At 45.0% G+C, this 57,671-nt stretch carries 54 protein-coding genes, 1 riboswitch and 1 other annotated feature (2 of these 56 running past the window's edge); of the genes, 15 read left to right on the top strand and 39 right to left on the bottom strand.

Annotated features, from left to right (window positions below; genetic code table 11):
• From murC to MHB63_13835, 7 genes are all read right to left on the bottom strand, one after another.
• Positions 1 to 831, bottom strand: the 5' portion of a protein-coding gene (gene murC, locus MHB63_13865; protein MEK3807603.1) for a UDP-N-acetylmuramate--L-alanine ligase. Its footprint begins 468 nt before the window's first position; the window shows 831 of its 1,299 coding nt (coding positions 1-831); the start codon lies at positions 829 to 831; its stop codon lies beyond the left edge, outside the window.
• A 410-nt stretch (positions 832 to 1,241) separates the two neighbouring features.
• Positions 1,242 to 4,103 carry a DNA translocase FtsK gene (locus MHB63_13860; protein MEK3807602.1) on the bottom strand — a complete coding sequence of 954 codons (2,862 nt, stop codon included), beginning with the start codon at positions 4,101 to 4,103 and terminating at the stop codon, positions 1,242 to 1,244.
• A 235-nt stretch (positions 4,104 to 4,338) separates the two neighbouring features.
• The gene (locus MHB63_13855) at positions 4,339 to 5,154 is read right to left on the bottom strand and encodes a DUF1444 domain-containing protein (GenBank protein ID MEK3807601.1); all 816 of its coding nucleotides are present in this window, start codon (positions 5,152 to 5,154) and stop codon (positions 4,339 to 4,341) included.
• A gap of 21 nt (positions 5,155 to 5,175) precedes the next feature.
• Positions 5,176 to 5,490 (bottom strand): thioredoxin family protein, encoded by a 315-nt coding sequence (locus tag MHB63_13850; protein ID MEK3807600.1) that lies wholly within the window; start codon positions 5,488 to 5,490, stop codon positions 5,176 to 5,178.
• 139 nt (positions 5,491 to 5,629) lie between these two features.
• A complete protein-coding gene (locus tag MHB63_13845) occupies positions 5,630 to 6,136 on the bottom strand; it encodes a hypothetical protein (GenBank protein MEK3807599.1) in 507 nt (168 codons plus the stop codon).
• Positions 6,137 to 6,312: 176 nt separating this feature from the next.
• Entirely contained in the window at positions 6,313 to 6,837 is a 525-nt protein-coding gene (locus MHB63_13840) for a DUF84 family protein (GenBank protein ID MEK3807598.1), read from the bottom strand.
• A gap of 81 nt (positions 6,838 to 6,918) precedes the next feature.
• Positions 6,919 to 7,992, bottom strand: coding sequence for a M42 family metallopeptidase (locus MHB63_13835; GenBank protein ID MEK3807597.1), 1,074 nt, complete (start codon positions 7,990 to 7,992; stop codon positions 6,919 to 6,921).
• A gap of 983 nt (positions 7,993 to 8,975) precedes the next feature.
• On the opposite strand from MHB63_13835, the gene MHB63_13830 reads away from it, so the two are divergent.
• Positions 8,976 to 9,287: a PepSY domain-containing protein gene (locus MHB63_13830; GenBank protein MEK3807596.1), complete on the top strand. Its 312-nt coding sequence runs from the start codon at positions 8,976 to 8,978 to the stop codon at positions 9,285 to 9,287.
• 40 nt (positions 9,288 to 9,327) lie between these two features.
• Here the strand turns inward: MHB63_13830 and MHB63_13825 are convergent, their stop codons facing one another.
• Both MHB63_13825 and trmB read right to left on the bottom strand, forming a co-directional pair.
• Complete coding sequence (locus MHB63_13825) at positions 9,328 to 10,176, bottom strand: MBL fold metallo-hydrolase (GenBank protein ID MEK3807595.1); 849 nt, start codon at positions 10,174 to 10,176, stop codon at positions 9,328 to 9,330.
• Between the two features lie 56 nt (positions 10,177 to 10,232).
• Positions 10,233 to 10,874 (bottom strand): tRNA (guanosine(46)-N7)-methyltransferase TrmB, encoded by a 642-nt coding sequence (gene trmB / locus MHB63_13820; protein ID MEK3807594.1) that lies wholly within the window; start codon positions 10,872 to 10,874, stop codon positions 10,233 to 10,235.
• A 699-nt stretch (positions 10,875 to 11,573) separates the two neighbouring features.
• On the opposite strand from trmB, the gene MHB63_13815 reads away from it, so the two are divergent.
• A complete protein-coding gene (locus MHB63_13815; GenBank protein MEK3807593.1) occupies positions 11,574 to 11,852 on the top strand; it encodes a YtzH-like family protein in 279 nt (92 codons plus the stop codon).
• Here the strand turns inward: MHB63_13815 and MHB63_13810 are convergent.
• From MHB63_13810 to thpR, 7 genes are all read right to left on the bottom strand, one after another.
• Complete coding sequence (locus tag MHB63_13810; protein MEK3807592.1) at positions 11,849 to 12,661, bottom strand: phosphotransferase family protein; 813 nt, start codon at positions 12,659 to 12,661, stop codon at positions 11,849 to 11,851. The genes MHB63_13815 and MHB63_13810 overlap by 4 nt on opposite strands.
• Before the next feature lie 178 nt (positions 12,662 to 12,839).
• Positions 12,840 to 14,972, bottom strand: coding sequence for a type I pullulanase (gene pulA, locus MHB63_13805; GenBank protein ID MEK3807591.1), 2,133 nt, complete (start codon positions 14,970 to 14,972; stop codon positions 12,840 to 12,842).
• A 74-nt stretch (positions 14,973 to 15,046) separates the two neighbouring features.
• On the bottom strand, positions 15,047 to 15,964 hold the full coding sequence (locus MHB63_13800) for a diacylglycerol kinase family protein (protein ID MEK3807590.1): 918 nt from the start codon (positions 15,962 to 15,964) through the stop codon (positions 15,047 to 15,049).
• 126 nt (positions 15,965 to 16,090) lie between these two features.
• Positions 16,091 to 17,011, bottom strand: a complete 921-nt coding sequence (locus tag MHB63_13795) for a hypothetical protein (protein MEK3807589.1) — start codon at positions 17,009 to 17,011, stop codon at positions 16,091 to 16,093.
• Between the two features lie 31 nt (positions 17,012 to 17,042).
• A complete protein-coding gene (locus MHB63_13790) occupies positions 17,043 to 17,729 on the bottom strand; it encodes an LrgB family protein (protein ID MEK3807588.1) in 687 nt (228 codons plus the stop codon).
• Positions 17,729 to 18,112 carry a CidA/LrgA family protein gene (locus MHB63_13785; protein ID MEK3807587.1) on the bottom strand — a complete coding sequence of 128 codons (384 nt, stop codon included), beginning with the start codon at positions 18,110 to 18,112 and terminating at the stop codon, positions 17,729 to 17,731. Before MHB63_13785 ends, MHB63_13790 begins: the two co-directional genes overlap by 1 nt.
• 44 nt (positions 18,113 to 18,156) lie before the next feature.
• A complete protein-coding gene (gene thpR, locus MHB63_13780) occupies positions 18,157 to 18,705 on the bottom strand; it encodes an RNA 2',3'-cyclic phosphodiesterase (protein ID MEK3807586.1) in 549 nt (182 codons plus the stop codon).
• 196 nt (positions 18,706 to 18,901) lie between these two features.
• Here thpR and cysK point away from each other — a divergent pair, with 196 nt between their 5' ends.
• Entirely contained in the window at positions 18,902 to 19,837 is a 936-nt protein-coding gene (cysK, locus tag MHB63_13775; protein ID MEK3807585.1) for a cysteine synthase A, read from the top strand.
• A 26-nt stretch (positions 19,838 to 19,863) separates the two neighbouring features.
• Here cysK and MHB63_13770 read toward each other — a convergent pair whose 3' ends face one another.
• A complete protein-coding gene (locus MHB63_13770; protein MEK3807584.1) occupies positions 19,864 to 21,042 on the bottom strand; it encodes an MFS transporter in 1,179 nt (392 codons plus the stop codon).
• Between the two features lie 115 nt (positions 21,043 to 21,157).
• Entirely contained in the window at positions 21,158 to 22,552 is a 1,395-nt protein-coding gene (gene pepV, locus MHB63_13765; protein MEK3807583.1) for a dipeptidase PepV, read from the bottom strand.
• Positions 22,553 to 22,885: 333 nt separating this feature from the next.
• On the opposite strand from pepV, the gene MHB63_13760 reads away from it, so the two are divergent.
• Both MHB63_13760 and MHB63_13755 read left to right on the top strand, forming a co-directional pair.
• Positions 22,886 to 24,187, top strand: coding sequence for an NCS2 family permease (locus MHB63_13760; GenBank protein ID MEK3807582.1), 1,302 nt, complete (start codon positions 22,886 to 22,888; stop codon positions 24,185 to 24,187).
• Between the two features lie 314 nt (positions 24,188 to 24,501).
• A complete protein-coding gene (locus MHB63_13755; GenBank protein MEK3807581.1) occupies positions 24,502 to 24,726 on the top strand; it encodes a DeoR family transcriptional regulator in 225 nt (74 codons plus the stop codon).
• Positions 24,727 to 24,815: 89 nt separating this feature from the next.
• Here the strand turns inward: MHB63_13755 and MHB63_13750 are convergent, their stop codons facing one another.
• The 3 genes from MHB63_13750 to MHB63_13740 all read right to left on the bottom strand — a co-directional run bounded on the left by MHB63_13750 (position 24,816) and on the right by MHB63_13740 (position 29,364).
• A complete protein-coding gene (locus MHB63_13750) occupies positions 24,816 to 25,541 on the bottom strand; it encodes a pseudouridine synthase (protein ID MEK3807580.1) in 726 nt (241 codons plus the stop codon).
• 832 nt (positions 25,542 to 26,373) lie between these two features.
• A complete protein-coding gene (locus MHB63_13745; protein MEK3807579.1) occupies positions 26,374 to 27,489 on the bottom strand; it encodes an IS110 family transposase in 1,116 nt (371 codons plus the stop codon).
• Between the two features lie 252 nt (positions 27,490 to 27,741).
• Positions 27,742 to 29,364: a polysaccharide biosynthesis protein gene (locus MHB63_13740; protein ID MEK3807578.1), complete on the bottom strand. Its 1,623-nt coding sequence runs from the start codon at positions 29,362 to 29,364 to the stop codon at positions 27,742 to 27,744.
• 341 nt (positions 29,365 to 29,705) lie between these two features.
• Here MHB63_13740 and MHB63_13735 point away from each other — a divergent pair, with 341 nt between their 5' ends.
• On the top strand, positions 29,706 to 30,983 hold the full coding sequence (locus MHB63_13735) for an NAD(P)/FAD-dependent oxidoreductase (GenBank protein MEK3807577.1): 1,278 nt from the start codon (positions 29,706 to 29,708) through the stop codon (positions 30,981 to 30,983).
• 12 nt (positions 30,984 to 30,995) lie between these two features.
• Here the strand turns inward: MHB63_13735 and MHB63_13730 are convergent, their stop codons facing one another.
• From MHB63_13730 to MHB63_13665, 14 genes are all read right to left on the bottom strand, one after another.
• A complete protein-coding gene (locus tag MHB63_13730; GenBank protein ID MEK3807576.1) occupies positions 30,996 to 31,178 on the bottom strand; it encodes a sporulation protein Cse60 in 183 nt (60 codons plus the stop codon).
• Positions 31,179 to 31,418, bottom strand: a complete 240-nt coding sequence (locus MHB63_13725) for a DUF2553 family protein (GenBank protein MEK3807575.1) — start codon at positions 31,416 to 31,418, stop codon at positions 31,179 to 31,181.
• Between the two features lie 298 nt (positions 31,419 to 31,716).
• Positions 31,717 to 32,040, bottom strand: coding sequence for a rhodanese-like domain-containing protein (locus MHB63_13720; protein MEK3807574.1), 324 nt, complete (start codon positions 32,038 to 32,040; stop codon positions 31,717 to 31,719).
• A 98-nt stretch (positions 32,041 to 32,138) separates the two neighbouring features.
• Positions 32,139 to 34,553: a leucine--tRNA ligase gene (gene leuS / locus MHB63_13715; GenBank protein MEK3807573.1), complete on the bottom strand. Its 2,415-nt coding sequence runs from the start codon at positions 34,551 to 34,553 to the stop codon at positions 32,139 to 32,141.
• 97 nt (positions 34,554 to 34,650) lie between these two features.
• Positions 34,651 to 34,877: a binding site (T-box leader), on the bottom strand.
• 151 nt (positions 34,878 to 35,028) lie between these two features.
• Positions 35,029 to 35,352 carry a DUF4257 domain-containing protein gene (locus tag MHB63_13710; GenBank protein MEK3807572.1) on the bottom strand — a complete coding sequence of 108 codons (324 nt, stop codon included), beginning with the start codon at positions 35,350 to 35,352 and terminating at the stop codon, positions 35,029 to 35,031.
• Positions 35,353 to 35,694: 342 nt separating this feature from the next.
• Positions 35,695 to 36,882 (bottom strand): MFS transporter, encoded by a 1,188-nt coding sequence (locus MHB63_13705; GenBank protein MEK3807571.1) that lies wholly within the window; start codon positions 36,880 to 36,882, stop codon positions 35,695 to 35,697.
• A gap of 158 nt (positions 36,883 to 37,040) precedes the next feature.
• On the bottom strand, positions 37,041 to 37,445 hold the full coding sequence (locus MHB63_13700) for a hypothetical protein (GenBank protein MEK3807570.1): 405 nt from the start codon (positions 37,443 to 37,445) through the stop codon (positions 37,041 to 37,043).
• Positions 37,446 to 37,490: 45 nt separating this feature from the next.
• Positions 37,491 to 38,825, bottom strand: coding sequence for an FtsX-like permease family protein (locus tag MHB63_13695; protein MEK3807569.1), 1,335 nt, complete (start codon positions 38,823 to 38,825; stop codon positions 37,491 to 37,493).
• Positions 38,815 to 39,513: an ABC transporter ATP-binding protein gene (locus MHB63_13690; protein ID MEK3807568.1), complete on the bottom strand. Its 699-nt coding sequence runs from the start codon at positions 39,511 to 39,513 to the stop codon at positions 38,815 to 38,817. The genes MHB63_13695 and MHB63_13690 overlap by 11 nt, the downstream gene beginning before the upstream one ends.
• An 11-nt stretch (positions 39,514 to 39,524) precedes the next feature.
• Positions 39,525 to 40,514 carry a hypothetical protein gene (locus tag MHB63_13685; protein ID MEK3807567.1) on the bottom strand — a complete coding sequence of 330 codons (990 nt, stop codon included), beginning with the start codon at positions 40,512 to 40,514 and terminating at the stop codon, positions 39,525 to 39,527.
• Positions 40,508 to 41,386, bottom strand: a complete 879-nt coding sequence (locus tag MHB63_13680; protein ID MEK3807566.1) for an ABC transporter ATP-binding protein — start codon at positions 41,384 to 41,386, stop codon at positions 40,508 to 40,510. Before MHB63_13680 ends, MHB63_13685 begins: the two co-directional genes overlap by 7 nt.
• Positions 41,379 to 41,768: a GntR family transcriptional regulator gene (locus tag MHB63_13675; GenBank protein ID MEK3807565.1), complete on the bottom strand. Its 390-nt coding sequence runs from the start codon at positions 41,766 to 41,768 to the stop codon at positions 41,379 to 41,381. Before MHB63_13675 ends, MHB63_13680 begins: the two co-directional genes overlap by 8 nt.
• Before the next feature lie 976 nt (positions 41,769 to 42,744).
• A complete protein-coding gene (locus MHB63_13670) occupies positions 42,745 to 42,906 on the bottom strand; it encodes a glycogen biosynthesis protein GlgD (GenBank protein ID MEK3807564.1) in 162 nt (53 codons plus the stop codon).
• A gap of 15 nt (positions 42,907 to 42,921) precedes the next feature.
• Entirely contained in the window at positions 42,922 to 43,185 is a 264-nt protein-coding gene (locus tag MHB63_13665) for a YtzC family protein (protein MEK3807563.1), read from the bottom strand.
• Positions 43,186 to 43,374: 189 nt separating this feature from the next.
• Here MHB63_13665 and MHB63_13660 point away from each other — a divergent pair, with 189 nt between their 5' ends.
• Positions 43,375 to 44,340 (top strand): TIGR01212 family radical SAM protein, encoded by a 966-nt coding sequence (locus tag MHB63_13660; protein ID MEK3807562.1) that lies wholly within the window; start codon positions 43,375 to 43,377, stop codon positions 44,338 to 44,340.
• A complete protein-coding gene (locus MHB63_13655) occupies positions 44,337 to 44,915 on the top strand; it encodes a class I SAM-dependent methyltransferase (GenBank protein ID MEK3807561.1) in 579 nt (192 codons plus the stop codon). The genes MHB63_13660 and MHB63_13655 overlap by 4 nt, the downstream gene beginning before the upstream one ends.
• Positions 44,916 to 44,976: 61 nt before the next feature.
• Here MHB63_13655 and MHB63_13650 read toward each other — a convergent pair whose 3' ends face one another.
• Positions 44,977 to 46,023, bottom strand: a complete 1,047-nt coding sequence (locus tag MHB63_13650) for a tetraprenyl-beta-curcumene synthase family protein (GenBank protein MEK3807560.1) — start codon at positions 46,021 to 46,023, stop codon at positions 44,977 to 44,979.
• 52 nt (positions 46,024 to 46,075) lie between these two features.
• Positions 46,076 to 46,864, bottom strand: coding sequence for an alpha/beta hydrolase (locus tag MHB63_13645; GenBank protein ID MEK3807559.1), 789 nt, complete (start codon positions 46,862 to 46,864; stop codon positions 46,076 to 46,078).
• A gap of 120 nt (positions 46,865 to 46,984) precedes the next feature.
• Between MHB63_13645 and MHB63_13640 the strand changes: the two genes are divergently transcribed.
• The 3 genes from MHB63_13640 to MHB63_13630 all read left to right on the top strand — a co-directional run bounded on the left by MHB63_13640 (position 46,985) and on the right by MHB63_13630 (position 49,481).
• Positions 46,985 to 47,506, top strand: coding sequence for a gamma carbonic anhydrase family protein (locus MHB63_13640; protein MEK3807558.1), 522 nt, complete (start codon positions 46,985 to 46,987; stop codon positions 47,504 to 47,506).
• A gap of 218 nt (positions 47,507 to 47,724) precedes the next feature.
• Entirely contained in the window at positions 47,725 to 48,291 is a 567-nt protein-coding gene (locus tag MHB63_13635) for a phosphatase PAP2 family protein (protein ID MEK3807557.1), read from the top strand.
• A gap of 47 nt (positions 48,292 to 48,338) precedes the next feature.
• Positions 48,339 to 49,481: a glycosyltransferase family 1 protein gene (locus MHB63_13630; protein MEK3807556.1), complete on the top strand. Its 1,143-nt coding sequence runs from the start codon at positions 48,339 to 48,341 to the stop codon at positions 49,479 to 49,481.
• A 93-nt stretch (positions 49,482 to 49,574) separates the two neighbouring features.
• Here the strand turns inward: MHB63_13630 and asnB are convergent, their stop codons facing one another.
• Together asnB and metK are read right to left on the bottom strand one after the other, a co-directional pair.
• Positions 49,575 to 51,458, bottom strand: coding sequence for an asparagine synthase (glutamine-hydrolyzing) (asnB, locus tag MHB63_13625; GenBank protein MEK3807555.1), 1,884 nt, complete (start codon positions 51,456 to 51,458; stop codon positions 49,575 to 49,577).
• Positions 51,459 to 51,615: 157 nt separating this feature from the next.
• Positions 51,616 to 52,818 carry a methionine adenosyltransferase gene (gene metK, locus MHB63_13620; protein MEK3807554.1) on the bottom strand — a complete coding sequence of 401 codons (1,203 nt, stop codon included), beginning with the start codon at positions 52,816 to 52,818 and terminating at the stop codon, positions 51,616 to 51,618.
• A gap of 187 nt (positions 52,819 to 53,005) precedes the next feature.
• Positions 53,006 to 53,156, bottom strand: a riboswitch (SAM riboswitch).
• 305 nt (positions 53,157 to 53,461) lie between these two features.
• On the opposite strand from metK, the gene pckA reads away from it, so the two are divergent.
• The 4 genes from pckA to MHB63_13600 all read left to right on the top strand — a co-directional run.
• A complete protein-coding gene (gene pckA / locus MHB63_13615; protein MEK3807553.1) occupies positions 53,462 to 55,051 on the top strand; it encodes a phosphoenolpyruvate carboxykinase (ATP) in 1,590 nt (529 codons plus the stop codon).
• Positions 55,052 to 55,226: 175 nt separating this feature from the next.
• Positions 55,227 to 56,414, top strand: a complete 1,188-nt coding sequence (locus tag MHB63_13610; protein ID MEK3807552.1) for a dicarboxylate/amino acid:cation symporter — start codon at positions 55,227 to 55,229, stop codon at positions 56,412 to 56,414.
• A 277-nt stretch (positions 56,415 to 56,691) separates the two neighbouring features.
• Positions 56,692 to 56,976, top strand: coding sequence for a CD3324 family protein (locus MHB63_13605; protein ID MEK3807551.1), 285 nt, complete (start codon positions 56,692 to 56,694; stop codon positions 56,974 to 56,976).
• Between the two features lie 125 nt (positions 56,977 to 57,101).
• A protein-coding gene (locus MHB63_13600; protein MEK3807550.1) for a FusB/FusC family EF-G-binding protein crosses the window boundary here: on the top strand, positions 57,102 to 57,671 show its 5' portion. It continues 75 nt past the right edge of the window; the window shows 570 of its 645 coding nt (coding positions 1-570); the start codon lies at positions 57,102 to 57,104; its stop codon lies off the right edge, out of view.

The raw sequence follows: 57,671 nt of genomic DNA, 5'->3' as shown, positions 1-57,671 counted from the left end.
ATAGTGGCAAATGGCAATGACAGAAAGAGCATTCAGCACACTGTGGTCTCCGAACGTAGGAATTTTAAATGAAGCATAGAATGTGTTTCGGACAAACACATCAAAGCTTGTTCCATCCGTTGATTTGACGACATTGCGTGCCTGAAAGTCGTTTTCTTCGCTGAATCCGTAGTACACGACAGGAACATTAGCCTGGATATGCTGAAGGTGCTCATCATCACCGCATGCGATAATCCCTTTTTTCACTTGCATGGCCATTTCCTGGAACGCTTTAAAAACGTCATCAATGCTGCTGAAGTAGTCGGGATGATCAAAGTCAATATTGGTCATGATTGCGTAATCAGGATAGTAGGAAAGGAAATGCCTGCGGTACTCGCACGCTTCAAAAACAAAGTATTCGCTTCCTTCCATTCCTCTGCCTGTTCCGTCTCCTATGAGGAAGGAAGTAGGCTTTGCACCCTGCATCACATGAGCGAGCAAACCGGTTGTAGACGTTTTGCCGTGTGCTCCCGTTACGCCTACACTTGTAAACTTCTCCATAAATTGACCCAGGAAAATGTGATAGCGGATGATCTCAAGACCAAGGTTTTTTGCTTCTTCGATTTCCGGGTGTGTGTCCGGAAACGCATTTCCGGCTATAATCGTCAGTCCTTGATGGATATTCTCTTTTGAAAATGGAAAAATATTAATTCCGCGCTGTTCTAATGCTTTTTGTGTAAAGATTGGCTTTTCAATGTCAGATCCCTGAACCTCATAGTTCATGTCATGAAGAATCTGTGCCAGGGCGCTCATTCCAGTCCCTTTTATTCCAACAAAATGGTAAACAGTCATAAATAGAACCTCCAACAAACGTCTATCTGTTTGACATTATATGATTCTTAACCCAATGTGCAACCGGAGGCTGCATAAGATAGCGGTTATGTATTTTAATTGCAGGACTGCAGCATTCTGCATTCTGCAGATTCTCTGCATCGCTTTTAAGAATGATGAAAACAAATCGTATTTTTTCCTGCCCAATGCATCTTAAACGATATCCTTGAACTTGGCAAGTGCTTAATCAAAATGGCGCGTTCTCATTCGGCCGCTGCGCCCCCTGATGGCTTTCCCTCAAAAAATTTGCCCTGATTTCAGGGATTTGTTTTTCACAGCAGAAAAAGAGGGAAACTGTATAGAAACAGTTTTCCCAATTGAGGAAGATAATACCTTCTCACCCTGAAAATATTATCTTCTTTTCAAATGAATCAGTAAACACTTCTTTCCTGCATACTTTCAAGATCCTGCTCTGTAATCAGCACTTCACGGGGCTTGCTTCCCCTTGCCTCCGAAATAATGCCCTGCTTTTCCATCATATCCATTAATCTGGCGGCGCGGTTATAGCCGATTCTGAATCTTCTCTGCAGACTGGAGGTGGAAGCTCCTCCCTGATCAACAATGTATTCACATGCTTCTAAAAGCAGCTCATCCTCATCATTCTCAATGCTTGATTTTCTCATTAATTCTTCCTGTTCGAACAAAAAGACCGGCTTCATTTGATTTCTGACATGGCCCACTACCCGCTCAATTTCTTCATCCGACACAAAGTTCCCCTGCAGTCTGACTGCCTTAGATGTTCCGTTTTCAAGGAACAGCATATCCCCTTTGCCAAGCAGCTTTTCTGCTCCGGCTGCATCAAGAATCGTGCGGGAGTCTACTTGGGAGGAAACCGAGAAGGCAATTCTTGTCGGAATATTTGACTTGATCAGACCCGTAATAACATCAACGGACGGCCTTTGAGTAGCAACGATCAGATGGATGCCGCAGGCTCTAGCTTTCTGGGCAATTCTGCAGATGGATTCTTCCACATCGGCAGGCGCAGCCATCATTAAGTCTGCCAGCTCATCAATCACAATCACCAAGTAAGGCATATGTTCACCTGAATTGTGCTTGGCTGCAAGCTCATTGTAGCGTGAAATATCCCTTGCTCCTGCATGGGCAAACAGTTCATATCTGCGTTCCATTTCCTCTACTGCCCATTTCAGCGCACCCGTGGCGGCTTTCACATCTGTGATGACCGGGCTGACTAAATGGGGAACATTCTGATACGGAGCAAGCTCCACCATTTTTGGGTCGATCAGCATCAGCTTCACTTCATGCGGTGAAGCTTTATACAGCAGGCTCACGAGTATCGTATTGATGCAGACGCTTTTTCCTGAGCCGGTTGCACCAGCAATCAGCCCGTGAGGCATCTTTTTCAAATCGGTCACAACAGCCTGTCCGGATATATCCAGTCCAAGAGCTGCTGTAAGCGGCGACTGGCTGTTTATGAAGTCGGGACTTCTCAGAATTTCTCTCAGGTAAACCATTTTGCTGTGTCTGTTCGGCACCTCAATGCCAATCCGGTTCTTCCCTGGTATCGGCGCTTCAATGCGGATATCCTTGGCAGAAAGACTAAGCTTTATGTCATCTGTCAGATTCGTAATTTTGTTGACTTTCACACCCGGCTCCGGCTGGACCTCAAGACGTGTTACGGCCGGTCCCTGTGTCACGTGAACAACTTTTGCTTTGACGTTGAAATTCTCAAGTGTCATATTCAGGAGCTGTGTCTGCTCTCTCAGCCATTCCGTATCATCTACAACTTCCTTGGGCGGAATGTTTAGAAGCTGGAGAGACGGGAACGCATAAGCAGAGCCTCCAGGCACGCTCTGATTTCTTTGCGCTTTTTGCTTATCGCGCCCGAACATCATCACATTGAATGGAACCGTTGACCTCCTGTTCCCGCTGCTTGCTTGCTCCTTGACTTCTCCCGCTTCAGGCTTAGTTCCTTCGGAAGGATCTATGTCAGCCTCCTGCTGCGGGTTCTGCGAAGATCTGTTTTCCTCATGGACGTTTAAATTCTGCACATCCTGGAAAAGCGAGGCAGGGCGCCGGCGTTCTCCTGCTTCCGGTTCAGATTTTACTTCTGGTTCAGAATTTAATTCGGGTTCAAATTCTAATTCTGGCTCAATTTCTAATTCTTGCTCATCAAAAACTTCCTGTTCATATGCTACTTCTGGTTGAGATGTCATTTCTGGCACAGATTCTAATTCTTGTACAGCTGTTTCTTCTGGTTCAGATGCCCGTTCTGTTTCCAGCGCAGGAATTGTTTCAAGTGACGCTGCAGTCTCATGGGGCTCTTCAGGCTGCCCTGACTGGGATGGCTCATGCAGTTCGGGCACTTCTTCTTCCATTGATAGAGCAGGAGCTGTTTCTTTAAAGGCTGAAGACTGCTCATTCACTCGATCTGCAGGACGAATGACATCAGACTGTGTTTCATGTTCTGACTCTTCCATTGCCAGAGAAGCTGCTGACTCTTTGAAGCTTTGGGGCTGTTCACTCACTTGATCAGAAGGACGCAGATCCTGTTTTTCCTCTTCCTTGCGATAACCGAAAGAAAACGTTTCAGGTTTATGATTTTGGTGTTTTTGCAAAGCTGACACATCATTTTTTCTGTAAACCTCAGGAATGACAGGGCGGTCCTGTGATGCGTCTCCTTCAGGGATAGACCCGGAATGTGCCTTTAACCGGTCTGCTTCTTTTCTCAGCATTTCATGATTCTGCTGATGGAGCCTTGAAATGACAGACTCTGCAGCTTTCGCTTCCTGCTGGTAGCTTTGGAACATCGTTGTCCCCGCTTCCCGTCCGCCGTCCTGACTGACACGGCTGTTAAACGGACCCTGGTTGTCTCTTGATCTGTATCCGTAAATCGGAGAAGGAATTTCTGTCGGACTGAACGTTTTTTTAACAGGCTTGCTGTCTGTTTTTTTCAAAGCTTGCCCTGCCGGCTTTTTTGCTGCAGCGGGAGCTTTCCTTTCCGGTTTTGCAGCAGGTCTTCTTCTTGGTTCTGTACGGCTGTTCTGCTGGTCGGGTATGACCGGAAATTTAAAATTCCCTTTCGGGTACTGATAGGCGATTTTTGCATCTGCATTTTTCGTATTGGCAGCCGGCTGCTTGATTTGAGCCGGTGCATTATGTACAGGCGGAAGCTGTTCAGGTACTTGCCTGCTTTCGGCTGATCTTTTTTCCAATTGCTTATCTTCTTCTGTTTCACCAGTAAAATAATTGATCATTTTTGAAAACCAACTCATTGCATACCACTCTTTCAAATGTTTCTTCTTTCTTACCCCTCTATTGTATCAGGTAATCGCATCTTTTTCAGATAAATGACCATTTCATTTTCGAGAGAGACAGGGAAATTCTGTTCCCCGCAAACGGAAAAAGCCACTAGAAAAAATCTCCAGTGACGTTTCACATTTTTATAAATGGTACGGTATCAGCCGCTTTTTTATGGGAGTCAGCGGACAAATTTTCCAGTTTGGCTATTTAGTCCTGTTCTTCCTTTTTTGCACGGTTCTTCGCAAGAATAAAAACAGGTTCAAGCTCGCGGTTTTCATACAAGAAGGACAAAGCCGTAATCGGCACTCTGCCGCTAGCAAAAAAGCTCATCGCCATTTGCCCGAGAATATCGTAGCCCGTATCGTTGCGCACATCTGCTATGATCAGAACATCCTGATGGGGAACGGCGACGGCCATTGTTCCCTCCGCTTTCTTATGAAACGAATCAAGAATTGATTCATTCAGCAGGCGGCTCGCATCATATCCGTCGTTTGCATTAAGAAAATAAAAAACATTTCCTGCGACATGATCTTCTTTTACGCTCGTATCAAGCGACCTGAGATTAAATCTGGCCATCTCTTTCAGCTTGCTGAACGTCCAGTTCTCACGCTCCATCATCTTCTCATCAATCAGACGATATGATTTTCCTAAATCAAGGGCATAATAGATTCTTGTTTCCGCAGTATGCTCTTCAAAAATCAGCTTGACTCCGTCTGACGACTCTTCAGGAAAAGATGTGGATCTGATAACCGGAAAGATCCCTTTTTCTTTGCCGGTCAATTCCTGTTCATGATTCATAACGGTAAGTGCTTCTTCAATATAGTACACAAGCTCATCAACAGCCGTATCTTTTTTCTCTTCCCATTTCGCAATAATACCCGGAAGCGAAATCGTCAGTCCTTTTTTCGTCTCATCATCTTCAACACGGAGCTGATCTTTTTCCCTGTCAAACCGGGTGGACCATGTTTTATGGCTCAAACGGTCTTTAATCGTTTCAGCCATTTTTCTTGAAGTCATTTTCATCCCAGAATCTTCCCTTCTGTCTCAGGAAAGTCCATTAATGAATTCCTGAATCTGTTCTTTCGTTTTTCTGTCTTTATTCACATAACGGCCTGTTTCCGCGCCTTTATGAAAAGCAACAAAGCTTGGAATACCAAAAACGCCAAGATCTGCACACAAATCAATAAATTCGTCTCGGTCTACATAATAAAACGTAAAGCTGCTGTTTTCTTCCTGCAGCTCTGGCAAAATCGGGTCGAGAAACCGGCAGTCCGGGCACCAGTCAGCGGAAAACATTAAAATGACCCGCTCCTGCTGAATGACTTCGTTATACTGCTGCATTGATTGTAATTTTTCCATTATTAACCCTCCAACATGAACTAATTCTATCCACCCGAATCATACCAAACCCTGGTCCCTGTTGCCACTGTAGGGACTTATCAGAAAACTCCCGGCTGTAAAAAAGAAGACCTCTTCCTGTCTGAAAGAGGCCTGTTTTTCATTCAAATGAAACAGAAGAAATTATTTTCATCATTTGTTCTGCCGCATCTGCGACTTCCCGGCTTTTAGTCTGCGTCGTCATTTTCACTCCGCCAATGCCTGCTGATACTTCATACTCGTCGTCCGCTTTCAGTTTATCCACCAGAATGTAGCCAAAGCGGCCCTTGTCCTCAAACGTTTCATTTACAAGTGGATCTTTGTATTGCTCAAGAAGAGTATCATAGAAAAAAGAGCTTGTCTCTTTCTCATTTTCATTCACAAAGAGAATGTACTGCTGGTCTCCTTTATTAAAAATGACATTATTTGTTTTCCCAGCTTCTGCTTGATAGCCTTCAGGCAAATAATAGCTGATAGAGCCGCTTTTATCATTGGCTGCAGGCGGTTTTGCTTCAAAAGCTGCTTTCGTCTGATCTATTGCTGCAGTCTGAATCTCTTCATCATTTATCGTACAGCCAAAAAGGAATAAAAATAAAATAAATAATAGCCCTGTAAATCGTTTTTTCATACTCGAAAACTCCTCCTTCATTACTAGGAAAATAGAATTCCCTCCCTATAATAACCCTTACATTTTATAGTTAGCAAGACAGCTTTGTTTTATGTCCGGAAAAAGAGGGTATGAGGATCTGCCTTTAGCAATGCAGGAAAATAGTTGACTGTACGGACAAGCAAAAGAAGCAGCGTTTATTCGCTGCTTCTTTCTGTCTGATAAAGATATTGCCCTATTAAAAGCTGGCTAATATGCTTAAACATCTCTTTCCTTGTCACAAGCCCGCCTGTAAAAATGCCGACGGCGCCTTCTTTTTGGCTGACATTCTCCTTGCCGGCATACTCGTCCATCACGATTTTCAGCTCAATACCTGATTTCACTTTTCTGCCGATTTCCTCAGGCAGGGGAATTCTTGCTCCGCCTGCTATGATCGGCTCGATTCCCTGCACTGACAGCGCTCCCCAATTACAAAGGAAAAAGCCCTCGTCAGTCTCGAGCATTCCGCCTTCAAGACCTATTCCAATTTCAGCATTTTCTTCTTCTCTTGCACGCAGGGCCCTGTTTACAGCTCCGCGGATCGTTTCTTCATCAGAAAACGGCTGGTCAGCAACACCTGATGAAACACTCGTACTGCTTAATGTAAAAGAGCCTAGCTGGTCCAGGCACTCTTTTACAGCATTCACTTTTGCCGGATTCAGTGTCCCGATGGCAACCTTCATGATTGATCTCCTTTAAAAAAGCGCATGGCTCCGGGAAACCGAAGCAAAATGCGCAAAATAATCTGGCGGAAACGCCTTTTTTTATGAGTTTTGTTTAATCGAAGTCACTGTCGACTGGTCACATGCTTTCACAAGCTTCACAATCAGTTCCTTTGCCGCAGCGTAATCATCAATGTGCACAATGGACGCTGCCGTATGAATGTAGCGCGAGCAAATGCCCACGACTGCAGATGGCACACCGTCATTTGATGTATGCACTCGTCCTGCATCTGTACCGCCTTGAGAAACAAAGTACTGATACGGAATATTGTTTGATTCGGCCGTATCAAGAACAAATTCGCGCATTCCTCTGTGAGTGACCATCGTCCGGTCAAGAATGCGAAGAAGCGCACCTTTACCAAGCTGGCCGAATTCATGCTTTGCTCCGCTCATGTCGTTTGCAGGACTCGCATCAAGCGCAAAGAAAAGATCCGGACGAATCATGTTCGCAGCTGTCTGCGCACCCCTTAAACCAACTTCTTCCTGTACAGTCGCTCCGGAATAAAGCGTATTCGGAAGGGTAACATCTTTCAGCTCTTTCAAAAGTTCAATCGATAAACCGCAGCCGTAGCGGTTATCCCACGCCTTTGCCATAATTTTTTTCGGATTGGCCATCGGCGTAAATGGACAGATTGGAAGAATCTGCTGCCCCGGTCTAATGCCAAGTGCTTTCGCATCCTCATCAGAATCTGCACCGATATCAATCAGCATATTCTTGATTTGCATCGGTTTATTGCGCTGGTCTTCGCTGAGCAAGTGTGGCGGAATGGAACCGATCACTCCCGGAACAGGTCCCGCATCCGTCATGACCTCAACACGCTGCGCAAGCAGCACCTGGCTCCACCAGCCTCCAAGCGTCTGAAAACGCAGCATGCCGTTTTTCGTAACACCCGTCACCATGAAACCCACTTCATCCATGTGGCCCGCAACCATAATCCTCGGACCTTCCTCGCTGCCCCGCTTCACCCCGAAAATACTGCCGAGACGGTCCTGAATGATCTCATCTGAATACTTGGTGAGCTCAGAACGCATAAACTTTCGTACAGCATGCTCATTCCCCGGCGCACCCGGGAGCTCCGTCAATGTCTTAAAAAGCTCTAACGTCTCTTGATTCATCCATCATATCCCCTTTACATATGTATACTTCCATTTTACAGAAGATTTATCGTTCGTGCTACTAAAGAAAAGCGGAATCGCCTGGTTAGCTCCGGGAGTCAGATAAGAAATCGGCGGAAAAGTCCGGTTTTGACTTTTTTGGCGATTTTGTTCTGGCCTAGGAGTTAGGCGATGGAGCTGGACAATGCGAAAAGCGGAGCCGACCGTTTAGCCCTGACAGGCAGAAAAGAAATCACCCGAAAAGTCCGGGTTTGACTTTTTGGGGGATTTTGTTCTGACGGAAGGGCTGGGAGGCGGAGCTGGACAATAAGAAAAGCGGAATCGCCCGTTTAAGAACACTTCCCCTTAAACGCCAACCAGAGTTTATGTTGCTAACCCCGGTTAAGAACACTTTCCCTCGTAAACCAACCAGAGTTTGTGTTGTTAACACAAGTTAAGAACGCTTTCCCTCGTAAACCAACCAGAGTTTGTGTTGTTAACACAAGTTAAGAACACTTTCCCTCGTAATCCAATCAACGTTTGTGTTGTTAACACAAGTTAAGAACACTTTCCATCGTAATCCAACCAACGTTTGTGCTGCTAACCTAAGTTAAGAACACTTTCCATCGAAAACCAGCCAGAGTTTGTGCTGCTAACACCAGTTAAGAACACTTTCCCTCGTAAACCAGCCAACGTTTGTGCTGCTAACCCCGGTTAAGAACACTTTCCATCGTAATCCAACCAACGTTTGTGCTGCTAACCCAAGTTAAGAACACTTTCCCTTGTTCACAAATCAGAGTTTGTGCTGCTAACCTAAGTTAAGAACACTTTCCCTCGTAACCCAACCAACGTTTGTGCTGCTAACCCCAGTTAAGAACACTTTCCCTTGTTCACAAATCAGAGTTTGTGCCCAGCCATAATCATTTCTCTCCACCCTCCTGCTTAACAACAGAAGGCATTTTCTGTATACTTAAATCATCGTGTACAGGATGGAGGAGATTGTGATGAATGGCAGAAAAGTACTGATAGGAATCGGGATTGGCCTGGCCGCTGCATATCTTTTCAGGGATCAATTGAAGCCGGCTTATATTTCTTCTGAAAAAGCACTGACGGCTGTGAAGAACGCGTTTAAAGAGAAAGGCCCTATTAATGGTTCATGGATTTATACGGTTCGTGAATCCTTTATCAATCAAGGGGAAACCTACAGCATCTACAAGGCCGGCGTTACACGGATGGCAGGGTCGGATCTTGAACAGTACGAAGCATTTGTAGACGCTACAAACGGAAATATCCTGCATGTTGAACAAATTGCATAATACACAAAAGGCATGGGGTGCGCACCCCATGCCTTTTCTTTTACAGCGGACGAACCCGCTCAACCTTTTCTGTTATCTCCCGCTGACTGTTCCACTTGATTGCGCGGTAAAACGCATCATGATAAAAAGAGATCCACGTATTTTGATCAGCAGCAAGTCCGAGCCATTTTTGCTTCTGTTCAATCGACGTCATCGGATAATCATCATAAGCGAGGACCCAAAGCGGATTGCTGTGCGCATGTGTAGGCATCAGATCTGCCATATGAAGGACCGTTTCCCCGCCGTCTTCAATTTTTATCAAGCTGTGGCCGTTGCTGTGCCCTCCGGTGTGGAACATCGTGATGCCGGGCACAACCTCTGATGACTCATCAAAGGCTTCTACCTGCTGTTCAATGGCCGTCCAGTTATCTTTCCAGTATGTATTCGCAGACCGTATATTCGGCTCTTTCATTTCATTCCATTCCGTAAGAGAAGTGACAATTTTAGCCTTTGGAAAAACAGATGCCAGTTCCTCTCCCTCACGTTTTGTGAGGCCGGAAACATGATCAAAATGAAGATGCGTCATCAGAACAAAATCAATATCTTCAGGTTTTAGCCCAAGCTCATTGAGCGAATCCTCAACATTTGATTCAGCTGTTACACCGAAATTTCTTTTCTGCTTATCTGTCAGCCTGCCTGATCCAATTCCGCTATCGATCAGAAGATTTACCCCGTTCTTCTGGACCAGAATAGGATCTGTCCGCAATTCAATTTGATTAAGCTCGTTGACAGGATATTTTTTTGACCAAAGCGGCTTTGGAACGACGCCAAACATCGCACCGCCGTCAAGGTACGTCACTCCCCCGTCAAGCCAAGTTAAAGTTGTTTCCCCAATTGTTAACCTTTCCATTTACATCCCCTCCTCCTCCATCATACCAAAAAAGAGCCCGGGATTGGTATCCTGGGCTACTTTCTGAATTTTACTTCCGAGCGGTAGATCCGCTGGCCTTTATTTGAGAATTTTTCTTCGTATTCAGTCATAATGTTGCCTTCGAACTCACTTCTGTGAAGGTCGAGGCTTACAAAAGTCAGCAGCAGGCCGTATTCTGAAAAGCTTCGCAGCGAATATTCGAATAGTCCCTGATTATCTGTTTTAAAGTGAATTTCGCCCTCTTCCACCAGAATATCCTGGTATCTTTTCAAGAAGGTTTTGTAGGTCAGTCTCCGCTTTGCATGCCTTGTTTTTGGCCAAGGATCAGAAAAATTCAGGTAGACTCTGTCAATTTCTCCTTCTGCAAAGAGCTCTGTCAGGTCTTCGGCGTTTTCATTGAGGAGAAATAGGTTTTTGCACTCTGATTCAACCGCTTTTTGAAGGGCTGCGACAATGACGCTCTCAGATAATTCAATCCCGATATAGTTAATATCAGGGTTTGCTTTTGCCATTCCTGTTACGAACTGGCCTTTACCTGTACCCACTTCGATATGAATTGGATTTTCGTTTCCAAAAAGCTTGTTCCATTTTCCTCTATGTTCTTTAGGATTCTGTATTGCAATATGTGAATGCCCGGCAATGTAGTCATTTGCCCAGGGCTTGTTTCGCTGTCGCATCAAGCACACCTCTGTCCATGTAATGTCGGATAAAAGGGTATCACGAAACGGTCCTGGGTGCAAGAAAATCTGGTGGTTTGATTAACAGAATTTGTGAAAAAGGTCAGTGCAATTGTGCCGGCATTTTTTATGCAGCAGCAGTGATCATAATGGCACCACTACGCCCAGTGACGCCACTTTTTATTTTCTCACCAGACTCTTTGTGGCACTACTCCGCCCAGTAACGCCATTTCTCACTTTCTCAACAACCTCTTTGTGGCACTACTACGCCTAGTAACGCCACTTTTCACTTTCTAAACACCCGCTTTGTGGCACCACCCCGCTTAGTAACGCCACTTCTCACTTTCTCATCAACCTCTTTGTAGCACCACTACGCCCAGTAACGCCACTTCTCACTTTCTCATCAACCTCTTTGTGGCACCCCTACGCCCAGTAACGCCACTTTTCACTTTCTCAACAACCTCTTTGTGGCACCACTACCCTCAGTAACGCCACTTCTCACTTTCTCACCAGACTCTTTATGGCACCACCACGCTTAGTAACGCCACTTCCCGCATTCCCATCGGCCCCGCGGCGCCACCTTCTTAGCTACAAAATCAAAAAAACAGCCGGCTCCCCGTGGAACCGGCTGCATACATGCGGAATGAAAACAGCGTCTCCTGCACAAATTAAGAGAAGAATTTGCAAAGGAGGCTTTTTATGCCGCTTAAATACGAGAATCAAGTTGAGTTGTTAAAGGATATTCTGTCAGAGCACCAGAGTGACTGCTGCGGAACGGTTGCTGAATGCGAGCAGCTTGAGCGCGTGGTGAAATCTTTGATGGTTCATGCTGATGTGCATCAGGATTTAAAAGGTGTCCTGCAATCGATTTATTCGTACAGCCAGGACGGAAAAAATTCCCCTGAACTGAATTCATATATTACGTCTCAGCAAAATGTGCTGTCTCAGTGGATCAGCGACATTGATTCATTTTCTTAATCTGCGCTGATTTTTGTAATCATTTGACGGAGATAGCTGTGCCATTCGTTGGTTTCTTTTTCGTTGTGCTTGGCACGGTACCAAAGGGTATAGGTAATCGTTTGCGCAAGCACATACCAGAACATTCTGGCACGAAGCTGATCGTTAAGCTGAAGCCCGTAAGTAGAAAGCCAGCTGTCCCAGTCTTTTTCGTCAATGTACCAGTACAGCAGCATGCCGATATCGATTGCCGGGTCTGCTATCAGCGCGCCGTCCCAGTCGATCAGATAGAGCTGGTTCTCGCTTGAGAGCAGCCAATTGTTATGATTGACATCGCAGTGGCAGACCACTTTTTCGGCACAGTCCACATACGGCAGGTTTTCTTCAAGATAGTGAAGGGCCTGCAGCACTTCAGGGAGATAGAAATTTTCAAACTCAACCGTTTGTTTTAAATCCTCTAAAATCACGGATGGAGTAAGAGGCTTCTTACCAAGACGCTTCAGCATATCAAGCAGTTCTTTTGAATGATGGATCTTATGCAGCAGTTCCGCTACGTTTTCCCCGTTCATGTCATTCGGCTTCAGCTCACGGCCGCTGAGCCAGTGCTGTGCTGTAATCACATCGCCATTTTCCAGTCTCTTTGTCCATACGAGCTTAGGAACAATTCCTTCTGCAGACAGAACGGCCAAGAATGGAGAACTATTTCGTTTTAAGAACAATTTTTGTCCTTCTCGCTGTGCAAAATAGGCATCGCCTGTTGCTCCGCCAGCAGGAGATAGCTCCCACTCGCTGCCTAGTAGTTGTTCCAACCAGTTCACCTTCAATTTCAACCCAACATTTCATTTATAAGTTTGGAATAGGAAAAGAAAGCATGCGCTTTTCCTGTCATTAGTCATCATTTCAGTCAATTAAAAAAGACAGCTAGTTTGATGAATCAAACAGATACAAGTAGCCATCCTTTTAAATTTTATCGTTTCCAGGCGAATTTAGTCAAGAAAAACCGAAAAGCTACTTTTGAAACAAGACCAAAGTGCCGATTTCATTTGCTGTGATCTGTGAGTCTGCCTTCTGTTCATGGTGATCTTTATTCATCAATGGACTTGATGCGATTTCCCATTCTCCTCCCTCAGGAAGCGGAATGACCGCACCGTTTCGATGGCTGCAGTGAATGACCGCGATGTGTCTCCATGGACCATATTCTTTTACGTCCATTAATGCATATGCGTATACTCCGCCTTCATTTTTCAGTACCCGGTAATGTCTGCTGATTTCATCTGAAGCTCCAAACCGGAAGGCGCCGTGGGATTTTCTCAAGGCAATAAGATGCTTGATATACTTGACATCTTCAGCGTATTTCTCCCGTTCATTCCAGTCGAGCTGATTAATGTCATCAGGTGATTTATAGCTGTTTTCTACGCCTTTTTTCGTCCGGTAAAATTCCTGGCCGCTGTGAAAAAACGGGATGCCCTGCGCAAGGATGACCATTCCGGCAGCAAGTTTTTGCCTCATCCGTCTGTCTTCATGCGCCTCATGAGGATTTGACACCTCCATTTTATCCCAAAGCGTATGATTATCATGGGATTCCACATAATTAATGGATTGCGCAGGCGACGTAAAATGGGCAATCGAACCTGTCATGACTCTTGCCAGCAGATCCGGGTTTGATGTATGCCCGAAAATAAATCCTTTATCGTAAAGATTGAACGTGCTCCCTTTAATCACATCCCTGAACTGGTCATTGAAAAAAGAGATGCCCGGCATTTTCCCGGCGTTTGCAATAATGGCTTTTTTTTCATAGGAAAGCGGGGTGTTTAAGTCCCATCCTTCTCCCAAAATAAGAAGATCCGGCTTAATCCTCATACATGCTGCATGGACTTCATTCATCGTTTCAACATCTAAAATACCCATCAAATCAAAACGGAAACCATCAACATCATATTCGCTCAGCCAATAGGAAACAGAATCAACAATAAATTTCCGGGCCATTTTCCGTTCGGATGCGATATCATTTCCGACACCTGTTCCATCTGACGGAAGTCCGTTGTGGTCGTGACGGAAATAATAGCCCTGTACAATTTTTTCAAAAGAAGAGGTCTCCCGGATATAGACGTGGTTGTACACGACATCCATGATCACTCTGATTCCGCTTTCATGAATAGACTGAATGGCGCTCTTTAATTCTCTTATCCGTTGGGCAGGGTCATCGGGTTTCGCCGAATAGCTTCCCTCCGGCGCATTAAAGTGCAGAGGATTGTATCCCCAGTTATACTCTGCGGATGTGTCCTGTTCATCCACACCTTCAAAGTCGTTAAAAGGCAAAAGCTCCAGGTGGGTAACACCAAGCTCCTGCAAATAGGAAAGACCAGACGATAATCCGCCGGTTGTTTTCGTCTCTTTTTCGTTGAAGGCTGCGTATTTTCCCTTTTGATTGATGCCGCTGTCCGGATGGATGCTGAAATCACGGATATGAGCCTCATATATAATGGCATCGGTCAATTTTTCAAAAGGTTGAGGTTTTTTTCTTTCCACATCTGTTTTTTTCAAATCGGTTATGACACCGTACTCTCCGTTTATGGAAACCGCTTTTGCATAAGGATCGACAGCTTCGTTCCAGATCAGGTTCACACAGACAAGATACGTATAGAAAACGCTGTCAAAATTGCCCTGAAGCTCTATCGTCCATATTCCTTTTTCTCCAAGCGTCATAGGCATCGTTTCTATTTTATTTACATCCGTAAAAAGAAGCTTTACTTTCACCTCTGTCGCAGTAGGAGCCCAGACCTTTAATACTGTGGATTCCTCCCCGTAAACTGCGCCAAGGTCATTTTCTCCGTAGTAAAAATAGTCGTCAAATAAATCTGTTCTGATGACAGCCCCCATCTGCAGATCGGTTTTTCGGTTCAGGTCATCGCAAATTTCGTACAGTTTTCCGAAGGGCTTAACGGACGGGTCAAACCTGCATTGAATCTTTACTCTGTTTTCAATCGTCTCGATCCGTTCACACTTGAGCTCTGTCCGGGTCTCCCCGTCAAGCAGATAGAACGTCCTCTTTCCCTCTACCTGCATTTCTCCAGGAATTAAAATGGTGATTAAGTTCATTTCGTCAAGGTATGCATGATATGCACGTTGTACCGTTAGCATGTTGATTCACCTGCCTGCAATAGTTGTTTCTTCATCACACCAGTATACCCATGTGGACACGTCTTGATATTTATTCAGATATAATACTTTATGCTTTTTGGCCTTAATGTGACTGTAACAGGTGTTTCGCCTAAATATTCTCCGTCTGCATGCACCATGACAGAAACGGGGCCTGATATCGTGATTTCATGGCCCTCCATCATGGAAACTTCTTTCAGCCCTTTATGTCTGCCTGTAAAAACAAGTACAAAGAGAAGGAGCAGTTTGCCTCTGGATAATCCGTGGACAACGGTGGCGTTCAGCAATCCGTCATCAGGCCTTGCATCAGGGGAGATTTTCATTCCTCCCCCGTAATATGGATGGTTGCTGACTGCAGCAAGCCAGACCTTTTCAAAAACCTTTTCTTCGCCGTCAATCGTTACAGAGAGCAAACCGGGCTGGTAGGTGAAAAGACCTTTCATAAGAGCAAGGGTATATACGAAGGAGCCTGCACCCGCTCTATTCAGAATCTTTTTCCATTTCATTTCACTGGAAAGCTTCGCAACGTAGGCGTCGAAGCCTGCACCTATGCTGTTCACAAACAGCCGGTCTGCTTTCCCGGCCCTGCAGCAGCCCAAGTCATAGCTTTTAGCCTGTCTGTTCAGTTTTGTGAGAACAGAGCCTTTCCCCTTTGAGCTGCCGTATCCCCTTTTAAAATCATTGCCCGACCCCGACGCAATATAGCCGATTTTGATATGATCAAACCCGCTCAGCCCGTTTACAATTTCGTGAATCGTTCCGTCTCCGCCAATGCCTATCACCGTTTTCAGCCGGTAGTCATGTATGGATGCAATTTGCCTGGCAAGTACTTCTGCATGTCCGGCGTAATCCGTCATAAAAGACCGGTACTCCATGTTTTTCTTTTCCATTTCTGCTTTGATTTTTTTAAAAACACGCAAAGACCGTCCATTTCCCGCAACGGGATTTATAATAAAGTATATGCTGTTTTCCATCGTCAGCCCCATTATCTTCATGTGGATTATGAATACCTTAAGAGATATTCCGAGTCTAGTAAAATTATAGCTTTTTTCTTTGGGGAAGTGGGTGTAATTGGATAAAAAAATACGCCAAAAGGCGCATTAGTCATTTCTTCTGAACGATTCACTCACACAATTAGCCAGGAGAACACCGGCTGCTTTCAGCTGATCATGCTTCATTGGCATTGAATGATGGATGTGAGGATATATCCACTGGCTGTATGACCTTTTATCCGCAACTGTCAAATCATAGGAAGCCTCCGGGTATTCAACAAAGCCCTCTTTGCATACAAGCGCTTTTTTCACTTTTAATCCAATCTCTTTTTCTTTTAAAAGCTGCTTTACAAGGGCTGCTGTCCGGCTGAGGCTGATTATCGGCGAGAGGAGACTTGATTCATCTTTTTCTCCGGGGTTTTTCCGCCAGAACCTTTCTGCTGATCCCATATAGACGTCATGGCGGTCACCTTCAAGAAAATGAATGCACGTGATTTCCCCCGGGCTTATTAAAATCGTGTCGAGGGCAATGGATGTATTTTTCACCCTGAGGACCGGAGCATACAAGATCAGATGCTGATCAGGAAGCTTTTGCAAAAGCTCCTTCAGATTGCGATCATCCGAGAGAGAAGGATCTGCAAATGATCTGTCCCTTATGGTTGACGTTGCCCATTTCAGCTGGAAATGAAAGACCCGCTTCATAAACATTTCCTTCAGCTCATCAAGGGAGCCCGGAATGGCATGAAAGCTCAGCTCAGATGAATCCATATTTGCTTCAGGATAGGTGACAGATGTGCCGGACCTTTCCTTTTTAAGCCTGTAACTCCGTATCCGTGTCAGGGAATCTCCCTCTTTTTCCGTGCTTTCCATTTGCTCTTTTTTAACAAAATGGTGAAATTCATTCTTTTCAAAAGCTTCCTTCAGCATGAGCCACTGCTGTTTTTTCACACGCAGAAACCGGCTCTGATAGCGGTACAGATCCATTTCATATCTGGATATGCACGCGTGAACTTTTATTAATTGAGCCACTTTATGTAAACTCCTTCCGGATCATTCATCCTCACAGAACATGTAAAAGAAACGGAACCAATACCGGACACAGAACAGCCGTAAATATGGCGCACAGCGTCATGGAAATGGAGCTGACAGCTCCTTCAAGCTCTCCCATTTCAAGAGCTCTCGCCGTACCTGTTCCGTGTGATGCCGCACCGAGTCCGATTCCTTTTGCAACGGGATGGCTAATGCCAAAAGCCTTCAGAAGAGACGGGCCGAAAACAGCCCCCGACATGCCTGCTATAACCACATAGATAACCGCAAGCGCAGGGATTCCTCCGATTATTTCTGAAATGTCCATTGCAACGGGATTTGTGACCGATTTCGGAGCAAGTGACAGGATCATCTCCCGGTCTACATGAAATAATGCTGCAAGGCCGGCCCCGCTCACAATTCCGATTATACTTCCCGATAGAACGCTCGTAAAAACGGTCAAAGCATACTTTTTCATCACATGTCTGTTTTCATACAGCGGATAGGCAAGTGCGACTACAGCAGGCCCTAAAAGAGCATCAATCCACTTTCCGCCGGTCATATACTCAGCATACTCGGTATCTGTGAGAAGGAAAAGCACAATTAAAAGAAAAGTGCTCGTTAAGATCGGCACTAATAGAGGAAAAGGGTATTTTTTATAAACCTCTCTCATAAGGGCGTACACGATAACCGTAAGGACAATATAGAAGATCACAGCCATTATGAGTTTTCCCCCTCTCCTTCATTTGCCGTTTTTCTGGTGCTCATCCACTGGCTTACCGAAGCGGCTGACAGCATGACGAGAGCTGTGCTGAAAAGAGCAATCAGCGCGCTGATCAGGCCCCTTCCCGCAAATAGGTCAAAATGGTCCATCAGCCCAACCGTTGCAGGAACGAAAAGCAAGGCTAAATGTTTAAGCAAAAAGGAGCTTCCTTCCTTTAACAGCGGCAGTTTTATGAGTTTGAAGGACAGGCAGAAAAATAAAAGAAACATGCCGATAATACTGCCCGGCATGGACAAGCTGAAAAATTGCTGAATGGCTGTGCCGGCAAAATAAAAAAGAAATAAACCGGCAAGCTGAATAACAATACGTATAAATTTCATAGTTTCCCCGCTAAGCTTAAAAGTCTTATTTATCTTATTGGGCATCAGCGCAATAAGATAGTGTCAATTGCATGATACTTAGGGACTTCCCCAAGCCTGGTCTGAAACAGATTGATTTTTGAAACCTGAAAGGCTGACACCGGATGATCCGGAAGCATCCTTTCCTGAAAGTCTTCATCTGCAGCCCATTTCCGCGCGATCGTGATATGTGGGGCGAATGGACGCTCATCAAGTGCAAAACCATGTTCCCGGCACACGGAATATACCGTTTCCCTCATCTTTTCAAGCGGCTCTGATTTTTCCGCGCCCGCCCAGAAAATACGGGGGGCCTGCTTTCTCCCGAATGTGCCGAAACCGCTGAATGTCAGGTGAAAGGAAGGAAACTGGCCAAGGGCTGCGTGCAGTTCCTTCATGACGGCCTGCAGCTGATCAGCGGAATCCGGATGCCCCAAAAAAGCGAGCGTCAAATGATAATCCAGAGGATGAACCCAGGACTTAAACAGCTTTCTCATCCCTTCTGTTTTTGCTGTCAGTCTATCTGCTTCATTCTGAGGGACAGGTATTCCAATAAAATAATGGGTTTGTGTCGTCATAACGGTTCCTTTCCCGTCTGTTTGCTATGAGCATGGCTCTGCTCCGGCGCTTCCATGCAAAAACAGCGCAATCACTTTTTTCATTTTATCAAAGTCTCCGGGAAGAATAGAAACAAAGCGCCTTGCTTTAAGAAAATCGATTGCTGGGAAGGCAAACAGAGGATATGCTATTATATCAACTAAAGGAGCTGAAAAAATCATGCGTGTTGTAGAAAATGTGGCAGATTTAATTGGCCATACACCTCTTTTAAAATTAAACCGCCTGAATCCAAAAGACGGAGCTGCGGTTTATCTTAAGCTTGAGTTCTTCAATCCAAGCGGCAGTGTAAAAGACAGAGCTGCTTTTAATATGATTGTCGAGGCCGAAAAACAGGGCCTGTTAAACGAAAAATCAACGATTATCGAGCCAACGTCAGGCAATACAGGCATCGGACTTGCGATGAATGCGGCAGCAAGGGGCTACAAAGCCATTCTTGTCATGCCTGATACGATGACACAGGAACGCATCAATCTGCTTAAAGCTTACGGTGCAGAAGTTGTGCTTACACCGGGCGACGAAAAAATGCCCGGTGCCATAAAAAAGGCAAACGAGCTTGCACAGGAAATCCCTTACAGCTTTGTTCCCATGCAGTTTGAAAACGAAGCAAATGCTGATGCCCACCGCAAAACAACGGCACCCGAGATTATTGACGCAATGGATGAGATCGGGAAAAAGCTTACTGCATTTGTTGCCACAGCTGGCACTGGCGGAACCATTACAGGCACCGGCGAAACGCTGAAAGAGCATTATCCGGATTTGACCGTACATGTTGTAGAGCCGGCCGGCTCCCCGGTCCTTTCCGGTGGAAAGCCCGGCAAGCATAAGCTTGTCGGCACAAGTCCCGGATTTATTCCAGACATTCTGAATCAGGATGTCTACGATGAGATTTTCAAAATAAAGGATGAAGAAGCGTACACCATTACACGCAGACTTGCTGCTGAAGAGGGAATCCTTGTCGGTCCATCCTCAGGTGCAGCCTGCTTTGCCGCCCTTGAAGTTGCAAAACGCCTGACACCGGATGATGTTGTTGTCTGCATCGCATGCGATACAGGCGAACGCTATCTATCAAGCGATGTGTTCAGAGAAGAATAAGTCTTTAAAAAAAGAGCTGCTCCGGACTAAACCGGAACAGCTCTTTTTTGATTCAGCTTCATCACACAAAGGATGACAAGCGCAATGAGGGACATTGTTCCAAAGAACAAATACACATGAAGAATCGAATACCCTTCAAGGATAAGGCCCCCGAAAAACGTGCAAAACCAGTTTCCAAGCCCGTTCCCAACAGATGAATACAGAGAAATCGCCGTTGCCCCAACAGATACAGGAGCAAGCTCTCTCACATACTGAAGGGCAGCAGGTATGAACAATCCAACAGAAAAGCCCTGTGCAATCGTTGTGGCATACACAACCCCAAGAGGCGGTTCAAAGAAATACAGAAACCATCTGAGACATGAAATGCATGTTGCCATAACCAGGATGTTCATCATGCCGAGGCGCCTGATCCAGCTGCTTGCAAACTTCATAAACGGGGCTTCACTGCCCGCCGCAAGCAAAAATGCAATGCCGATTCCGGTCAGCCCGCCGCCAAGGTCAGCGACAAAAATGCCGAAATAAATATTATTGGCAAGAATAGGGCCAAGAACAAGAAATGCGATAAATAGAAACAGAAAATACCTCGGCACATTCGCAAGTTCTTTTATGCCGTCACGGATGCTGATCTGCATCGTTCTGCTTTCATTCGGCAGCTGCGCCGCAAAGAAAATGGCAAGAAACAGCACGAGTGCAAAGGAATAAAAAATCACGTGAAGAGAATAGCGTTCAGACAGCTGGCCAACAGCCATGACAGCAACTGCAAAGCCCACAGCTCCCCACAGCCTGATTGAACCGTATTCCGTTTTGGTCCTGTGGACATAATTCATTGAGATGCTGTCGGATAAAGGAATCAGAGCACTCTGAACAACAGCAAGCAGCAGAGCAATCACAATCAGCCAGAAATAGCCGTCAAGAAGTGAGAATACAATCCCAAACAGTCCGGCAAGCGTCAAAGCGACGGTCAGTAAAACAGTCGGTTTCTGCGTGATGTCACTTAAAATCCCCCACAGCGGCTGAACTAAAATCATAACAACCGGGCTGATGCTCATAATGATTCCAATCTGGCTTCCTGAAAGTCCTACACTGTCCTTTAAATAAACTGGCAATAAAGGAAACAGAGATCCAATGGCAAAAAACATGAGAAAATAAAACGAACAGAACGAAACCCGCGTCATGCGGTGTTCTCTTTGAAGAGTGTAATCCAAACCAGCAGCCTTCTTTCCCCACCTGTCATTTCGATTGCTAAAAACCGCTCCCTGGAAAGAGAGCGGCTAAAAGCTTCTTCAAACATCCTACCACATGAAAAGCGTTTCGTTAATCTTATTTTGCCAGTTCATAAATGGCCTGAGCATAAATGGCCGTTGCCTTCAGAAGATCGTCGATGATCACGTATTCATCCTTTTGATGAGCTACATCCGGTCTTCCCGGAAACATAGGGCCGAAAGCTACACCTGCTTTAAGCGACCGCGCATATGTTCCTCCGCCGATGGCAATCAGTTCAGGCTTCTCCCCTGTCTGCTCCTCGTAAACCTTTTTAAGCTTTTGAATGAGTTCATGCTCTGCTTCCACATAATGCGGTTTTGAGTCGCTGAAGGATGTAAGGTGAAAATCAGTGATGGATTTGAGTCCTTCCTGAATCCTTTCCGAATCTGCTGTAACAGGGTAGCGGATGTTTACCCCAAGCTCTCCGCCTTCTTTGCTGTCATATGACATGATGCCGAGATTGACTGTCAATTCTCCGCTAACTTCGTCTTCACACTGAATGCCGATTTTCTCTCCTCTTGTATCATTGCTGAAAAAGGCGGTCATTTGCTTCAAAAAGACCTTTCCATTATGATCAAGCTCAGCTTCAGCAAGGAAAAGCCCAAGCAATAGCCCTGCGTTTTTGCCTGTATGCGGAAGGCTTCCGTGAGCGGAAATCCCTTCAGCGGTTAATTTGAGGGTGCCATTCTCCTCTGAAACACTGCCTTTTATCTCGTACTGGGACAGGTAGCTGCTGTATTTTTGGGCAAGGGCTTTTGCATCATCTGTCTGAACGATTGCTTCAGCGAAATCCGGCACCATATTAAAACGTCTTCCTGACTTGAAAGAAAGGAGCTTTGGTCCATTTTTGCTGATGCTCGCTTTATCAAAATGGAACGAAAGCTTTGCATCAATAATACCCTTTTCGGCATTTATGATTGGAAAATCTGCATCTGGAGCAAAACCGAGGGAAGGCATTTCTTCATGTTTGAAATAGTGCTCCACACAGCCCCAGTCACTTTCTTCATCGGTTCCAAGAATCATCCGCACCCGCTTGTTCAGCGGAAGCCCGAGATCCTTTACAATTTTCATGGCATAATAAGCTGCCATTGTCGGGCCTTTATCATCAATCGCCCCGCGCGCGTAAATTTTTCCGTCGCGGATTTCTGCTCCAAATGGATCGCTGCTCCATCCGTCCCCTTCAGGTACAACATCGACATGGCAGAGTATGCCTACAATTTCATCTCCCTGTCCCATTTCAAGGTGTCCGGCGTAGCCATCGAGGTTTTTAGCCGTAAACCCGTCTTTTTCTCCCTTTTGGAGCATGTGAGTTAATGCTTTATGTATGCCTTTTCCAAATGGAGCGCCTTCTGTTTTTGATTTCTCATCCAGCACGCTCTTAATCCGCAAAAATTCCTGAGTATCTTCGGTAAATTGATCTTTTCTTGTCAGTACTTCCTGCATCCAATCCATTTGCATACCTCTTTTCATGATCATTTTCATCGTACCTCTACTTAGTTAAGATACCAAAGGATGCAAACATAAGAAAGCGCTCCACGGAGAAACTAAGCTTAAACAAAAAACAAAAACTCTTGCAAATCTACCTAAAAACGAATAATATAATAAATGTTTTGCAAAAACGTTCGTTTATCAAGTGCACTCATCACTCATTCTGCTTCTGCTGCCGATAGACAGCGCAGAAAAAAAGCAGATGCCAATTATTCAACAGCGGTCCCTGCTTTCAAGGGACCTTTCTCATGACAGCAGCTGATGGCTGCCTGAAAGACTACACATTGGAGGCTTACTATGTTTAAACTGAAAGAACATCAAACAACGGTACGCACAGAAACACTTGCAGGGATCACAACCTTCCTGACGATGGTTTACATCGTGGTTGTAAACCCGATTATCCTTGCAGATGCAGGCGTTCCATTTGACCAGGTATTTACAGCCACCATCATCGCGGCAATTGTCGGAACGCTGTGGATGGCTCTTGCTGCAAATTACCCGATTGCGATTGCACCCGGAATGGGTCTGAACGCTTACTTCGCCTACTCGGTTGTCGGCGGCCACCAGGTCAGCTACCAGGTTGCCTTTGCCTCTGTTTTTGTGGCGGGCATCATTTTCCTGATCTTATCGCTGACACCGTTCCGCAAAAAACTGATTGAAGCCATCCCGGCTAACCTGAAATACGGCATCACAGCGGGAATCGGTCTGTTTATCGCCTTTATCGGCCTCAGACTGACAGGCATTGTAACGGACCACCCTGAAAACCTTGTGACACTTGGCGATCTATCTTCACCACCTGTTATCCTTGCTCTGATCGGGCTTGCAGTTTCCCTGCTCCTTATGAGCCTGAACGTTCATGGCGCCCTGTTCTTCGGGATGATCATTACTGGAATTATTGCCTATTTTACCGGAGAACTTTCATTTGAAAATGGTTTTGTCTCTGTACCGAGCCTGCCTGAAGGATTTATGGTCCTAAACCCGGCAGATGCCATTGGACAGGTGATTTCAAATGGTCTTTACGCCGTTGTTTTCTCATTCCTTTTGGTTACGATCTTTGATACAACCGGCACGATGATCGGCGTTGCCCAGCAGGCCGGTCTTATGAAGGGTAATGAACTGCCGAATGCACGCAAAGCGCTGCTAGCCGACTCTGCTGCAACGACTGTAGGAGCTATGTTCGGCACAAGCCCGACGACTGCCTACATCGAATCCTCTGCAGGCGTTGCCGCCGGAGGACGAACAGGACTCACTACATTAACTGTTGCCGTGCTGTTCGGGCTTACCGCCTTTTTCAGCCCGCTTGTAGGAGCCGTTTCAGGCATAGCAGCCATCACAGCCCCTGCCCTGATTATCGTAGGAAGCTTAATGATGGGCAACATCGCGAAAATTAACTGGAACGAACTTGACGAAGCTTTCCCGGCCTTCCTTGTCATTATTGCAATGCCGCTCACTTCAAGTATTGCAACAGGCATAGCGCTGGGCTTCATCTCTTATCCGCTTATGAAAATAGCAAAAGGAAAATGGAAAGAGGTTCACCTGTTTGTTTATATCTTTGCCGTTCTGTTCTTTATTCAGCTCGTGTTCCTCGGCGGACATTAAAAGCCGCTCATAAAACACTTTAAAAGCATCCATACTAGATATGGGTGCTTTTTTATACGCATAAAAATGTCATACTATTCAGAATTAATTACATATAGTAAAATAAGAAATATAGAACAAATCAGTGTGTAACAAGATTAAAACTATGTAAAAATTTTGTTAATTCTAGCTTTTCGCTGGTATGATGATGTCGAAATCGTGTAAAATATTGTTGTAGCGTTCATAAACTAAATTAGTACAGTAACATCTGCAGTAGGGGACATCGTAGGTTGCAGTAGGCTATGCCATACGATCAAATGATAAGGAGTGGTTTTTTGAAACCTTCAACAAACCGTATGCTAACTCGTATCAAATCTGTCTACATGTTTATCCATGAAAGAGGTACTGTTACAACTCAGCAGCTTGTTGACGAATTTGGTATTACACCCAGAACCATTCAAAGAGATTTAAATGTGTTAGCGTATAATGACCTGGTTCGGAGCCCAAGCAGAGGCAAATGGACAATTACACAGAAGAAGGTTAGAAAAATGTCTTCCTAGAAAGCCGTTTATTCCGGAAAAAAATGTTAAACTTGCATACATAAGAAAACCAGTCTGCCCTTTTGGCGACTGGTTTTTTTCTTGTCATTTTACAGCTCTATGGCCTGTGCATTCCTCAGAGCTTCCACTTCTTCGTCCGTCAGCTCTCTGTATTCTCCGAGTTCAAGACTCTCATCCAGATGAAGCGGGCCCATGCTGATGCGCTGCAGATAGGCTACTTTTTTGCCGACTGCCTCAAACATCCGTTTTACTTGATGAAATTTGCCTTCAGTGATTGTGATACGAATCTCTGACCGTTCTCCTGCTTCGATGATTTCAAGGCGGGCAGGCTTTGTGACATACCCGTCATCAAGCTCTACCCCTTCTTTGAAAGCAGACGCATCTTCTTCTGTCACATGTCCCTCAATTTTCGCATAGTACGTTTTTGGCACATGCTTTTTAGGAGAGAGCAGCTGATGCGAAAGCTGGCCGTCGTTTGTAAGGAGAAGAAGCCCCTCTGTGTCTTTATCCAGACGTCCCACAGGAAACGGCTTGTAGACGGCATCAATCATTTCCAGCAGATCAATAACCGTTTTCTGGACAGAGTCCTCTGTGGCCGACAGGAAGCCGGCCGGTTTGTTCAGCATCAGGTAAATGTGCTCTTTGTACTCAACTGTTTCACCGTGTACTGTCACGGCCTGAAGCGCTGGGTCAACATGTGTTTTGGCATCCTTGATGATCTTGCCGTCAGCCTTTACAGCACCTGTTTTCAGCAGCTGTTTTACTTCTTTTCTGCTTCCATAGCCTATGTTTGAAAGTAATTTATCGATTCTCATGGTACGACCTGCCTTTTAATTTAAATATAGATTAATGCAAGGGCGGATTCTGGAAGTATGCCGTTCCTTTCCGCTCCAGGAACTTGCTTTCCGCGGGGAGGGATGGGAGCCTCCTGATATGAACGAAACTGTCAAGGCTCCTAACCCACACCGATTTTTGAACGCCTTTAATAAGAGAAGCGATTTTCAGCTTCTTTTCATGTAAAAGTTAAAGCCATAGTGGCTAGCTGATCTCCTTCTTTAGCTTACCTACCGCTGCTCATCTCTCTGGTTAGCGGTCAAGTGCTTTCCTTGATGGCTAACCAGAGAGATGAGATTCTTCTCAAGCTAAAGAAGATGTGAACCCATTTTCCTCTCTTTTTTAATGGCAGGCTGTTTTTATGATCATTGTAGATTCTAAATCGTACCCGTTCCCTTGCGCTCCAGTCACTTGCTTTCCGCGGGGAGCCCCGGGAGCCTCCTCACTTCGTTTGCGGGGTCTCCCGTGCACTCTTCATCCCGCAGGAGTCAAGTGCCTTCCGCTTCAGTCCACTGGTGTTTAAACTTATATTCAGGAAACAAGTACGAACGTAGCCTGCTAAAAATGAAAGGTAAGAACACGGCACGAAGGCAAAAATTTCAACTGCGGTTAGCACTCTGATATTCGTGGGTTTTCACATTTTATCTTTCCGTGTAAAGGACTGTTCCACTAACTCGGCGCGTGCATTCATCATTTTCGACTTAGCACAGAGGAGGCACGTGGGTTTTCCTTTCCGGTTTTTCTCTTTGCCTTCGAGCCCTATTCTCATTCTTCCATTCTCGATACGTTTGTTTCTAACTGGTAGATACAATCTCAATTTGTGCTAGGCATCTCTTCTACTTCTTGCATCACCGCCCAAATAAAGCCGGCTAATTCCCTGGCAACTGCGGTTACAGCTTTCCCTCCATTTTTCCCTTTGGACAACAGCCGGTAGTATTTCTTGTGAAGACGATTTTGTGCTTTCCATGAAATCGATTGAATAGCCGGTGATTGACCTTTTATGCGCCTTTCAAGATCTCCCTTCACAGCTGGCTGATAGCGATAACTCCATGCCGATTCTACAAGCAAGCGCCGAACATGACGATTTCCTGTTTTCGTAATATTGCCTTGTTTTCGTTTTTCTCCACTTGAATATTCGCTTGGAATCAATCCAACGTATGACATAAACTGTCGAGGGGTCGAAAAACGTTTAAATGAACCAATCTCAGCTACGATGCTTGTCGCTGTCACAAGCGCTATCCCTCTTAATGCTTGAAGAGCTTGAACTTTTTCTGCGTGGACACCTTCTTTTGCGTGAATGTTTATTTCTTCCTCTAATCGCAGAATACGCTGTTTTAATTCTTTTAGCTGGTAGTAATATTCTTGAAAAACAACGCGAAGGTGAACATTTTCAAACTGAAGCGTATCCAGCCAACGATAATATTTCACTGTCCATTTATTAATCCCGGTCGGTGGTTTTATATCGTTTCGAAGAAGAAATTTACTCAATCGGTGTTTAGCTCTTAACTCATCTTCTTTCGCATCTTCTCTACAGCGGACAAGGTCTCGCAATGCTTCATCATCTGGAGTTGGAATGTAAATAGATGTTAATTCGGCTGCACGATGTAATTGTGCTAGCCGAATGGCATCCCTGCGATCTGTTTTAATTCGCTCTCCAGGCTTTTGAGGAATAAGGGATGGAGCAATTACCTCACAGTGAATCCCCATATCAGACAATAGTCTGTATAAGGCATAACCTGTAGGACCAGCTTCATAACAGACGCGAAGAGTTTTTGCCTCCCCCAACTTTTTCATTAGCTTTTTTATGGCCTCAGGTGTGTGGTCGATCACTCCCCAGTAACGTGGGGCTTCGCGTCCCTCTTCTGCAATCGCGACCGCAATTTTTTCTTTCGATACGTCTAAACCTACGTATTTCATGGCATCCTTCATAATAACTAGCTCCTTCCGTAATGCAGCTCTGATTTGGTATGTTTTTTTCCAGTAAACATTCTAACCAGATTAACCTACGATGTTACGAATAAGGAGCTAGTTTCGTTCATGATAACTCGGCCAGCCTGCGGGGTCTCCCATTCCCTCTTCATCCCGCAGGAGTCAAGTTCCTTCCGCTGCAATCCACTGGTTTGTATGGATTATGCTGACTAACATCCCTCTTTTTCCAAAAAGAGCTTCAAAAAAGAAGGCTTATTCAGAAGCCTTCTTTTTGCGGTTTAAAAAGGAAAAACGGCTTCCGAGCAGCTTCTCAAGCAAGTGAGAGCGGTGCGCTGCGTACAGGTATGCAGCTGCTCCTAAACCAATTGCAATCAGCAGAATGATGACTGACTGCATTTTTCCATCAGAGTATTCAATAAAAATAGATAGAACGGATTGGGTGACTGATACGACCAGACCCATAAAAGCCGTCAGAATTCCGATAAAGACGGTGCGTTTGAACAGCAGTTTGAATGAATAGCCGGCGTGGCGGCGGATCATTGCAAAACTGTATAGAATGGATGCACCGAACCCAAGCGCAGTTGCGAGAATGGATCCTACTCCCTGGAATGCCTCAATGAGCGGAGCATTCACAGCAAGTTTAATGATCAGTCCAAGCGAAAGGGAAATTACAGCAAGCTTTTGCTTGTTGATTCCCTGAAGAACGGCCGCTGTTACGGTAAAGAAAGAAAACAGGAGCGCAACAGGAGCGAACCATCTCAGCAGGCCCGGGCCGTCCGGGTCGTTTTCATAGAAAAGCATATAGGCAGGCTCTGCAAGAATGGCAAGACCCACAATCGCAGGCAGTGTCAGAAAAATGATAATCTGAAAGGCCTGGTCAATCTGCTTGTTCACAAGCTTCATATTGTTATTTGTAAAGGACTTTGTAATCGTAGGTACAAGCGTCAATCCGAATGCTGTAGCAAGTGATACGGGAATCATCACCAGTTTCGGAAGATATAAAGTCACGATTGAAAAAATGCCGGTTGCTGTTTCTTTATATCCGCCTTCAACCATCGCTTTAATGAACGTATTTGTGTCAATGTACGTATATAAAGGGATAGCAAGTCCAACAAAAACAAATGGCCCAGCGTATGAGAAAAGCTCTTTAAACATGCGTCCTGCAGGCATATTTTCAGCAGGAACCACATTCTCCCTCATCGCTTCAAGACCGCGTTTGCGTCGCTGCCAGTAGACAAACAGCACAAGCAGTCCTCCGATGGCTCCGACAAATGCAGCAAAGGTTGAATAGCCGACTGCCGTTACAAGCGAGCCGTCAAATACCTTAAGGACAAGATAAGCTGACGCAAGCAGGAAGGCAATCCTCACAATCTGTTCTATAACCTGAGAAACTGCAGTTGGCCCCATTGACTGATGCCCCTGGAAAAATCCCCTAATCAGACTCATAATCGGCACGACAATTAAAGCGAGACTGACCATGCGGATGACAAGCACAGCATCGTCAACCGTTGTATTGCCGATCTCTCTTTGTCCAAGCGAGCTTTCAGCCAGAACCGGCGCCAGAAAATAGAGAATAATAAACGCAAGAACTCCCGTTAAAAACATAACCGAGATGCCCACTCTGAACATTTTTCTGCTTGTTGCGTAATCTCCTATGGAATTATACTTTGATACAAATTTTGAAACCGCCTGGGGGAATCCCATGGTCGCTATGCCGAGGAAAACGGCATACTGCGCATATCCGATCTGGTACAAGGCCCCGCCGTCTTTTCCGACAAGCGCATAGAACGGGATAATGTAGATCATACCCAGAATTCTTGATATGTAAGTGCCAAGTGTTAATACGAGTGTTCCCCGCAATAATTTATTCGACATGAATGAAATCACCAATTTCTCTCTGAAGATTCAACTTTTCTATTTTAACACATTAGGCACCTATAACAAGAATGTTTGTGCATCACAAAAGCGGAAGCGCCAAGGCCCGCTCCGGCAGGCAGAAAAGAATCCGCCAAAAAAGTCCGGGTTTGACTTTTTTGGCGAATTTGTTCTGACAGAGGATCTAGGCGCTGGAGCTGGACGCTGATTACTTTATAAGGTTCGACAGCCTTATGTTCTTTATAACTCCATGAATAATAATAGGCGGATTTGGCATTTTACATGATTCCGCTATAATAGGGAGAGAAAAGTTTTTTTCAGAAAGAAAAGGTTGTGAAAGCATGAAGGTTGATGTAGTTATTATTGGAGGCGGTCCATCCGGCCTGATGGCAGCGATTGCTGCAGGTGAAAAAGGAGCACGCGTCCTCCTGCTCGATAAAGGAAATAAACTCGGCAGAAAGCTTGCGATTTCAGGTGGCGGCAGATGCAATGTCACGAACAGGCTCCCGGTTGATGAGATTGTTAAACATATTCCCGGAAACGGACGATTTTTATACAGCGCATTCTCAGAATTCAGCAATGAAGATATCATCCTCTTTTTTGAAAAGCTTGGCATTCAGCTGAAGGAAGAAGACCACGGCAGGATGTTTCCGGTCACAGACAAAGCTCAGTCTGTTGTCGATGCTCTTCTTAATGAACTTAAAAGGCTGCGTGTGACAATCCGGACAAACGAGCCTGTGGAAACGATCGAGTACGAGAACGGCAAGACCGCCGGAGTGCGGTTAAAAAACGGAGAGTATATTCAAACACAGGCGGTTGTGGTTGCTGTCGGGGGCAAAAGCGTTCCACATACCGGAAGCACAGGAGACGGGTATGCATGGGCTGAAAAAGCAGGGCATACCATTACAGAGCTTTTTCCGACAGAAGTTCCCGTAACATCCAATGAGCATTTCATTCAGGAAAAAACGCTGCAGGGCCTCTCACTCCGAAATGTTGCCCTGAGTGTTTTGAATCCTAAAGGCAAGGTCATTAAAACGCACCAGATGGACATGATCTTTACCCACTTCGGGATTTCCGGACCGGCAGTTCTCCGCTGCAGCCAATACGTCGTAAAAGCGATGAAAAAGTTTAAAACCACGGCTATCCCCGTGAGCATCGACTCGTTTCCTGAACGGAACCAGGAAGAGCTATTTCAGGAAACGGTAAAGCTCTTTAAGTCAGAACCTAAAAAGACCGTTAAGAACGTGCTCAAAGGATTCCTGACGGAAAGATACCTTCTGTTTCTGCTTGAGAAAAACGGAATAGACCCAAATCTGCCGGCAGCCAATCTGCAGATGGAAAAATGGCGCTCGTTCATCCAGGACTGCAAAGGATTTCAGTTCAACGTTCACGGAACGCTTTCTATCGACAAGGCGTTCGTAACAGGTGGCGGGGTTTCCGTTAAGGAGATCCATCCGAAAGAAATGGCATCAAAACTTATGGACGGTTTGTATTTTTGCGGAGAAATCCTTGATATCCACGGCTATACAGGAGGCTACAACATAACATCTGCTCTTGTAACAGGCAGGCTTGCCGGAAAAAATGCCGCACAATATGCAAAGGAAGCAGCTAGTTTATAGCGGCTTCCTTTTTTAGGTTCTGTATAATATCAGTGCTGAAAAACAATAAAGCTGCTCCCCGTTCTGATCGCAGGCTGCCGACACATTGTACTTGATGTCAACCAGCTGCTCATCTGAGATGGACCTCAAAAATTGATTGATTGCCTTCTCCAGATCTTTTTCGTGCTCTTTGTCAAAAACGGCCACCTTGTACATTTAGCACCATCCCATATCACAGCCTTCCGCGTATTGCTGCTGGAGCTCGCAGTTCCGTTCATACACGCGGTAAAACCTGTCCTCTTCCATCATGAATCCATTTACTAATTCATATTCCCGTCCATCAGAAGTTATGACAAGCTTTCCGATATACTCCTTTCCAATGTAAAGCTCAATAAATTCCCCGTGCAGCTTTGCGACAACGCGATTCGTTACATCAAGCTTGTGATAGTCAGACATATCACATCCCTCCTTAGTTGAAGTGTATTTTTGACGGCTGCCGTTTATGATAGCGTTTTCATTTCATAACGGAGGAATCATGTGTTTTATTAATTCGGACTGTTAGATTGCCGATTTGGATTGTTAGAGATGCGATTTGGATTGTTAGACTTCTGTTTTGGATTGTTAAAGGCATGATTTGGATTGTTAGAACTGTTATTCAGAATTTGGAACCGGGTAATAGCATGCAATCCGCGATGGACTGCAGCCAATACCGTTAAAAAGCATAAAAAAACCCTGCCGAAGCAGGGAAACGGAATTACGCCAATTCACTTTTGCGTTTTGTGTCGCCTTTCCAGTCAAGCATGCCGCCCGCCATGTTCGTCACTTTGTAGCCTTTGTCCTCCATGAAGGAGCAGACGTTGCCGCTGCGTCCGCCTGACCGGCAGATGATGATGTATTCTTTGTCTTTATCAAATTGATCTAGCTTTTCAGGAATTTCTCCCATGCGGATATGTTTTGCTTCAGGAATCATCCCTTCTTCCACTTCATCGTCCTCGCGCACATCTACAAGGTTCAGCGCTTCGCCGCTTTTCAGTTTTTTATGTAATTCGTCTGTTGTCATTTCTCTCATTGAAATCATCCTTTCTGTTTCAGATGGCTTTATTATACCAAAGCCTGTGTATGACATACCACTTTCACAGAGGCATGAAAAAAGCAGGCGCCATGGCCTGCTTTTTCTCAGTTCGCTACAATATTTACAAGTTTTCCGGGAACGGCAATGATTTTGCGTATTGTTTTTCCGTCAACCTGTTCTTTCACGTCAACGTCTGAAAGAGCAAGCTCCTGCATTTCTTCGCGGGTTGCGTCTTTTGGAACGTGAAGTTTCGCTTTTACTTTCCCGTTTACCTGAACAACGATTTCCACTTCGTCCTCTACTAATTTGCCTTCGTCGTATGCAGGCCATGTTTCATAGGAGACTGTTCCTTCGTAGCCAAGCTTTTCCCATAATTCCTCTGCAAGGTGGGGCGCTACCGGTGAAAGCAATTTAACGAAGCCTTCCATATAAGACTTCGGAAGAACGGTTGCTTTGTACGCCTCATTAATGAAAACCATCAGCTGGGAGATCGCTGTGTTGAAGCGCAGCCCTTCGTAGTCCTCTGTTACTTTTTTAACGGTTTGATGATACACACGCTCTAAGCTGTCAGATGTGCTGTCTGTCACTTTTGCATTCAGAGCTCCGTTATCTTCGACGAACAAACGCCATACGCGGTCAAGGAATCGGCGAGCTCCGTCAAGTCCTTTTTCAGACCAGGCGATAGAAGCCTCAAGAGGTCCCATGAACATCTCGTAAAGGCGGAGTGTGTCAGCACCGTGGCTTGCAACGATATCATCCGGGTTGACAACATTGCCTTTGGATTTGCTCATTTTTTCGTTGTTTTCCCCGAGGATCATTCCCTGGTTAAACAATTTCTGGAACGGCTCTTTTGTAGGAACAATTCCAAGATCGTAAAGCACTTTGTGCCAGAAGCGCGCATACAGCAAATGAAGAACCGCATGTTCGGCACCGCCGATGTATGTGTCAACAGGCAGCCACTGCTTAATTTTTTCAGGATCTGCAAGGTGATCAGCGTTCTTTGGATCAATATAGCGCAGGTAGTACCAGCAGCTTCCGGCCCATTGCGGCATCGTGTTTGTTTCCCGTCTGCCTTTTTTGCCTGTTGCAGGGTCTGTTACGTTCACCCACTCTTCAATAACGGCAAGCGGAGATTCGCCTGTGCCTGAAGGGCGGATTTCTGTCGTCTTCGGCAGTGTCAGAGGAAGCTCTTCCTCAGGGACTGCTGACATTGTGCCGTCTTCCCAATGAATAATCGGAATCGGCTCACCCCAGTAGCGCTGGCGGGAGAACAGCCAGTCACGAAGACGGTAAGTCGTCTTTTTCTCGCCCTTCTTGTTTGTTTCTAGCCATGCAATCATGTTTTCGATGGCTTCTTCTTTATTTAAGCCGTTAAGGAAATCAGAGTTCACATGCTGGCCGTCGCCTGTATATGCTTCATTTTCAACATTGCCGCCTTCAACAACTTCTTTGATCGGCAGGTCGAACGTTTTTGCAAATTCATAGTCTCTCTCGTCGTGTGCGGGAACAGCCATAATAGCGCCAGTTCCGTAGCTTACAAGAACGTAGTCTGCAATCCAGATCGGCATTTTTTCGCCGTTTGCAGGGTTAACAGCAAAGGCCCCTGTGAATACACCTGTTTTTTCTTTCGCAAGATCTGTCCGCTCAAGGTCACTCTTGCTTTTTACTTTATCAAGATAAGCGGCTACAGCTTCCTTTTGGTCTTCTGTTGTAATTTTATCAACTAAAGCATGCTCGGGAGCAAGGACAGCATACGTTGCGCCAAAGAGCGTATCCGGACGTGTTGTGAAAACAGTAAAGGATTCTTCATGTCCGTCAACGTTAAACTGGACGTGCGCTCCTTCAGAGCGGCCGATCCAGTTGCGCTGCATTTCCTTGATGCTCTCCGGCCAGTCAACCTCTTCAAGGTCCTCAATCAAACGGTCTGCATATGCCGTAATTTTAAGCATCCATTGTTTCATCGGGCGGCGTTCTACAGGATGGCCTCCGCGCTCGCTTTTCCCGTCGATGATTTCCTCATTCGCAAGTACCGTTCCAAGTGCAGGACACCAGTTGACCGCTACCTCATCAACATAAGCAAGACCTTTTTTATATAACTGAAGGAAAATCCATTGTGTCCACTTGTAGTATTCAGGATCTGTCGTATTGATTTCACGGTCCCAGTCATATGAAAATCCGAGGCTTTGAATCTGGCGGCGGAATGTATCAATATTTTTGGCCGTGAACTCTGCAGGATCATTTCCAGTATCTAGCGCGTACTGCTCAGCAGGAAGACCGAATGCATCCCATCCCATCGGATGAAGGACGTTATATCCCTGCATGCGTTTTACGCGGGAAAGTATATCTGTTGCGGTAAAGCCTTCCGGATGTCCGACATGAAGGCCCGCTCCTGATGGATACGGAAACATGTCAAGTGCGTAAAATTTCGGCTTGCCGGCATCTTCCGTTGTTTTGAACGTTTTATTTTCAAGCCAGTAGTTCTGCCATTTCTTCTCGATTTTTTCGTGCTTGTAATTCATCATTATCCTCCTCTGATTGGTGCGCTGTTTCTACTAGTTTAGTTTGAACGGGTTTTGGATTGTTAAACGGAGAAAACAGAAAAAACCTCCCGTCCCCGAAAGGGACGAGAGGTTTATTTCCCGCGGTACCACCCAATTTAGCGCCATACGGCACTCACTTGATATCCGTAACGTGGATCACGACAGACATTACCGTGCAGGCTGCCCTGCAGTTCGCATCCGTAACTCAAAGGCGAGTTCGCAGGCATTGGATGATTGACTCTCACCGTCCGTCAATTCTCTGAGCATCCGCAGTCTGTTACTAATCCTTATCACCGTTCAAAATCATAAAGTTATACATGTATTTTATAGAATTTAAACCACGGTTGCAAGCTGTTCGCTATAAAAACTTCAGAAATGGGCAGGAATGCGGGAAAATCATGCTTTTAATAGAAGTGTAAGATGTTGAGAGATAAGGTGTGAGATGGTTTGGAGATTATTTCGCTTGGCGCTCATTGTCTTTTACAGGCTGTTCTATGCTGTCCTGCTGCTGTCTGACAAAGTCAAAACTCCGAAGTACGGCCTCCCCGCTGTAACCAGCGATAATAGAAAGCACGACAAGCTGAAATGAGGATGAAGGTTCTGTAGATAAAACGAGCAGGATCGATGCGGTCGTGCCCATTGCGATATCCTCCCAGAAACCGAGGTAGATAAAACGCTTGGTCATTCTTGGCTTTTCCATCCTTCCTTTCTTTTTAACATGTCCAAGCAGTCCCATTAACCCCCCAATCAATGACGCTACAAGTACAGTCTGCAGCATAAGATCACCTTCCTAAAGCCGTAATAAATTCGGCACGCGACTTCAGGTACAAGATATAAAGCTTCTCTTTGCTTGTCCAAATCAATAAAACCAGAGGCTTGTTTTACTTCCATTATATGTGAATAGCGATAAAACAATCTTGATTAAATAGAAGGAATTTTCAGTAAACTTTCATTCGTACTATTTCACTAGACCGAACACTTTTTCGGTCCGGCGCCTAAGTGATTAGTACCATGCATTTCTGGAGAGTACGCCTCTTTATTTTCCTCCCTCTTCCAAATACTTGTCCATTTGACCGAAAAAAGCACACCTTTATTCATTTAAAAGGTGTGCCATCTGTTATCACGCACTCACTGCGGGTGCAGCATGCTTCTCTTTGATTTTCTTATCGTAAACGGATGTCGTAAACATGGCGATAAACAGCAAGCCAATCAGAACAGTAAACAGCATGTTCATGCCATAAAAATCAACCAGTACGCCTCCAAGCAGCGGACCGATCATTCTTCCGCCTGTAGCTGTACTGTTGACGAAGCCCTGATAAAATCCTTCACGGCCTTTTGGAGCAAGATCATTCGCGATGGTCGGAACCGCCGGCCATACAAGCATTTCCCCGATGGTCAAGATAATCATGGCTGTCATAAATCCTTTGAAATCCCCTGCAAAGGATACCATGACAAAGGAGAAAATAAAGATGCAAAAGCCGATCATCATCTGCTTTTTAATCGATTTGGCCGCATATTTTACAAATGTATTCACAAGCGGCTGGCCGAAAACAATCAATGCCCCGTTTACCGTCCAGATCAAACTGTATTGGGTAAGCGGAATGCTCAGCTCCTGAGTGTGAGCAGCAATCGTTGACTGCCACTGAACATACGCGACCCAGCACAGCAAATAGCCGGAGCACAGGATAATAAGTGCTGTAAATTTATCCCGGTTCTGCAGTTTGGATGACTCCTGCAGGATGGATGACTGAGCCGAGGGAGCTGACGCAATCTTTCGATAACCGAAACATGCAAGCAAGAAAAAAACAGCATACAGTGCTGCATTTGCAATAAAGATCAGCTGAAACGAATACCCTGCAATCAGTCCGCCAAGCGCGGCCCCAATCGCAACACCCGCATTCTGCGAAACATAAATCGCGTTAAACGCTTTTCGCCCCCCTTCGGGCCAAACCGTTCCGGCAAGTGCATACATCGATGGAAACACAATTCCGGAACCAAAACCGACAAGTGTCAAAAAGACAATATACCAAGGCCAGTCATTGAAGAAAACAAGACCTAAAATAGCCGTGAACGTAAGCACAATCCCGCTCAAGATGGAACGGTAGCCACCGTACCGGTCAAAAAGAACCCCGCCAATCAGGTTGCCCGCTACACTTGCAGCAGAATTCAGCATCAGGACAATCCCGGCAACTGTCAGCGATTTACCAAGATGATCATGAATGTAGATCGTATTTAAAGGCCACAGAAACGAAGAACCTGTTACGTTAATCAGCATTCCTATTACAAGCAGCCATAAAGAACGCGGCATCTCAAAAACCTCCTTAAAAAACTCACAAAAAAGCACGAAGGCAAGAACTGCCTTCGCGTTTTTTTAAATCCATAGAAGATTGTAGTCCTTTTATCCGGAGATTGCAACCGGGAAATACCGGCTGATTCGGCCTGTCTGGAGCTGATCAGGCTTCGCTTTTAATAGACAGATATATCTTCTTCTGTATCAAATGTTATTTTACCGCTGGATTGTTTGTTTTTTGCAGTCATGTCCGCGGAACCCCGGTATCCCTTTTCGAAATAGCCGACAATCGTTTCCTCTAGCTGTTTTCCGCTTTTGTCCTTGTACAGAAGCTTCATTGAGCTCTCACTGAACCTTTCACGGGGGACAATTTTTACCTGATAGGTTTCTTTCGGTTCCAGTGATGGGATCACAATTTTTTCTTTATTATAAAAATAGCTGATCTCCATTTCATCCAGCTGATGTTCAGATTGATTTGTGATTGTTATGGTGATTGCGCTGCTGAACATGCCTTTTACAGGCAGTACGAATAAAACCATCAGCAGCAGAGCAATCATCAAATTGACAAGCCATCTTTTCACGAGCGCCCCTCCTACTGTTACATTCTGGAAAAAGCGATACTTCTCTTACAGTTCTCTTCTCAAAGCGGAGAGCACATTGATATTCGTCGCCTTCACGGCCGGACGCAATCCTGAAATCAAGGCCACTCCAAGACTGATGCCGCCAGCAATCAGGACAAGGCTGAGCGGGATATAGGAGAACGTAAAGTCCACACCTTCCATGCTTCCCTCAGAAACAGCTTCAAGCACGAGCGGGATGGCAAAGTTCGCAGCAAAGCTGACGGCGTAGGCAATAATGACACCGAGCAATGCCCCCAGCAGACCGATAAACGCACTTTCAAGAAGAAAGATTCTGCGAATCACGCCAGGCTGCGCCCCGATCGCCTTCATGATCCCGATCTCCTGTGTACGTTCAGTCACCGCCATTGTCATCGTATTGAAAATACCGATTGATGCAATCAGAACGGCTACAGTTCCGACAAAAATCAGTCCCACTTTAAAGGCATTAAAGAATAAGTTCATATTTTCAAGCTCTTCTGTTATTGAGTACACTAAGTAACCCTTATCCTTCAGGGAATCTGTCACGCCTTTAACATCTTCCATGCTTGCCGTATAAACCTTGATTTCATTATATTCCTGCGGCTCAACTTCATCTGACGAATCTGCTTTTGCGGCAAATGTGTGCATATCTTCTTTCCACACATCACTGATGTAGATATTGAAATCATCCATATAGTCTCTTGCAGGAGCTTCTGTAATTCCGGAGATCGTAAACGTCCAGCTTTTCGTTTCCGATTTGCCTTCAATCTGCTCGGTTTGTGTCAGGACAATCTCTTTACCGATCAGTTCGCCCTGATAGCCTTCCGGTTCTTCTGCAGCCGTCTCTGGATTCTCAGCCTGCTCATCGCGCTTCGTTCTCTCCGCATCAGTCAGAAGCGAATTTGCAAAATGATGGCCGACAATGATTTCACGGTCATTTTCCGGTGCTTTTCCTGAATCAAGCTTCAAATTTGCCTTAAATTCACTTTCCATATTTGTAAGCAGCAGACTCGCGTAATCGGATGTTCTGTCACCAAGCTTTGCATCCGTTTGTCCTGTCTGGGTAGCATAGGACCTTCTGACGACGGCTGCCACATTCTTTGTATCCTCGAGTTCTTTAATTTGTTCATCATTTCCCTGCTCAAAGCCCGCGTCCGTTTCCTTCCCGCTGATTTGAATTTCATTCAGCTTTTGAGCGCTCAACAGCTCCTCCTGCATGCTTTTTTGCATGCCGAATCCGACTGATGCCAGTACAATCAGAAACGCACAGCCGATAGTAGTCGCAAGCACGGTCATGAAAACCCTCATCCTGTTTTTCTTCATATTTCTTCTGACAAGACCGAGCTGATCTCTAAATTTCAACAGGAACACCCTCTTCCTTCAATACGCCGTCCTGCAGCACAAATTTTCTGTCGCTGAATGCTGCAACTTCTTCATCATGAGTGATGATGAAAAACGTAATGCCTTTTTCTGAGTTCAGCTCTTTAATGAGATCAAGAATTTCTTTTTCCGTCTCACTGTCCAGACTTCCTGTCGGTTCATCAGCCAGAATGATTTCCGGATTTGTAATCAGGGCGCGTCCAATTCCAACGCGCTGCTGCTGTCCCCCTGAAAGCTCATTCGGATAATGGCCTGAATGATTTTCAAGGCCGATTCTGTCAAGCATTTCGGTTACCTTCGTTTTTCTTTCAGAGGAAGGAACGCCCTTCAATGTTAATGGCAGTTCAATGTTTTCAAACGTCGTCAGACTCGGGATGAGCTGAAAACTTTGAAAGATGAAGCCAAACGTATCAAGCCTGAAGGCTGCCCATTCTTTTTCACTGAACCCGGTCACCTCTGTGCCGCCGACTGAAATGGTGCCGGCCGTCGGTGAAATATAACCTGAAACCAAGTTCAAAAGCGTTGATTTCCCGGAACCGCTTCGTCCGACGATTGAAGCAATTTCTCCCTTTTGAATAGAAAGCGACACATTTTTCAAAACAGGTATTTCTTTTTCATTTCCTTTTTTTCCAACCTTAAACGAATGACTTAATCCATCAACTTTTATCATGTTTTCCTCTCCTAGGAGTGCTTTGTTTTTTTATAAATAAGGAAGTAGCCGAGCAGCAGACTTACGGCTGCTCCGGCGGCTGCTCCTGTTGCAAGTCCTGTCATGCCGTTAGCGGACATATGGTATCCCATCGAGCTGAACCCCAGCACTCCGAGCACGAACACCAGCAACAGGACAGGCAGATTGAGCTGTTTCCATAAAAAGAAATTGCCGTTCCTTTCATTCGGATGATGCAGGAATGCAACCAGTCCGACTGTAAAAAATATGACACCCATAGATGCCTGAATCAAAAAGTAAAGGGGCATCCCATCCGTTATTTCCTTGTAAAAAGTCCAGCTCATCATTGGGAGAAACGGTGTCATAAGACATCCCGCATTAATGAATTTCTCCATTTCTACATAGGAGTATAATCCAAGGCCTTCTACATGATTAAAGAGAACAAATGTAAACAGAAACGGCAGCGAGCCGGTGCTCAGAGCCGTCAGCCCCTGCGCGAAAGGAGTTCCCGTAAGCGAGCCTGCTGCAAACGTCAGGCAGTAAACCATCACCAGGCAGAAAAACAGTTCCGAATAATAATCCATTAACGGTTCAGACAGAGCCACTCCTGCCGTCTCTGTGTAGATTCCTGACAACACCAGCGAAATCAGTGATGAAAGCAGGATTGCAATAAGAACAGAAGCAGATTTCACAAGGTAAATTTCTGTACGTTTAAACGGCAGACCGAGTGTATAATCCATAGTCCCCCTGGCTCTTTCTGTTCCCATTTGTGCGATTGCGATAAAAAACAGGAAAACAGACGATAAAATCAAGAGCAAATCGTCTCCTAACGGGTAAACAAACGAAGCGGACGACATTTCCGGATACTCTTTCAGCATATTTTGGTGGCCCGTGTATTCGGACCAAATTCTATAAGGAAGAAAAAAGGCATTAAGAATGAAAAATAAGACAAGCAGGACTCTGATCTGCCTGAACTCTTTTAAAAATAAAGCACGCACTACCATCTGCGGTCCCCTCCAAACTTCGCAATAAATACTTCCTCTAAGTTAACCGGGAGCGTATTCCAGACTTTAGGACCGAGGGATTGAAGCCGCTTTATCTTATCTTCATCCTTTTTTTCCAGAAGCATCGTGTAAAAAATACCGGAGTGGTCAAGAATCGGAACACCCATTTCTCTAATCTTTAAGTGCAGGTCATTTTCAAAAACCGCCTGTATTTTCACAAAATCCTCCCTGAGCGATTCAAGGTCCATCACATTGGACAAAGTATGGCCATCCAGAAAACCGATTTTGCTGCAGATCCTTTCAATATCCTCAAGCCTGTGGGATGTAATCATAATGGCAGTTTCTCTTTCCCCCACTTCATCTACCATAAGCTGAAGGAGATCTCTCCTTGTGACAGCATCAATCCCGTCAGTCGGTTCATCCAGCAGAATCACTGCAGGTCTTGAAGCAAAAGCCATAATGAGAGCAAACTGTTTTTTCAGTCCCGTTGATAAATCCCTGTATTTTTTTGTTTCAGGTATGCCGTAGCGGTTCATCAGCTCGTTCGCATAGGTGACATCAAAATCCGGATACAGGGATTTCAGCATCCCGGTCAGTTCTTTATATGTATATCTATCATAAAATGGGTTTTGGACAGGTACATAAATGACCTTTCTTTTAACAAGCGGCTGTTTCTTTATGGAGGCATTTTCAAACAAAACCTCTCCCTCATCCGGCAGCACTATCTGTTGAATAATCCTCAGAAGCGTCGTTTTCCCCGAGCCGTTTCTGCCGAGAAGCCCAAAGATATCGCCTTTTTCAATCGTGAGCGATACGTCCTGCAGCACCCTTGCTCCATCGAGCGATTTTGAGAGATTTTTCAGTTCAAGCATGGTCTCCGCCTCTCATTTCTCTGCTGATTTCCTCAATCCATTTATAAATGACTTCAATGTCAATTCCCGCATAAACGGCATCTACAATCAGCGGCTTCAATTGTTCTTTGATCATCTCCATCTTCCCTTCATCAAGCGTTACTCCCGCATTTTCAGAGACAAACGTTCCCCTGCCCCTTAACGTTTCAATAATTCCTTCACGTTCAAGCTCTTTATACGCTTTGCTTACGGTATTAGGGTTTGCAATAATCATGGTTGAAAGCTCGCGCACAGACGGGAGCTTTTCACCGGGCTTAAGAATCCCTTTTAGGCAGAGCTCTTTCATCTGCTGAATGATCTGTTCATAAATCGCTTTTGAGCTGCGCGGATCAATTTGAATCATCGGTCTCCCTTCTTCCTATCGTGAAATGGTTCTGTACTATGTGTATTACTTTTAGTAGTACACTTAATACAATAATGGTGTTTGAAATTATTGTCAATGGTTTTTTGGGGGATATTGGGACTTTTTTGAGTTTGAGGTCTCAATACGCGGGATTTCATTTTTGATGGCACTTATCTCGGAATTCAGAACCATCAACACGCGTGTTTCTTTTTTTGATGGCACTTATCTCAAAGTTCAGAACCATCAAAACGCGTGTTTCTTTTTTTGATGGCACTTATCTCAAAGTTCAGAACCATCAATACGCGTGTTTCCTCTTTTTGATGGCACTTATCTCGGAATTCAGAACCATCAACACGCGTGTTTCTTTTTTTGATGGCACTTATCTCGGAGCTCAAAACCATCAACACGCGTGTTTCCTTTTTTGATGGCACTTATCTCGGAGTTTAGAACCATCAATACGCGTGTTTCCTTTTTTGATGGCACTTATCTTGGAGTTTAGAACCATCAAAACGCAGGATTCTCTTTTTGATGGCACTTATCTTGGAGTTTAGAACCATCAAAACGCAGGATTCTCTTTTTGATGGCACTTATCTTGGAGTTTAGAACCATCAATACGCAGGATTCTCTTTTTGATGGCACTTATCCCGAAGTTCAAAACCATCAAGATGCGTGTTGCCTTTTTTGATGGCACTTATCTCGGAGCTCAGAACCATCAACACGCGTGTTTCCTTTTTTGATGGCACTTATCTCGTAGTTCAAAACCATCAAGATGCGTGTTGCCTTTTTTGATGGCACTTATCCCTAAGTTCAGAACCATCAATACGCAGAATTTCCTTGTTGATGGCACTTATCCCTAAGTTCAGAACCATCAAAATGCACAGTTCCTTTTCTGACAGAACCAAACCTGCAGCTGCTCCCCAAAAACACCCTTCCCCTCACTAAAAAAACCGCTTCCAAACCCGGAAGCGGCCATTCACTATTCAGGACGCTGTTTTGATTTCACTTTTTGTCCCTGTTTTTCATATTTTTTCTTGGATTCTTTTACCGGATCAAATTCCTGGCCGAATTCAGTGTCCGTATTGTTGATGCCGTTTCGTGTTTTCTGTTCGGGGTTTTGCTGTTTTGAGCGTTTTTTCATACAGACTTCATCCTCCTAGTGATCAAGCAGAATCATTTCATTTTGCAGTTGCTGAAGCTGTATGCGCATTCTGTAAAGCTGTTCTTTTTGCTGATCGTTTGCGCTCAGAGACAATGCATTGCATTCATTTACTGCGTCTTCGAGCATTTGCTGCGCTTTAGAGTATTCCGTATCGTTGTAATGCTCCTGCTTTCTGCCTTCTGTATACTGGCTTTGGGCGAAATCATACGTATTTGAGCAATTATCGAGACATTCAGTAACAGATTGTCTTGTTGCCATGGCTGCAGACCTCCTATTGTAAAATGAAGCATTGTGCTCCATTACTCATATTGTTTGCCTAGTGCCTGTTCATTTTACTGAAAAACAATTGGTAAATCCGGCTGTGCATGTTTGTCATAAGAGTCTGCCCCGTGATAAAATGCTCTGATGGCTTGCTCGAGAAAATTTTTTCAAAGGGAGGTTTTTCCGCTGAAAGAGAAAAACCCTTTTCTATATGCAGCAGACGATAAAAGGTACCATACGTGGAATTACCACTTGCGCAATCATTTTGGACATAAGGTGTTTAAAGTGGCTCTGGACGGCGGTTTTGACTGTCCGAACAGAGACGGGACGGCAGCGTTTGGAGGGTGTACGTTCTGCAGTGCAGCAGGTTCTGGCGATTTTGCCGGAAACCGCAAAGAGGATCTTGTAACGCAATTTCACGAAATAAAAGATAAAATGCACGAAAAGTGGAAAGACGGAAAGTATATGGCTTATTTTCAGGCTTTTACAAATACGCATGCACCTGTTGAGGTTTTAAGGGAAAAGTTTGAATCCGTTCTTGCTCTTGAAGGGGTTGTGGGCTTGTCTATTGCGACCCGTCCTGACTGCCTGCCCGATGATGTGGTTGAATATCTGGCAGAATTAAATGAGCGCACGTATCTTTGGGTTGAGCTGGGGCTTCAGACCGTTCATGAACGCACGGCCCTGCTTATTAACCGGGCTCATGATTTCGCCTGCTACGCTGAAGGTGTTGAAAAGCTGCGCAAACATGGCATAAGAGTCTGTACACACATTATTAACGGCTTGCCGCTTGAAACGAATGACATGATGATGGAAACAGCCCGTGCGGCAGCAAACCTTGATGTTCAGGGAATTAAAATCCACCTTCTGCACTTGCTGAAAGGCACGCCGATGGTCAAGCAGTATGAAAAAGGAAAGCTTGAATTTCTTACAAAAGAGGATTATGTAGCATTAGTATGTGACCAGCTTGAAATACTTCCCCCGGAAATGATTGTGCACCGCATAACGGGAGACGGGCCGATTGACCTGATGATCGGGCCGATGTGGAGCGTTAACAAATGGGATGTGCTGAATTCAATCGATGCGGAATTAAAAAGAAGAGAGAGCTTCCAAGGGAAATTTTATAAGACAGAAAAGGCAGGACAATTATGATACTTGAACGGGTTCTTACTTTTGCTAAAACACTTTTATCCAAAGCAGCAGCAGAGGGCGACATCGCCATTGACGCTACAATCGGCAATGGGCATGATACGGTGTTCCTCGCAGAGCTTGTTGGAGAAGCAGGTCACGTGTACGGCTTTGACATACAGGAAGAAGCTGTCCGCGCCACTTCAGAACGGGTTTTACAGGCAGGATACACGGACAGGGTCACTCTTTTTAAGGAGAGTCACGAAAACCTGGCTGATTTTATTCCTGAAAAATGGCATGGAAAAGCGGCCGGAGCCATATTCAACCTCGGATATCTTCCAGGCGGCGACAAATCGATTGTGACAAGACCGGATTCCACCCTGAAGGCTGTGGAACAGCTTCTTTCCGTCCTAAAAAAAGGCGGCATCATGATTCTTGTCATTTACCATGGCCATGAAGAAGGAAAAGCAGAAAGAGATGCCGTTTTGGACTTTGTTCAAAAGCTTCCTCAAAAAGAAGCCCATGTCCTTAACTATCAGTTCATGAATCAGAAGAATGATGCTCCTTTTATCTTGGCGATTGAAAAAATGAAAGCATAAGTAATGCTTGCTAACAGAAAACGGGCCTTGAAACCAGTTGGGTTTCAGGCCCGTTTTTTTATTACGAACTTTTCGCAGACAGCTTCTGAAAAGCCCTGTACGCTCTGCCGTTCCAATAGAAAAATGATGATGTTTTTCCGCCAAGTTTGATCAGCTGCCTGGCAAGTCTCCCGAGATCTTTTCTGGCCGTTACTTTTTCATCTGAGAGATACACGCCAAGAAGTCCCCGGTGAATCAGCTTATGAAAATTTTCATGGGGAATGCCGTTCAAATTGGTTTCTGCCTGAACAACGAAGTGCCGGAGACGCCCCATCATTTCCCGTTCGTCTGAGTAATAATTGCAGAAGTTCAGATCGCCGCCGATTCTGTCTTCTTCCTGGTCAATCAAGTAATCGAGAAGGATATGCAGTCCCTGCACATAGGGGAAGTAGCTGTTTCTGATGCGGGCAGCTTCGGACTTGCTGAAGTCTTTCCTGAAGGCATAGGAGACAAGGCAAAAGATGCCCAATGTAGAGCCTGCACACGCAGAAAATTCATACCACTGCATGTCGGGAAGCTCCTGCCTGTATGTTTCAAACCAAGTTTCAAGTCTCGGTATGCGCTCGTTCACTGTAACGTGCTTATGTACCTGCAGGTCGCAATAGTAGCGGGCGAGTTCAATCAGATAATCCGCAATGAAAGGATAGTTTTCGAGCCCTGACAAAATTCTCTGACACGTTTTCACCAGTTCATGCAAATACCCGCCATCATCCTGGTCAATCCTGTATGCATAGTAATTTTTCAGAGGGGCACCGACTGTTAGTGCGTCAGTCATGGATTCATGCAGCATGGCAAAATCTTCCGGATTAAGGGACGTGCTTCTGTCGCACAGATTATCAAGATAATCGCTGATCGTCTGATAGGCGACAATGAACTCCACGCAGTCGTGCCTGCAGTCTCCTGAAAGGAGTCCGTAGATGCCGCCTCCTTCACAATGGAAGGTTTTGGTGCTGATGCTTGCAAGCGCCTGGGTTCTAAGCTCAGTATTCGGGATCTGTTCCGCTTTCTCTTTCCACGTATTCAAATGTGCATGAACGGACGGAAAGATGTCTTTATAAATTTTTGCCATAAGCCATAGCGGGTGCTCGGGTATTGCCTTCAAGAAAATCACCTCTTTATGTTCATCGCTCTAAATGCGCGCTGACAAACGCCTCAGCGTACTTAAATACTTGATCTCTCTCTGGTTCGTTAAATATTTCATGATAAAAGCCGTCCCATTCCTTATATGCCTTTTCTCTGAGCGGAGCCCGGTTAAACCAGGTTCTGACTAGGGAATGATCAACCACCTTGTCATCTCCGCCCTGCATGACTAAAAGCGGCAGATCGGGAAATTGCTTCACTTTCGCATGGGCCTGTTCCATTGCCTTGATGAGTTCACGATACCACCTTATGGATACTTTTGTCACATAAAGCGTATCATTTTCATCCGCATCCCTGACTTCCTTATTTCTCGTTGCCAGGCTGACGGAAAGACCGGAATTCACTTTTAGAGATGGCGCAAGAATATTTAAAGGTTTTGAAATAAGCTCCATTGCTTTATTCGGCTTGAAAATAAGTCCAAGGCATGGAGATGAGAGGATTACACCGTTAATGTGCTGATGTTCTTCCTGCAGGGCCCTGATGACGATCAGCCCTCCCATGCTGTGTCCAAGCAGAAACAGCGGCAGGCCAAGCTTTCTCGCTTCTTTTACCCAAACGTTAAACTCTGCAATGTATTCATTGAATGATTTTATATGCCCTCTGTTTCTTGTCGAAGTCCCCTGCCCCGGCAAGTCGCCCATAATCACATGATATCCTGCACATTTCCACATCTGGACGAGCCACCTGTAACGTCCATGATGCTCTGCAGCTCCATGAACAATCACAATGACGCCTTTTGGATTCTCATCCTCACATTCCCATTTCCACATAAACTCATTTCACACCTTTCTAAAAGGTTTTTCGCGCCAGCTGCTGCATGTTCATTTAAACTGGTCGTTCTTTGGTATAATATGTTTGCCTAATTATATAACAAAAGGAGTTTGATCCGCATGATTTATCCCTTTAAAGACACATATCCGGATATAGCAGATTCTGCTTTTATTGCAGATACAGCAACCGTTTCAGGAGACGTAGTAATCGGCCGGGAATCAAGCATCTGGTTTGGAACCGTCATCAGAGGAGATGTGTCTCCTGTCAGAATCGGTGACAGAGTCAATGTTCAGGATCTCAGCTGTCTGCATCAAAGCCCGAACGCGCCGCTTGTATTGGAAGATGGCGTAACCGTTGGCCATTGTGTGATTCTGCACAGTTCCATCATCCGTAAAAATGCGTTAATCGGGATGGGATCAATTATCCTTGACGGAGCTGAAATTGGAGAAGGCGCCTTCATCGGTGCAGGAAGCCTCGTTCCGCAGGGCAAGAAGATTCCGCCAAATACCCTTGCATTCGGCAGGCCCGCTAAAGTCGTCAGAGAATTAACTGACGAGGACCGCCTGGATATGGAGCGCATCCGCCGGGAGTACGCTGAAAAAGGACAGCTCTATAAAGCGGTGCAGGAAAACCGGGAATAACCCATGCCGTTTTTACATATTAGTTAACACCTGCAAAAAAGGGTCTATTCGGCTGGGCTGATGACCGCGAAATGGCTCTTGACTGCTGTTCCGCGGTTTTTTTTATGGATAAAATGAATGTAAATTTCTTACTTAAAATCTTTACATCCCATTATTATTCTCTAAATATTTCACCATTAAAATGGAGGTAAACAGTGTTGTAAAGGAGCATCGGATAGATGACTAAATTTATTGCAAACATGTACGATTTTGAATGCAGATTGTTCCGCAGTGTAAACCGTCATTTTGACCGGAAGTTCATGAATTGCTTTTTCCGCAATATCACCCATACCGGCGGAGCAACCTTTACCATCTCGCTGTGCCTAATTCTCCTTTTTATCACATCTGGCCAGCTGCGCCTTGCAGCGGCAGCAAGTGCAGCGGCATTATTGCTCAGTCACCTGCCCGTTGCCTATGTCAAAAAGCGCTACCCGAGAAAACGCCCTTATCTGGCGCTGCTTGAGACAAAGGTGCCGGCAAACCCGCTTGAGGATCATTCGTTTCCATCCGGCCATACAACAGCCATCTTTTCCGTCATCATACCTTTTTTATTCCTCTTTCCTCAAGCTGCCGTTATCCTGCTTCCTCTAGGGTTCAGTGTAGGAATTTCGAGGATGTATCTCGGACTTCACTACCCCTCGGATGTTCTTGCAGGATGCCTTCTTGGCACGACTGCCGGTATAACCTGCTTTCTTTTCATTCAGAAATACTTTGGAGGGGCATCCTTTTTCCAGCTTCCATTGTAACGTGAAAGAGAACATTGCTGCTGCAGCAGACTCATGGAGGGGTAAAGATGAAAATTGCGATATTCACAGACACATTTGCACCTGATGTAAATGGTGTTGCGAGAACGTTAAAGCGTCTTACCGATTATTTAGAAGAAAAGGGTCACGAATACAAAGTTTTTGCACCGGAGAGCACGAAGGAATCACTTTTTTCCAGTCATATTCACAGATTTGCAAGCTCCTCCTTTTTTCTGTATCCGGAATGCAGACTTGCATGGCCGAACATGCTGCAAGTAAAATCAGAACTCATGAAATTCAAACCCGACATCATCCATGTAGCCACTCCTTTTAACATTGGTCTATGCGGACTGCATTATGCCAAAAAATTAAATATTCCCCTAGTCGGTTCATACCATACAGATTTTGACCAGTATTTAGAATTTTACGATCTGCAGATTTTCTCGAAGCTATTATGGAAATATATGCTCTGGTTCCACCGCCCCCTGCAGAAAGTTTTTGTGCCCTCGGAAGAAACGAAACAGCAGGTGCTGCATCAGGGATTTGACAATGTCCGCATCTGGTCGCGGGGCGTAGACTGTCAGCTTTTTCATCCCAACTACCTTCGCAGGGAGATCATTCACGAATATCAGATAAAAGAAAAATTTGTTTTGACTTATGTAGGAAGGCTCGCCCCGGAAAAGGATGTGGAGACTTTTATGAAAATCTCCCATCAGCTCCCGCCTCAATTAAAAAACAAGGTTCACTTCCTTGTCGTCGGAGACGGGCCATCAAAAGAAGAAATGATGAACGGGGCACCTGACAATATGACTTTTGCAGGCTATGCAAGCGGCGAAAAGCTCGCTAAGATTTACTCGGGATCAGATCTATTTGTGTTCCCTTCACCAACCGAAACATTCGGAAACGTTGTGCTGGAAGCACTTGCTTCAGGAACACCGGTAATTGGAGCAAACTCAGGCGGAGTGAAGAACATCATCCAGCATGGAAAAACAGGCTATCTTTGCGAAACCGGTTCCGTTTCAAGTTTTACCGGTGCCATTGAAACACTTCTTACTAATGATGCTCTCCGTTATCAGATGGGCATGAGCTCCCGTGCATATGCATTGACACAGACGTGGGATTCTATTTTTGAAGGGCTTCTTCATGAGTACAATGACGTGCTTCATCAGCAGTCCTACATCCGGTACGCTTAATAAAAGGGAGACCGCCATCATGCGCTCTCCCTTTCTTCTGCTGCCATTTTCCATACTCTGCACGATTCTTTCTATATTCCGCTTATGCACCAATCAGGAATGGACAAGCTCAAGCGGCCTGAACGTGTAAACCTTTTCGATGAAAACCTGATGCCACAGAATAAACGTCAATACTGTCCAAATTTTCCTGCTGTAATCTCCTTCGCCCCTTCTGTGCTTTTCAAGCATCCCAAGAGCAAGAGTCTTATCCAGCAGGTAATCCGTCCCGCTCTCCATGAGGAGCAGCCTTGCCCACTCATACATTTCATCTTTAAGCCAATCCCTGATTGGGACTGGAAAACCAAGTTTCCGTCTGTGCAGGACATGGGGAGGAACCAAATCACGGACAGCTTTCCGAAGCAGATACTTGGTTTCACTATTTTTCACTTTCCATTCATGCGGAATCTGCGCAGCCGCCCGGAAAACTTCCTTATCCAGGAAGGGAACCCTCAATTCAAGAGAATGTGCCATTGTCATTTTATCCGCCTTCACAAGAATGTCCCCTTTCAGCCATGTCATAAGATCGATGTACTGCATCCTTGATATACTGTCAAGCTGGCGAACTTCTTCGAACAGGCATTTCGTAATTCCGATTGGCTTTTCATCCTGTTCCATATTTTTCAGCATCATCTTTTTCTCTGATGCTGAAAAAATGTTTGCATTCCCTATGTACCTTTCCTCCAGGAGAGTTGTGCCTCTTTCGATAAAACTCTTTCCCTTCATTCCTTCAGGGAAGATGGCTGACAGCTGTTTGAGCGCTTTCTTGAAGAAATCTGGCATATAGGTAAACACAGATAAATCTCCAGGTTCTTTATAAATGTTATATCCGGCAAAAAGTTCATCTGCGCCCTCACCCGAGAGAACAACGGTTACCTGCTTTCTGGCTTCTCTTGCAACAAAATAGAGCGGAATAGAAGCAGGATCTGCAACCGGATCATCCATATGCCAGATAATTTTCGGAAGCTCTCTCATAAATTCCTCATGGTCCACATAATAGGATACGTTCTCTACTCCAATGGCAGCGGCCGTTTCTTTTGCCACGTCGATTTCACTGTAGCCGGACTGCCTGAAGCCGACAGAAAATGTTTTCAGCCCGGGATGATACTTGCTTGCGATGGAGGCAATAATACTGGAATCTACCCCTCCCGACAAAAAAGAACCAACCGGAACATCACTTCTCATATGAAGCTTCACAGAGTCGATGAGCGCCTCCTGAATGTTCCTGATCATTTTTTTCTCATCAGCCTGCCGTTTTGGTTCAAGCATCGGCTTCCAGTAGCGTTCAATCTGAAGGGGCTGTCCAATATGCTTTGAAAAGACAGATCCTGGCGGAACTTTTTGAATATGTTTCTGTATGGTGCGGGGATCCGGAACATACTGAAAGGATAGATAATGCTGCAATGAATGGCCATCAATCACAGGATCTGAACAATATTCTTTTATACTTTTCATCTCTGAAGCAAAAAGGACCGTATGTCCATTTTCTATATAGTAGAGCGGTTTAATTCCAAAATGGTCTCTTGCCCCAAAGAGGTGCCTGTCTAATCTGTCCCAAATTAAAAAGGAAAACATCCCCCTCAAATAATCGACGACTTCCGCTCCGTACAAGTGATACAGCGCGACTATCACTTCTGTATCTGTTTCCGTTTTTAATGAAGCGCCTTTTGAAAGCAAGTGTTTTCTAAGCTCCACATAATTATAAATCTCTCCATTAAACACAATGTGATAGCGGCCGTTTTGATAAGACATGGGCTGATGACCGCCGTTGACGTCAATGATGCTGAGTCTTCTGAATGCAAGAATCACGTGCTCATCCTCAAACATCCCGCCGTCATCCGGACCCCTGTGCCGTATCATCCTGCCCGCATTTTTTATAAGCTCCATGTATTCCGTTTTCTTTGATTGACTGTAATCAACAACACCTGCAAAACCGCACATTTTTTTCCCTCCAGCTTTTTGACTGCCTGTGAAACGACAGAAACTGCCGGAAAGTTGCATATTTTTACATAAAAAAAAGATTTTGGCCTAATGTTTCTAAAAATGAGCTCAAAAAAAGATGAAACCCGCTTAAACGCAAGTTTCATCTTTTGATATCTTATCGGTTTAACGCTTGCTCTTTAAGAGCCTCTGCTTTGTCCGTTCTTTCCCATGGAAGGTCAAGATCGTTGCGGCCGAAGTGACCGTAAGCAGCCGTTTGTTTGTAAATTGGACGGCGAAGGTTCAGCATATTGATGATGCCTGCAGGACGAAGGTCGAAGTTCTCGCGTACAACGTCTACCAGCACATCTTCTTTCACTTTACCTGTTTCAAATGTGTCAATTGCAATAGAAACCGGCTGTGCAACACCAATTGCGTATGCAAGCTGAACTTCACACTTGTCAGCAAGACCTGCAGCTACAATGTTTTTAGCAACGTAGCGCGCTGCATATGCTGCTGAGCGGTCAACTTTTGTAGGATCCTTGCCTGAGAATGCGCCGCCTCCGTGGCGAGCGTAGCCTCCGTAAGTGTCAACGATGATCTTACGGCCAGTCAGACCGGCATCCCCTTGAGGTCCGCCGATAACAAAGCGTCCAGTCGGGTTGATGAAATATTTTGTATCTTCGTCGATTAATTCCTTCGGAACAACCGGATTAATAACATGCTCTTTTACATTGCGCTGAATTTGCTCAAGTGAGATTTCAGGGTGATGCTGAGTTGAAATAACAATTGTGTCAATGCGCACAGGCTTGTCATTTTCATCGTATTCAACCGTTACCTGAGTTTTTCCATCCGGACGAAGGTAAGGAAGAATGTCTTCTTTACGCACTTCAGTCAGGCGGCGGGAAAGCTTGTGAGCCAGTGAAATTGGAAGAGGCATAAGCTCTTTTGTTTCATTGTTCGCATATCCGAACATAAGACCCTGGTCACCTGCACCAATTGCATCGATTTGCTCGTCAGTCATTTTTCCTTCGCGGGCTTCAAGCGCCTGGTCAACACCCATGGCGATGTCAGCTGACTGCTCGTCGATGGAAGTAAGTACTGCACAAGTTTCAGCATCGAAACCGTATTTTGCACGAGTGTAGCCAATTTCCTTAACTGTTTCACGGACAATTTTAGGAATGTCTACATAAGTAGAAGTTGTGATTTCACCGGCAACAAGCACAAGACCTGTTGTTACAGATGTTTCGCACGCTACACGGGCATTTGCATCTTTTTCAAGAATTGCATCGAGAATCGAATCAGAGATCTGGTCGCAGATTTTATCAGGATGACCTTCAGTTACTGACTCTGAAGTAAACAGACGACGTTGTTTAGTCATTAAAGTTTTCCTCCTCAAAAGGTAGATGATACGGAACTCATTCCCTTTCATATTTTGACCATTCGGCAAAATATTTCAGTTGGCATGTTTTAGGAGAATCCACGAGTACATTCAGGCAAAATGTCATTTAAAAATAAAAAATCCTTTCCCGCGAGGAAAGGTTATTTACTGAATTCGCAGCCTTTCGCTCTTATCGATCAAGGGCTTTCGCCTTGCATCAGGTTAGCACCTTTGCTTTTCAAATTCACCCAGGGCATTCTGATCTGAAATGAATTTTTCCGGTAAAGCAGGTTGCTGGGTTTCACAGGGCCTGTCCCTCCACCAGCTCGGGATAAGAGAATCCGTTCAAGGTCATATGATAGCGCACTTTTTATACAGGTGTCAACAAAAAATGACAAGGTTTTTATGTTCCTTTTTTTTACTCTTCTTTCTTCTTTTCCACAAAAAGGTGGGGACGAAACACTTCTATTATATATGTCTCATTTTCGAGGAAAACAGAGCGGTATTTGTTCCATTTCGTGAATTTTCACGTAGAATAAGTTAAATAGTATAGACTATTTATTTTAATGTGTTATACTAATTAACAAGAGCAGGATGAAACTATAGATAAAATTCCGAAATATAGGTAAAGGATGGGTATGGGATGAATTCAATCGAAATCACAAACGAGCTTGAAGTGTTACTTAATGGGGAAAATGCATTTCATAACTTATCGGTTCCAGTTCTTGTAGAAAAGGTTCTGGAGCGAAAAGAAGGCGTTTTGACATCAACGGGAGCTGTACGTGCAACTACAGGCACATATACAGGCCGCTCACCTAAGGATAAATTCATTGTAAACGAAAAATCCACAGAAGACAAAATTGAATGGGGTTCTGTGAATCAGCCTTTCTCAGAAGCAGCATTTGAAAAGCTATACTTAAAAGTCCTATCATACTTAAAAGACCGCAATGAGCTCTTTGTTTTCAAAGGATTCGCCGGCGCCGATACGAAATACCGGCTTCCGATTCAGGTTGTAAACGAGTTTGCATGGCATAATTTATTTGCCCAGCAGCTTTTTATCCAGCCTGGAAGTCCAGATGAGCTAGTTCAGCATACAAATCCATTTACAATCGTTTCTGCACCTAATTTCAAAGCAGACCCTGCTGTTGATGGAACAAATTCCGAAACATTCATTATTGTCTCTTTTGAAAAGAGAACGATTTTAATCGGCGGTACGGAATATGCCGGCGAAATGAAGAAATCCATTTTTTCTGTTATGAACTACCTTCTGCCTGAGAGCGGCATTCTGCCGATGCACTGCTCGGCTAACGTCGGCCAGGAAGGTGATGTCGCCCTGTTCTTCGGACTTTCAGGAACAGGAAAGACAACGCTTTCTGCAGACCCGAAACGCAAATTGATCGGCGATGACGAGCACGGCTGGTCAAATGCGGGTGTTTTTAATATCGAAGGAGGCTGTTATGCCAAGTGCATCAACCTCACAAGAGAAAAAGAACCGCAAATCTTTGATGCGATCCGATTTGGATCTGTTTTGGAAAATGTGGTCCTAGATGACGATACAAGAGCGGCAGATTATGATGATACATTCTTCACTGAAAATACAAGAGCAGCTTATCCGCTTGAAGCAATGGACAATATTGTGATGCCGAGCATTGCCGGACATCCTCATACAATCGTCTTTTTGACAGCTGATGCATTCGGAGTTCTGCCTCCAATCAGCAAACTGACGAAAGAACAGGCTATGTACCATTTCCTTAGCGGCTATACAAGCAAGCTTGCCGGAACAGAGCGCGGCATTACATCACCGCAGGCTACGTTCTCAACATGCTTCGGCTCACCATTCCTTCCGCTTCCGGCAACAGTTTATGCCGAAATGCTCGGACGCAAAATCGATGAGCACGGTGCCAATGTGTTCCTTGTTAACACGGGATGGACCGGCGGAGAGTACGGTACAGGTCAGCGTATGAAGCTTAAGTATACGCGTGCAATGGTTCAGTCTGCACTTGAAGGTGAGCTTGACAGCGTCGAGACAGTAACCGATGCAAACTTCGGCCTGCAAATTCCAATTCATGTACCGGGAGTGCCTGATGAAGTGCTCCAGCCGGTGAAGACATGGGACAGCACGGAAGCCTACAACGCAAAGGCGCAGGAGCTTGCGGAACAATTCAAACAAAACTTCAAAAAGTTCAAGAACGTTTCAGCTGAGATTGAAGCGCTTGGCGGACCTACAGTCTGATAAAAAATCTGTGCCCTCTACTGCGGCACAGATTTTTTTGTTTTTCTTCTCCTTCATTTCCATATATTAATAAAATAAAATTCTCGTTTTTTATACAAATTTCAGTCCGCCTGTGCTAAAGTAGTTTCTATAACTCATGTACAAATGTATCTTTCAGGAGGACACATCAATGAAAATCAAGCTTGGATTATTGCCGAAAATTGTACTGGCCATCGCATTAGGTGTCATGATCGGAAGCATTTCTCCCGAATGGCTGGTAAAAGGCTTTGCTACTTTCAACGGGATTTTCGGCAACTTTATTAATTTTGCCATTCCATTTATTATTATTGGCTTTATCGCTCCAGGTATTGGACAGCTCGGAAAAGGGGCAGGGAAACTGCTCGGGATGACAACAGGCTTTGCCTATCTGTCCACCATTTTTGCAGGTTTACTCGCTTTTGCGGCAGCATCCTTTATCCTGCCGTCCTTTATCTCAGAAAATAAACTCGTCCAAACAGACAACCCTGAAGAGTTCCTTCAGAAACCATTTTTTGAAATCGGCATGCCGCCTGTGATGGAAGTAATGAGCGCCCTACTTTTCGCGTTTATCATCGGAATCGGCCTTGCATCGATTAAAGGAAACACACTGCAGCATGCATTTGAAGACTTCCAGAAAATCGTGGAAAAATTAATCAAAAAGGCCATCATTCCGCTTCTTCCGTTTCACATATTCGGAATCTTTGCCAACATGACATTCGGCGGACAGGTTCAGTCCATTCTGTCTGTTTTTGCAAAAGTCTTTATCCTGATTATTGCTTTGCATCTCACAATGCTTCTACTGCAATACAGTACGAGCGGATTGCTGACGAAAAACAATCCTTTCAAACTTTTAAAAATCATGTCGCCAGCTTATTTCACAGCGCTTGGAACACAGTCATCGGCAGCGACTATTCCAGTCACGCTTGGTCAAGTGAAGAAAACAGGCGTTCAGGCTAAAGTAGCCGATTTCAGCGTGCCGCTGCTTGCAACGGTTCACCTTTCAGGAAGCACCATTACACTTGTCTGCTGTGCGATGGGCGTTATGATGATGAACGGCACAGACCCGACTGTTGAAATGATGATTCCGTTTATCCTAATGCTCGGCATCACAATGGTTGCAGCACCGGGTGTACCCGGCGGAGCGGTCATGGCAGCAATCGGCCTGCTGAAAACGATGCTCGGCTTTGATCCGACAATGGTATCACTCATGATTGCGCTGTATCTTGCTCAGGACAGCCTTGGAACAGCAACAAATGTAACTGGTGACGGTGCACTTACGATGCTTGTAAACAAGTTCAGCACAAAGAAAGAACAAAAAATGAACGAATCGAAAATAGCTGTTTAAAAGAAAAACGTTTGGCCGCAGGTGCAGCCAAACGTTTTTTCTTTTTCCCCGCCGTATGATAGTATTGTATAAAAAAGGCAGTTAAGGAGGTGATCACTTTGGCAGACTTATTCCATTTGCCGGATACTGCAGCAACTCATGCAAAGCCCAGTATTAATAAGGCGATCCTTTGCATGGGGCAAATCACGAGTAAGGCAATTCGTGCCTAACATTCCGCATCGCCATTAATGCCAGGCTTTGCCCTTATTTCTCAATTAAAAATAAGGAGCTGGCAGAAATGAAATATGTTAACGCAAATGAGGTTCTTCCTGACAGACTGATTACTGAAATTCAGCAGTATATTCAGGGAGAGTCTATCTATATACCAAGGCCTGAATCGAGTCGCCAAAAATGGGGAAGCTGTTCCGGCAGCAGAAAATGGATAGATGAAAGAAATGACAGCATCCGTACATCCTTCCGCAGCGGGAGCACCATCCAGGAGCTTGCACAGGAATATTTCCTTTCCACTGAAACTATAAAAAAAATTGTCTATAAACGAAAAGCAGCAGCGGATGATCAATAAGATCATCCCTCTTTTTATGCCGAGTTTCCTTCTATTTGTTCCATCCATTTAAAAACGGACGAATCGTGCATATAATAAAAGAAAGCCGGTTCAGCCGGCTGCTTAGAAGCGGAGTGAATCAAAAAATGGAACCTTTTATCAGAAGCGACCAGTACAACCACATAAAGGCACAGGCACAGATTCTTGTGAACGGGCACAGCTCGGCTAATGACCGCCATGTCTTAGACGCACTAAAATCACTTGCGGCAGAAAGGTCTATAGCTGTTTTCAAAGAACTTTCTTCTGAACAGATAGACCTTATTTCTCCTGTTTCAGATGTGCAAGACACGCTGGACATTGATGCATATCTGGCCAAACTGCGTCCATACACCATTCCTTTTAGGCCGTTAACGGAGCAGTCTGTCAAAAAACTTTTCCCGAAAGCAAAAAAATTAAAGCTTCCCTCTTTTGCACAAGAGCTGGAACTAAACGAAGTATCCTATATCGGCTGGCACGACAAAGGAACGGGAAAATACTTTATGATAGCGGAAGCCGGAGAAAAATGGACCGGACTCAGCGGCACCTTCAGCAGCAGTTACCAGAAAGGCATCTGTGCAATCTGCAGCAAATTCGCCGAGACAGGACTTTTCACAGTAGAGCTGAAAGGGTCAGAGCAGGGAACGTACGTTAAAAAAGGAAACTATATTTGCAAAGAT

This window comes from Bacillus sp. FSL H8-0547 (assembly GCA_038002745.1).
Taxonomy (GTDB): Bacteria; Bacillota; Bacilli; order Bacillales; family Bacillaceae; genus Bacillus_P.
Note: the sequence above shows the minus strand (reverse complement) of the source record. Positions and strands in the feature narration are given on the sequence as shown.

Bases quoted from the DNA above. Each gene is read 5' to 3' on its own strand.
- MHB63_13860 (MEK3807602.1), bottom strand. From the start codon at position 4,103: ATGAGTTGGTTTTCAAAAATGATCAATTATTTTACTGGTGAAACAGAA.
- MHB63_13855 (MEK3807601.1), bottom strand. From the start codon at position 5,154: ATGAAAATGACTTCAAGAAAAATGGCTGAAACGATTAAAGACCGTTTG.
- MHB63_13850 (MEK3807600.1), bottom strand. From the start codon at position 5,490: ATGGAAAAATTACAATCAATGCAGCAGTATAACGAAGTCATTCAGCAG.
- MHB63_13845 (MEK3807599.1), bottom strand. From the start codon at position 6,136: ATGAAAAAACGATTTACAGGGCTATTATTTATTTTATTTTTATTCCTT.
- MHB63_13840 (MEK3807598.1), bottom strand. From the start codon at position 6,837: ATGAAGGTTGCCATCGGGACACTGAATCCGGCAAAAGTGAATGCTGTA.
- MHB63_13835 (MEK3807597.1), bottom strand. From the start codon at position 7,992: ATGAATCAAGAGACGTTAGAGCTTTTTAAGACATTGACGGAGCTCCCG.
- MHB63_13830 (MEK3807596.1), top strand. From the start codon at position 8,976: ATGAATGGCAGAAAAGTACTGATAGGAATCGGGATTGGCCTGGCCGCT.
- MHB63_13825 (MEK3807595.1), bottom strand. From the start codon at position 10,176: ATGGAAAGGTTAACAATTGGGGAAACAACTTTAACTTGGCTTGACGGG.
- trmB (MEK3807594.1), bottom strand. From the start codon at position 10,874: ATGCGACAGCGAAACAAGCCCTGGGCAAATGACTACATTGCCGGGCAT.
- MHB63_13815 (MEK3807593.1), top strand. From the start codon at position 11,574: ATGCCGCTTAAATACGAGAATCAAGTTGAGTTGTTAAAGGATATTCTG.
- pulA (MEK3807591.1), bottom strand. From the start codon at position 14,972: ATGCTAACGGTACAACGTGCATATCATGCATACCTTGACGAAATGAAC.
- MHB63_13800 (MEK3807590.1), bottom strand. From the start codon at position 15,964: ATGGAAAACAGCATATACTTTATTATAAATCCCGTTGCGGGAAATGGA.
- MHB63_13790 (MEK3807588.1), bottom strand. From the start codon at position 17,729: ATGGCTGTGATCTTCTATATTGTCCTTACGGTTATCGTGTACGCCCTT.
- MHB63_13785 (MEK3807587.1), bottom strand. From the start codon at position 18,112: ATGAAATTTATACGTATTGTTATTCAGCTTGCCGGTTTATTTCTTTTT.
- thpR (MEK3807586.1), bottom strand. From the start codon at position 18,705: ATGACGACACAAACCCATTATTTTATTGGAATACCTGTCCCTCAGAAT.
- pepV (MEK3807583.1), bottom strand. From the start codon at position 22,552: ATGGATTGGATGCAGGAAGTACTGACAAGAAAAGATCAATTTACCGAA.
- MHB63_13760 (MEK3807582.1), top strand. From the start codon at position 22,886: ATGTTTAAACTGAAAGAACATCAAACAACGGTACGCACAGAAACACTT.
- MHB63_13750 (MEK3807580.1), bottom strand. From the start codon at position 25,541: ATGAGAATCGATAAATTACTTTCAAACATAGGCTATGGAAGCAGAAAA.
- MHB63_13745 (MEK3807579.1), bottom strand. From the start codon at position 27,489: ATGAAGGATGCCATGAAATACGTAGGTTTAGACGTATCGAAAGAAAAA.
- MHB63_13740 (MEK3807578.1), bottom strand. From the start codon at position 29,364: ATGTCGAATAAATTATTGCGGGGAACACTCGTATTAACACTTGGCACT.
- MHB63_13735 (MEK3807577.1), top strand. From the start codon at position 29,706: ATGAAGGTTGATGTAGTTATTATTGGAGGCGGTCCATCCGGCCTGATG.
- MHB63_13730 (MEK3807576.1), bottom strand. From the start codon at position 31,178: ATGTACAAGGTGGCCGTTTTTGACAAAGAGCACGAAAAAGATCTGGAG.
- MHB63_13725 (MEK3807575.1), bottom strand. From the start codon at position 31,418: ATGTCTGACTATCACAAGCTTGATGTAACGAATCGCGTTGTCGCAAAG.
- MHB63_13720 (MEK3807574.1), bottom strand. From the start codon at position 32,040: ATGATTTCAATGAGAGAAATGACAACAGACGAATTACATAAAAAACTG.
- leuS (MEK3807573.1), bottom strand. From the start codon at position 34,553: ATGAATTACAAGCACGAAAAAATCGAGAAGAAATGGCAGAACTACTGG.
- MHB63_13710 (MEK3807572.1), bottom strand. From the start codon at position 35,352: ATGCTGCAGACTGTACTTGTAGCGTCATTGATTGGGGGGTTAATGGGA.
- MHB63_13705 (MEK3807571.1), bottom strand. From the start codon at position 36,882: ATGCCGCGTTCTTTATGGCTGCTTGTAATAGGAATGCTGATTAACGTA.
- MHB63_13690 (MEK3807568.1), bottom strand. From the start codon at position 39,513: ATGATAAAAGTTGATGGATTAAGTCATTCGTTTAAGGTTGGAAAAAAA.
- MHB63_13685 (MEK3807567.1), bottom strand. From the start codon at position 40,514: ATGGTAGTGCGTGCTTTATTTTTAAAAGAGTTCAGGCAGATCAGAGTC.
- MHB63_13680 (MEK3807566.1), bottom strand. From the start codon at position 41,386: ATGCTTGAACTGAAAAATCTCTCAAAATCGCTCGATGGAGCAAGGGTG.
- MHB63_13675 (MEK3807565.1), bottom strand. From the start codon at position 41,768: ATGATTCAAATTGATCCGCGCAGCTCAAAAGCGATTTATGAACAGATC.
- MHB63_13670 (MEK3807564.1), bottom strand. From the start codon at position 42,906: ATGAAAAAACGCTCAAAACAGCAAAACCCCGAACAGAAAACACGAAAC.
- MHB63_13665 (MEK3807563.1), bottom strand. From the start codon at position 43,185: ATGGCAACAAGACAATCTGTTACTGAATGTCTCGATAATTGCTCAAAT.
- MHB63_13655 (MEK3807561.1), top strand. From the start codon at position 44,337: ATGATACTTGAACGGGTTCTTACTTTTGCTAAAACACTTTTATCCAAA.
- MHB63_13650 (MEK3807560.1), bottom strand. From the start codon at position 46,023: ATGGCAAAAATTTATAAAGACATCTTTCCGTCCGTTCATGCACATTTG.
- MHB63_13645 (MEK3807559.1), bottom strand. From the start codon at position 46,864: ATGTGGAAATGGGAATGTGAGGATGAGAATCCAAAAGGCGTCATTGTG.
- MHB63_13640 (MEK3807558.1), top strand. From the start codon at position 46,985: ATGATTTATCCCTTTAAAGACACATATCCGGATATAGCAGATTCTGCT.
- MHB63_13635 (MEK3807557.1), top strand. From the start codon at position 47,725: ATGACTAAATTTATTGCAAACATGTACGATTTTGAATGCAGATTGTTC.
- MHB63_13630 (MEK3807556.1), top strand. From the start codon at position 48,339: ATGAAAATTGCGATATTCACAGACACATTTGCACCTGATGTAAATGGT.
- asnB (MEK3807555.1), bottom strand. From the start codon at position 51,458: ATGTGCGGTTTTGCAGGTGTTGTTGATTACAGTCAATCAAAGAAAACG.
- metK (MEK3807554.1), bottom strand. From the start codon at position 52,818: ATGACTAAACAACGTCGTCTGTTTACTTCAGAGTCAGTAACTGAAGGT.
- pckA (MEK3807553.1), top strand. From the start codon at position 53,462: ATGAATTCAATCGAAATCACAAACGAGCTTGAAGTGTTACTTAATGGG.
- MHB63_13605 (MEK3807551.1), top strand. From the start codon at position 56,692: ATGAAATATGTTAACGCAAATGAGGTTCTTCCTGACAGACTGATTACT.